The 57,671-nt window shown below is 40.2% G+C and carries 42 protein-coding genes and 1 tRNA gene (1 of these 43 running past the window's edge); 16 read left to right on the top strand and 27 right to left on the bottom strand.

What is annotated here, in order from left to right:
• Positions 1–136 precede the first annotated feature (136 nt).
• Positions 137–1,618, bottom strand: coding sequence for a proline--tRNA ligase (proS, locus tag BM291_RS17220; protein WP_092899731.1), 1,482 nt, complete (start codon positions 1,616–1,618; stop codon positions 137–139).
• Between the two features lie 122 nt (positions 1,619–1,740).
• Here proS and BM291_RS17225 point away from each other — a divergent pair, with 122 nt between their 5' ends.
• Positions 1,741–3,075 carry a hypothetical protein gene (locus BM291_RS17225; RefSeq protein ID WP_092899733.1) on the top strand — a complete coding sequence of 445 codons (1,335 nt, stop codon included), beginning with the start codon at positions 1,741–1,743 and terminating at the stop codon, positions 3,073–3,075.
• Positions 3,076–3,253: 178 nt separating this feature from the next.
• Positions 3,254–4,759 (top strand): OmpP1/FadL family transporter, encoded by a 1,506-nt coding sequence (locus tag BM291_RS17230; protein WP_092899735.1) that lies wholly within the window; start codon positions 3,254–3,256, stop codon positions 4,757–4,759.
• Here the strand turns inward: BM291_RS17230 and BM291_RS17235 are convergent.
• The 3 genes from BM291_RS17235 to BM291_RS17245 are packed head-to-tail and all read right to left on the bottom strand — an operon-like array spanning position 4,749 to position 6,921.
• Positions 4,749–5,279, bottom strand: a complete 531-nt coding sequence (locus BM291_RS17235) for a shikimate kinase (protein WP_092899737.1) — start codon at positions 5,277–5,279, stop codon at positions 4,749–4,751. The two genes, BM291_RS17230 and BM291_RS17235, sit on opposite strands and share 11 nt — an antisense overlap.
• Positions 5,280–5,282: 3 nt before the next feature.
• Positions 5,283–6,383 (bottom strand): BT_3928 family protein, encoded by a 1,101-nt coding sequence (locus BM291_RS17240; RefSeq protein WP_092899739.1) that lies wholly within the window; start codon positions 6,381–6,383, stop codon positions 5,283–5,285.
• Complete coding sequence (locus BM291_RS17245; RefSeq protein WP_092899741.1) at positions 6,376–6,921, bottom strand: DUF1599 domain-containing protein; 546 nt, start codon at positions 6,919–6,921, stop codon at positions 6,376–6,378. The genes BM291_RS17240 and BM291_RS17245 overlap by 8 nt, the downstream gene beginning before the upstream one ends.
• A gap of 14 nt (positions 6,922–6,935) precedes the next feature.
• Here BM291_RS17245 and folP point away from each other — a divergent pair, with 14 nt between their 5' ends.
• The 3 genes from folP to BM291_RS17265 all read left to right on the top strand — a co-directional run bounded on the left by folP (position 6,936) and on the right by BM291_RS17265 (position 11,595).
• A complete protein-coding gene (gene folP, locus BM291_RS17250) occupies positions 6,936–7,820 on the top strand; it encodes a dihydropteroate synthase (protein WP_092899743.1) in 885 nt (294 codons plus the stop codon).
• Positions 7,817–8,698: a diadenylate cyclase CdaA gene (cdaA, locus tag BM291_RS17255; protein WP_092899745.1), complete on the top strand. Its 882-nt coding sequence runs from the start codon at positions 7,817–7,819 to the stop codon at positions 8,696–8,698. Before folP ends, cdaA begins: the two co-directional genes overlap by 4 nt.
• Positions 8,699–8,961: 263 nt before the next feature.
• The gene (locus BM291_RS17265; RefSeq protein ID WP_092899749.1) at positions 8,962–11,595 is read left to right on the top strand and encodes a valine--tRNA ligase; all 2,634 of its coding nucleotides are present in this window, start codon (positions 8,962–8,964) and stop codon (positions 11,593–11,595) included.
• A 211-nt stretch (positions 11,596–11,806) separates the two neighbouring features.
• On the opposite strand, the gene BM291_RS17270 is transcribed toward BM291_RS17265, so the two are convergent.
• On the bottom strand, positions 11,807–14,344 hold the full coding sequence (locus BM291_RS17270; RefSeq protein ID WP_092899751.1) for a phosphoenolpyruvate carboxylase: 2,538 nt from the start codon (positions 14,342–14,344) through the stop codon (positions 11,807–11,809).
• A 266-nt stretch (positions 14,345–14,610) separates the two neighbouring features.
• Between BM291_RS17270 and BM291_RS17275 the strand changes: the two genes are divergently transcribed.
• Positions 14,611–15,750 (top strand): lactonase family protein, encoded by a 1,140-nt coding sequence (locus BM291_RS17275; protein WP_092899753.1) that lies wholly within the window; start codon positions 14,611–14,613, stop codon positions 15,748–15,750.
• Here the strand turns inward: BM291_RS17275 and BM291_RS17280 are convergent.
• Positions 15,747–16,829 (bottom strand): o-succinylbenzoate synthase, encoded by a 1,083-nt coding sequence (locus BM291_RS17280; protein ID WP_092899755.1) that lies wholly within the window; start codon positions 16,827–16,829, stop codon positions 15,747–15,749. The genes BM291_RS17275 and BM291_RS17280 overlap by 4 nt on opposite strands.
• Between BM291_RS17280 and BM291_RS17285 the strand changes: the two genes are divergently transcribed.
• Positions 16,828–18,111 carry an S-adenosylmethionine:tRNA ribosyltransferase-isomerase gene (locus BM291_RS17285; protein ID WP_394333454.1) on the top strand — a complete coding sequence of 428 codons (1,284 nt, stop codon included), beginning with the start codon at positions 16,828–16,830 and terminating at the stop codon, positions 18,109–18,111. The genes BM291_RS17280 and BM291_RS17285 overlap by 2 nt on opposite strands.
• A gap of 26 nt (positions 18,112–18,137) precedes the next feature.
• Here BM291_RS17285 and BM291_RS17290 read toward each other — a convergent pair whose 3' ends face one another.
• Complete coding sequence (locus tag BM291_RS17290) at positions 18,138–18,392, bottom strand: hypothetical protein (protein WP_092899757.1); 255 nt, start codon at positions 18,390–18,392, stop codon at positions 18,138–18,140.
• Positions 18,393–18,701: 309 nt separating this feature from the next.
• Here BM291_RS17290 and BM291_RS17300 point away from each other — a divergent pair.
• A tRNA-Ser gene (locus tag BM291_RS17300) sits at positions 18,702–18,790 on the top strand.
• A gap of 945 nt (positions 18,791–19,735) precedes the next feature.
• On the opposite strand, the gene BM291_RS17305 is transcribed toward BM291_RS17300, so the two are convergent.
• From BM291_RS17305 to BM291_RS17330, 8 genes are all read right to left on the bottom strand, one after another.
• Positions 19,736–20,005, bottom strand: a complete 270-nt coding sequence (locus BM291_RS17305; RefSeq protein WP_092899761.1) for a hypothetical protein — start codon at positions 20,003–20,005, stop codon at positions 19,736–19,738.
• 25 nt (positions 20,006–20,030) lie between these two features.
• The gene (locus BM291_RS17310; RefSeq protein ID WP_092899763.1) at positions 20,031–21,881 is read right to left on the bottom strand and encodes a hypothetical protein; all 1,851 of its coding nucleotides are present in this window, start codon (positions 21,879–21,881) and stop codon (positions 20,031–20,033) included.
• Between the two features lie 137 nt (positions 21,882–22,018).
• Positions 22,019–24,031, bottom strand: coding sequence for an alpha-amylase family protein (locus BM291_RS17315; protein ID WP_245786904.1), 2,013 nt, complete (start codon positions 24,029–24,031; stop codon positions 22,019–22,021).
• A gap of 228 nt (positions 24,032–24,259) precedes the next feature.
• Positions 24,260–24,667, bottom strand: a complete 408-nt coding sequence (locus BM291_RS22335; protein ID WP_245786905.1) for a hypothetical protein — start codon at positions 24,665–24,667, stop codon at positions 24,260–24,262.
• A 12-nt stretch (positions 24,668–24,679) separates the two neighbouring features.
• The gene (locus BM291_RS22340) at positions 24,680–24,877 is read right to left on the bottom strand and encodes a hypothetical protein (RefSeq protein WP_245786906.1); all 198 of its coding nucleotides are present in this window, start codon (positions 24,875–24,877) and stop codon (positions 24,680–24,682) included.
• Positions 24,878–24,976: 99 nt separating this feature from the next.
• Positions 24,977–26,758, bottom strand: a complete 1,782-nt coding sequence (locus BM291_RS17320) for a RagB/SusD family nutrient uptake outer membrane protein (protein WP_217647340.1) — start codon at positions 26,756–26,758, stop codon at positions 24,977–24,979.
• Positions 26,759–26,761: 3 nt separating this feature from the next.
• Positions 26,762–30,193 carry a SusC/RagA family TonB-linked outer membrane protein gene (locus BM291_RS17325; RefSeq protein ID WP_245786907.1) on the bottom strand — a complete coding sequence of 1,144 codons (3,432 nt, stop codon included), beginning with the start codon at positions 30,191–30,193 and terminating at the stop codon, positions 26,762–26,764.
• Between the two features lie 164 nt (positions 30,194–30,357).
• Positions 30,358–31,401: a FecR family protein gene (locus BM291_RS17330; protein WP_092899767.1), complete on the bottom strand. Its 1,044-nt coding sequence runs from the start codon at positions 31,399–31,401 to the stop codon at positions 30,358–30,360.
• Between the two features lie 209 nt (positions 31,402–31,610).
• On the opposite strand from BM291_RS17330, the gene BM291_RS17335 reads away from it, so the two are divergent.
• On the top strand, positions 31,611–32,180 hold the full coding sequence (locus tag BM291_RS17335) for an RNA polymerase sigma factor (protein ID WP_092899769.1): 570 nt from the start codon (positions 31,611–31,613) through the stop codon (positions 32,178–32,180).
• A 190-nt stretch (positions 32,181–32,370) separates the two neighbouring features.
• On the opposite strand, the gene BM291_RS17340 is transcribed toward BM291_RS17335, so the two are convergent.
• Complete coding sequence (locus BM291_RS17340) at positions 32,371–34,452, bottom strand: alpha-galactosidase (protein ID WP_092899771.1); 2,082 nt, start codon at positions 34,450–34,452, stop codon at positions 32,371–32,373.
• Between the two features lie 600 nt (positions 34,453–35,052).
• Between BM291_RS17340 and BM291_RS17345 the strand changes: the two genes are divergently transcribed.
• Both BM291_RS17345 and BM291_RS17350 read left to right on the top strand, forming a co-directional pair.
• Entirely contained in the window at positions 35,053–35,526 is a 474-nt protein-coding gene (locus BM291_RS17345; protein ID WP_092899773.1) for a (2Fe-2S)-binding protein, read from the top strand.
• Positions 35,523–37,742, top strand: coding sequence for a xanthine dehydrogenase family protein molybdopterin-binding subunit (locus BM291_RS17350; RefSeq protein WP_092899775.1), 2,220 nt, complete (start codon positions 35,523–35,525; stop codon positions 37,740–37,742). The genes BM291_RS17345 and BM291_RS17350 overlap by 4 nt, the downstream gene beginning before the upstream one ends.
• A 125-nt stretch (positions 37,743–37,867) precedes the next feature.
• On the opposite strand, the gene BM291_RS17355 is transcribed toward BM291_RS17350, so the two are convergent.
• Complete coding sequence (locus BM291_RS17355; RefSeq protein ID WP_092899777.1) at positions 37,868–38,590, bottom strand: hypothetical protein; 723 nt, start codon at positions 38,588–38,590, stop codon at positions 37,868–37,870.
• 288 nt (positions 38,591–38,878) lie between these two features.
• Complete coding sequence (locus tag BM291_RS17360; protein ID WP_139229129.1) at positions 38,879–39,088, bottom strand: hypothetical protein; 210 nt, start codon at positions 39,086–39,088, stop codon at positions 38,879–38,881.
• A 141-nt stretch (positions 39,089–39,229) separates the two neighbouring features.
• Between BM291_RS17360 and BM291_RS17365 the strand changes: the two genes are divergently transcribed.
• Positions 39,230–39,763 carry a GNAT family N-acetyltransferase gene (locus BM291_RS17365; RefSeq protein ID WP_092899781.1) on the top strand — a complete coding sequence of 178 codons (534 nt, stop codon included), beginning with the start codon at positions 39,230–39,232 and terminating at the stop codon, positions 39,761–39,763.
• A 336-nt stretch (positions 39,764–40,099) separates the two neighbouring features.
• Here BM291_RS17365 and BM291_RS17370 read toward each other — a convergent pair whose 3' ends face one another.
• Together BM291_RS17370 and BM291_RS17375 are read right to left on the bottom strand one after the other, a co-directional pair.
• Positions 40,100–40,918, bottom strand: a complete 819-nt coding sequence (locus BM291_RS17370; RefSeq protein WP_092899784.1) for a ferritin-like domain-containing protein — start codon at positions 40,916–40,918, stop codon at positions 40,100–40,102.
• A gap of 24 nt (positions 40,919–40,942) precedes the next feature.
• Positions 40,943–41,644 carry a ferritin-like domain-containing protein gene (locus tag BM291_RS17375; RefSeq protein ID WP_092899786.1) on the bottom strand — a complete coding sequence of 234 codons (702 nt, stop codon included), beginning with the start codon at positions 41,642–41,644 and terminating at the stop codon, positions 40,943–40,945.
• A 331-nt stretch (positions 41,645–41,975) separates the two neighbouring features.
• Between BM291_RS17375 and BM291_RS17380 the strand changes: the two genes are divergently transcribed.
• The 4 genes from BM291_RS17380 to BM291_RS17395 all read left to right on the top strand — a co-directional run bounded on the left by BM291_RS17380 (position 41,976) and on the right by BM291_RS17395 (position 47,932).
• Positions 41,976–42,587: a hypothetical protein gene (locus tag BM291_RS17380; protein WP_139229130.1), complete on the top strand. Its 612-nt coding sequence runs from the start codon at positions 41,976–41,978 to the stop codon at positions 42,585–42,587.
• A gap of 365 nt (positions 42,588–42,952) precedes the next feature.
• Positions 42,953–43,765, top strand: coding sequence for a creatininase family protein (locus BM291_RS17385; RefSeq protein ID WP_092899790.1), 813 nt, complete (start codon positions 42,953–42,955; stop codon positions 43,763–43,765).
• Positions 43,766–43,865: 100 nt separating this feature from the next.
• Positions 43,866–45,050, top strand: coding sequence for an FG-GAP repeat domain-containing protein (locus BM291_RS17390; RefSeq protein ID WP_092899792.1), 1,185 nt, complete (start codon positions 43,866–43,868; stop codon positions 45,048–45,050).
• A gap of 218 nt (positions 45,051–45,268) precedes the next feature.
• A complete protein-coding gene (locus BM291_RS17395; protein ID WP_092899794.1) occupies positions 45,269–47,932 on the top strand; it encodes a DUF7133 domain-containing protein in 2,664 nt (887 codons plus the stop codon).
• Between the two features lie 852 nt (positions 47,933–48,784).
• Here the strand turns inward: BM291_RS17395 and BM291_RS21960 are convergent.
• The 7 genes from BM291_RS21960 to BM291_RS17425 all read right to left on the bottom strand — a co-directional run.
• Positions 48,785–48,982 (bottom strand): hypothetical protein, encoded by a 198-nt coding sequence (locus tag BM291_RS21960; protein ID WP_139229131.1) that lies wholly within the window; start codon positions 48,980–48,982, stop codon positions 48,785–48,787.
• Between the two features lie 616 nt (positions 48,983–49,598).
• Positions 49,599–51,857 (bottom strand): lipid-A-disaccharide synthase N-terminal domain-containing protein, encoded by a 2,259-nt coding sequence (locus tag BM291_RS17400; RefSeq protein ID WP_092899796.1) that lies wholly within the window; start codon positions 51,855–51,857, stop codon positions 49,599–49,601.
• A complete protein-coding gene (locus BM291_RS17405; protein ID WP_092899798.1) occupies positions 51,850–52,602 on the bottom strand; it encodes a glycosyltransferase in 753 nt (250 codons plus the stop codon). Before BM291_RS17405 ends, BM291_RS17400 begins: the two co-directional genes overlap by 8 nt.
• Before the next feature lie 77 nt (positions 52,603–52,679).
• Positions 52,680–53,450, bottom strand: a complete 771-nt coding sequence (locus BM291_RS17410; RefSeq protein WP_092899800.1) for a COG4705 family protein — start codon at positions 53,448–53,450, stop codon at positions 52,680–52,682.
• 25 nt (positions 53,451–53,475) lie between these two features.
• The gene (locus BM291_RS17415) at positions 53,476–55,887 is read right to left on the bottom strand and encodes a TonB-dependent receptor (protein WP_092899802.1); all 2,412 of its coding nucleotides are present in this window, start codon (positions 55,885–55,887) and stop codon (positions 53,476–53,478) included.
• The gene (locus BM291_RS17420) at positions 55,874–56,335 is read right to left on the bottom strand and encodes a PepSY-like domain-containing protein (RefSeq protein WP_092899804.1); all 462 of its coding nucleotides are present in this window, start codon (positions 56,333–56,335) and stop codon (positions 55,874–55,876) included. The genes BM291_RS17415 and BM291_RS17420 overlap by 14 nt, the downstream gene beginning before the upstream one ends.
• A 59-nt stretch (positions 56,336–56,394) precedes the next feature.
• Positions 56,395–57,671: the 3' portion of a sensor histidine kinase gene (locus BM291_RS17425; protein ID WP_092899806.1), read on the bottom strand. Its footprint extends 13 nt past the window's final position; only the last 1,277 of its 1,290 coding nucleotides appear in the window; its start codon lies beyond the right edge, outside the window — the gene reads right to left on this strand; its stop codon occupies positions 56,395–56,397.

Below are 57,671 nucleotides of genomic sequence, written 5' to 3' on the forward strand. Positions count from 1 at the left end.
ACTGTAATCTCGTTGGGTTCGCTTAACATACTTACTCTCTTGTTCTTCTTTCATAACATTACATTTTGTGTAACGCTATTTCAGGACGGGACACAATTACAAATAAAAAAAGCCCGGATATTTCCGGGCTTGTTGATTAGTAGGCTTTTGCAAAAAGGACTCGACCAGTAGAGGGTTGCCCAGTATAGACACAAACTCCTGCTTCTTCCTTTCTGTCTAAAGGAATACATCTTATAGTTGCTTTGGTAAGATCCTTGATTTTCTCCTCAGTCTCAGCAGTTCCATCCCAATGGGCTGACAGGAATCCACCTTTTTCTTCCAATATTTCTTTAAACTCATCCCATGAATTTACCTCTGTAGTCATTTCACCTCTGAAATTGAAAGCTTTTGAATAGATGCTAGTTTGGATTTCATCTAACAAGGCAGTGATTTTATCTGAGATTGGCTCAGAGCTCAATTCAAATTGCTCTTTGGTCAAGGTGTCACGTCTAGCGATTTCAATGGTACCATTTTCCAAATCTCTTGGGCCAATAGCTATTCTAAGCGGAACACCTTTTAACTCGTGCTCTGCAAATTTCCATCCCGGCTTATAGGTATCACGATTATCATATTTCCCTGAAACTCCAACTTTGCGAAGCTCAGCTATAATCTCATTAGCTTTCTCCGTGATGGCATCCAGCTCTTCGTCTTTTCTATAAATAGGTATGATCACTACTTGTATTGGGGCCAATTTTGGAGGCAAAACCAAGCCATTATCATCTGAATGAGCCATAATCAATGCTCCCATCAAACGAGTACTTACTCCCCATGACGTTCCCCAAACGTATTCAAGGCCGCCTTCTTTGGTAGCAAATTTCACGTCGAAAGCTTTAGCAAAATTCTGTCCCAAAAAGTGAGAAGTCCCAGCCTGAAGAGCCTTTCCATCTTGCATCAAAGCTTCAATACATAAGGTGTCATCAGCTCCCGCAAAGCGTTCGCTTTCAGTTTTTCTTCCTCTTACTACTGGCAAAGCCATAAAATCTTCAGCAAACTGTGCATAGACATTCATCATTTGCATGGTTTCCACTTCTGCTTCTTTTTTAGTAGCGTGGGCTGTATGTCCTTCCTGCCAAAGGAATTCCGTAGTACGTAGAAATAATCTAGTTCTCATTTCCCAGCGAACAACATTTGCCCACTGATTTACCAAAAGCGGAAGATCTCTATAGGACTGAACCCAATTTTTGTAAGTACTCCAGATAACAGTTTCGGAAGTAGGGCGTACAATTAACTCTTCATCCAATTTAGCATCAGGATCTACGATCACTCCACTTCCATCTTCAGCATTTTTGAGTCTATAATGTGTTACTACAGCACATTCCTTGGCAAAGCCCTCTACATGTTTAGCCTCTTTGCTTAGAAAAGACTTAGGAATAAAAAGTGGAAAATATGCGTTGGAATGACCGGTCTCTTTAAACATCCGATCAAGTTCCGCTTGCATTTTCTCCCATATTGAATAGCCATAAGGCTTAATGACCATGCAACCTCTGACAGCGGAATTCTCTGCCAAGTCGGCTTTTTTAACTAATTCGTTGTACCAAAGCGAATAATCCTCGCTTCTCTTAGGTAGTCCTTTACTCATTGTGGTTGGTTGAGATACAGATTCTGGTTATTTTTGCTAACTTATGCGTGGCAAATATAAACCAAAAAGTATAACCCTTCACTTCTGCTCTCGTATAAGAAAGTAACATTTAAACTTCTACTATGAAGAATTCCTCAATCATAACCTCATCATTTATACTCGGATCACTGATCTTAGTATCTTGTAGCACAAGCAAATTAGCTAGCTCGGATACCAGTGATAATTTGTATTTCATGGCATCAGATGCTAGAATAGCTACTGAATATGCTGTGCAAAACAATAATCCAGAGCAATTCCAGACACTTTCATCCTCTGCAACTGAAACTATCCCTCAGGAAAGCTTTAGTTCAAGAAACGTTAACCCAGACTATATCGCAAGATATCAGGCTGAAGAAGGCACTGCTCAAGATGACGTAGTGTACTTCGACGAAGCGAGTGGAGAAGAAAGCAATCCAGATATTAATGCTTACGACAATTATAGAGTAGGCAGCTCAGGAAATAATTCCAATTTCAGCAATTCTATGGCTTTTAACATGGGGATGATGTATGGAATGAATTCTTTTGGAATGGGTGGATTCTACAACCCTTATATGGGTTATGGCTTTAGACCAGGATTTAATATGAATATAGGATTTGGCTTTGGCAATCCATTCTATAGATCTATGTATTATAGACCTTCTTATGGTATGATGGGATTCTATGATCCATGGGGACCAGTATATGGTATGGGTGGATACGGATACGGATATCCAGGTTATGGCTATTCTCCAATGTTCTCGAGCAATCCAATCTATGTACTTCCTGGTGGAGAATATGGAGATCGTCAAGTTGTAAGGGGAGCAAGACCTACAAGAGGTTCATCATTAGCTGCTTCTAGAGGAGGAAGTATATCTAATGTAGCGCTTCAACCAAGTACTGCCAGAGCTCAGGCAAGAAGAGACGTATTAAATAGCACTAACAGTGCTACCCCAAGACGCTTGGTTTCTAATTCTGATAATTCAAGAGTTTCAGCTAGAGACTTTAGCTCTTCACAAAATGATTATTATAATTCAAGAGCAAGAGAAGGAAGCTCAAGAAATGTCGGTTCAGCAGCAATGGATAGATCGGTTTCAAGTTCAAGAAGTGCCATGCCTTCTGCTAGACCAAGTGTAAGTACTTCAAATACTAGATCTATTGATACCGGTAGAGGTGGTACTGTAAGATCTGCAATACCGTCCAATTCTAGAACATCTAGCCCTTCATATAACAGAAGTAATGTTCCTGCAAGAAGTTCTTCTCCTACATACAATAGAGGAGAGACAAATACTAGAACAGTAACTCCATCAAGAACTAGCACTCCTACTAGTACACCTACGTATACCGCGCCTACTAGAAGCTCCGGTAGTACTGGGACTTCTACTGGAACTACAAGAACTACTACAACCACCACTACTACAAGAGGCGGACGAGGCAATTAATTTCTTTTGACAGTGTATTAACAAACAAGGCAGTGAGAACACTGCCTTGTTTGTTAATACCTATTTGATCACCACATCTCAATTTCTTTATTGAGTTTTTTTTCGGAAAAGAATCTGCTTTAAAGAAACATTTTTACCAGCTACCTACGTTTATTTATTACACCCAAATCAAATCTAAATGAGAATACCCATTCTGGTTTTATCACTATGTTTATTTTCCGCCTCGTCGCTATTTGCACAGAGTGGATATTATGAAGATGCTTTCAGATTCAGCCAAGTTAAACCCTCTGGTTCAGCCCGTATAATGGGCGTTGGAGGCACTCAATGGTCTTTGGGTGGTGATGTTTCAAATATTGCCGGGAATCCAGCAGGCTTAGGCTTCTTTCGCTCATCAGAGGCAAGTGCTACTATTGGCTATACCAACTGGGGTGTAGAAACCAGTTTTTTAGGACAAAGTAAAAGTTATAATACATCTGACTTCTCTTTACCGAATGTCAGTTTCGTTATGGCAAATCCTAAAGATGATTTTGCAAGAGGCTCTTTTAAAGGAGGTTCATTTGGAATCAGTATCCAGAGAATTGCCAATTTCAATACTGAATATGGTTACTTTTCTGATAATCTGGGCACCACATCCATTATTGATTTCTATCTACAGGATGCTCAAGGGTTCACTGAAAATCAGGTAGTTAATTTTGGATTGACTGGAATGGCCTACAATACCTACCAAATAAATCCAAAACTCAACAGTAATGGCAATGTGATTCCAGGAGAATATGAACCTATCAATGGTTTTATTGCTCCGTTTCAGGATGAAAATATCTTGCAAGAAGGGAGCTCAAGTCAAATATCCTTTGCCTACGGTGCTAATTTCAATTACAAATTATTTGTAGGCGGTTCAGTTGGAATACGGTCATTGAATTTCAACTCTCAAAAAACTTATAATGAAGAATTCTCTGAAGGCCCACTGATTAACTCTAGCCTGCAAGAAAACCTATACATAAATGGTGGAGGGGTGAACATCAATTTAGGCTTGATATATAAGCCAATTGATTACCTGAATTTTGGTTTCACCTTCCAAAGCCCTACTTGGTATGCTTTAAATGATGAATATAGCGCAAGTATGATTGCTAATTATGATAATTACGATTATGCCCCCGAAGGCAAGACACTAGGCCTTGAAGAAGATTTTACAGATGTATTTCTAAGCTCTTACAATTTAAACACTCCTCTTAAAATTGGCGGAGGTGCTACCGTATTCCTAGGCAAGAATGGCTTTATCTCCACTGATGTTGAATGGTTAAATTATAGTGCTGCTAGAATTAAATCCAAAGACTTTAATGAGGGACCGGATAATTCAGAAATCCAAAACCTTTATGCTAGTACCATCAATTTCAGATTCGGAGCTGAATTTAGAGTGAGCAATTTTAGATTTAGAGGAGGTTATGGTTACTATGGCGACCCAATCGCTGATTCAGATTATGATAGAAGTTCACAGCAAATCACTGGTGGCTTAGGTTTGAAAATCAAAAAATTCTCTGTTGACTTTGCACTGGTGAATCAAAAATTCAATACGCTCTACAGCAGTTATCAAGTATTAGATACTCAAGGAAACAATGTTGGCCCGATCACTGAAATCAAAAATAACCAGCTCAACGGTGTACTTACATTAGGTCTTAGTTTTTAAGCAAACGAATCAATTCAGATACCAATAACTCAGCGGAGAAGTCTTCACCGCTGAGTTTTATTTTTGATTGGCGATAAAAATAATCTCTTTCAACTAGCAAGCTTTTTAATTTCAAGGTGATTTCACCCTGATCAAGGCCTGAAAACATAGGCCTATTATGTGCTTTAGAGAGACCGAGCCTCATAGAAATCTCCTCTAATGGAACATCTAAATATACTGATACAGCTTTATCATTGATCAAGTCCATGTTATCATTGAAGCAGGGACATCCACCTCCAGAAGCCAAAACATAGGAGTCTTCTCTATTCAAAAATTTCTGAAGAACCTCAGTCTCCCATTCACGAAATTTACCTTCACCATATCTGGAAAAAACATCCGGAATTGTCATTTGAAAACGGTCCTCAATCAGATGATCAAGGTCATAATACGGGAACTGTAGCACTGAAGCAAGTTGTTTTCCAAACGTACTTTTACCTGAACCAGGGAGTCCTACTAAAACGATTTTCAAATCCTTACTCATCTCCTATTTGATGTATAAATCTATGATTTCACTTGCCTCAGGAGTGTTATTGTGGTGATACTTACCTAGTACCTCACCATTTTTTAGCACTAGAATTCCCGGATTAGATCTGATCATGGTTTTGACTACAGTAGCATCAGCTTGAAGTGAAAGCACATCCCAGCCTCTTGATTTGGTGAAGTTCTGGATTTCTTCCTGAGAAGCAGCAGCTACAAATACAGCTTGAACAGGCGAATCTTTCAGTGATTTAACTAATTGATCAATTCTATCAAGGTTTGAATCACTCACTTTAGCCATACTGCTTACCAATATCAATAATTTGTTTCCTGTGAAGACTTCTTCGGAAAAATCACCATCCTCATTCCAAACTGCGAAATCCGAAATTTTAGGCAATGCATCAGGGTTCTTCAAATTCATTTCAACAAACTCGAGACTTTCATCCGATGGATATTGATCAAAGACAACCAGCTCTCCACCCTTTTTCATTACATAGGAATACTGCAAGGGAGATGATGGTTGCATATTTTGAGGAATATTCACCCCTATTTTATAGGCTCTAAAATCTATAAAAGGGAGATTACGAACTGCCATTATCGCCAATACAAATGACATCACTAATGCAGCTACCGTTACGCCTTTAGCCCATTTAGGAGATGTATTGGGTAAATCCAATTGAAACAAAAACAGTATAGAAATCAAAACCAGAAGAATTAAATCTTTGTAAAAAGATTCCCACGGAGTCAATTTGATTGCATCACCAAAACATCCGCAATCAGTCACTTTATTGAAATATGCGGAGTAAAAGGTGAGAAAAGTGAAAAACAAAATCATTAAGCCAAGTGCCCAGACAGTAAATCTGCTCTTAACTCCCAGTATCAACATCACCCCAAGTACTACCTCCACAACTACTAGAAATATCCCAAGCTCCAATGCAAAAGGCTTCAAATAGATAAAAAACCCAGCTATATCATTTGAGAACACATCAAAGTATTCTTCCAATTTGATCGCGGTTCCTACAGGATCATTGACCTTGATCAGTCCTGAAAAAATAAAAAGGCCTCCGACAATAAATCGAATCACCCACAAAAACCCTTGCTTAAACATGGTAGTCTAATTTAATTAAACAAAATACTGCATAATTGATCATATCCTGATAGTTAGCTTCTATACCCTCTGACACTAATGTTTGACCTTGATTATCTTCTATTTGCTTGGTTCGCAATAATTTCATCAAAATAATATCAGTCATTGAACTCACCCTCATTTCTCTCCAAGCTTCTCCATAATCGTGATTCTTATTTTCCAAAAGCCCACGGGTTTCATTTACCCAGTGATCGTAAGCGGACTCCAGCTCCTCAAAAGGGATCTCCATCCGCTCATCTTTTAAATAACTGATTTGCAGCAGAGCTATCAGACAATAATTAATGATACCTACGAAATCATCTTCTATAGGATCATTAACTTTTTGACTCCCTTTCTCCTGTATGGAGCGAATACGCTGAGCTTTAATGAAAATCTGATCTGTAATAGATGAAAGCCTAAAAATCCTCCATGCCGTACCATAATCTATAGTCTTCTTACGAAATAGTTCTTTACAACGGCTGATAACTTCCCTATATTCGTTACTCGTTTGCGTCTCCAAAGTATATTTGTTTAATGTTTCCTCTACCGGGCAAGTCTTCTAAAATCGAAGATAAATCATTTCCCCAAAAAAACACCCTTCTAATCGATGGAAGGCTTATCAGTTGGGACAAACCTCAGCTGATGGGAATTGTTAATTTAACGCCCGACTCATTCTTTGAAGGAAGTAGAGCTGAAAAATCCTTGGATAAAGTTGCCACTTTAGCGAAGTCGCATATTTCTAACGGCGCTAGCATTCTGGACCTTGGGGGATACAGCAGCAGGCCAGGTGCAGCAGAGGTGAGTTTGCAAGAAGAAATCGACCGAGTAATTCCTGCAGTCAGATGGATCACAGCTAATTATCCCGAGACATTAATATCAGTTGATACTTTTCGGGCAAAAGTTGCTAAGGAGGCGATACGTTCAGGTGCACACATCGTAAATGATATTTCGGCAGGGGATTTGGATGAGCAAATGTTAGAAACTGTAGCTAATCTTCAAGTCCCATATATAGCAATGCATATGAGAGGAAACCCTCAAAACATGCAGAAAAAAACGAATTATTCAGATATTTTGGGAGAAATATTGTATTATTTCACTGAAAAACTGGAACAATTCAGAAAGTTTGGCATCAAAGATGTAATAATTGATCCTGGGTTTGGATTTGCAAAAACTCTTGAACAAAATTATTTCTTACTAAGGAACCTTCATCAGTTCCAGACGCTTTCATTACCAGTACTAGTCGGTATTTCGAGAAAATCGATGATATCAAAGGCATTGGACATAAAAGCTGAAGAAGCACTGAACGGCACAACCGCATTAAATATGTTTGCTTTGTGTCAGGGTGCAAACATCCTACGAGTTCACGACGTTAAAGAAGCAAACGAAACATTAAAATTATACAACACTTTATACCCTTGACATTACTTTTCAAAATAGGATTTTTAGACATCTCCATCGTCAATATCATTGATATTGCCTTGGTTGCCGCCCTATTATATCAAGTCTACAAACTCCTTAAAGGAAGTGTAGCTATTAAGATCTTTCTAGGCTTCCTTTCTATTTATCTGATTTATTTATTGGTACGAGCTCTTAGGATGGAGCTTCTTTCTGCAATTTTGGGGCAGTTCATGGGAGTGGGTGTAATAGCAGCCATCATTATATTTGCTCCAGAAATAAGGAAATTTCTACTTTTAATAGGTCGATCTTCTTTACTATCAGACGACAATGTCTGGAAGGACATGCTTTTCTTTTGGAGAAAAAAGGATAATTCTCTCTTCAACATCAGTCCCATCATTGATGCCTCAAAAACATTGGCAGGTAGTAATACTGGAGCTTTGATGGTTATTTCAAAGAGCACCGAATTGAAGTTTTATGCAGAAAGTGGAGATATTTTGGACGCAGAACTATCTAAAAGACTTCTTATCTCAATTTTCAATAAATACAGCCCACTTCATGACGGCGCTGTGATCATCCATAACGGCAAAATTAAGGCCGCTCGCTGTATTTTGCCCGTAACAGAGCGAGAAGTTCCAGCACAATTTGGACTTCGCCACCGCGCAGCTATAGGCATGTCTGAAGCCACCGATGCTATTGTTTTGATAGTTTCTGAAGAAACTGGACAATTATCTATGTCCAAAAATGGAAAAATCATTCATAATATGTCCTTCCAAGAAATCAGAGAGACAATCAATGATTATCTAAATAATCTTGATGTTGATACGCGTTTTGAAGATCTAGAAGAATATGAGATGAAAAAGCGAAGAAAACTTGCAATGACAAGTAAGACAACAACATAAAAAACGGCAAGTTCTCACTTGCTTTTTTTATGGATTACAATTAGCACCTTAGATGACCCTATTTTTGCAGAGGAGCTAACCCGGGAATTTTACACCAAAATAAGCCCGGACATGAAATATGACTTCCTTTGTTTTCATCAGCACCAAGTTTATTCTTGCTTAAAAAGTAGCTCATGATTTGAAAAAGGCTGTTTCCTATACCATATAGTCTTCTTCCAAAGTATAAATTCCCTATTTTTGCTCCTCTAATTAATAATCCGAATATGTCTATTGCCAGCAAATACGATCCAGTATCTACCGAAGCCAAATGGTATGCTTACTGGATGGAGCACAAGCTTTTTTCTTCTAAAGTTGACCATTCCAAAGAGCCGTACACCATTACAATGCCTCCACCAAACGTAACAGGCGTTTTGCACATGGGGCATATGCTGAACAATACCATACAGGATGTTTTGATTCGCCGCGCACGTATGCAAGGCAAAAATGCTTTATGGGTGCCTGGTACTGATCATGCATCTATAGCTACAGAGACCAAAGTAGTGAACATGCTAAAAGAGCAGGGAATTGACAAGAAATCTCTGACTCGTGAGAAATTTCTAGAACATGCCTGGGAATGGAAAGATAAATACGGAGGAATTATCCTGGACCAACTGAAGAAACTTGGCGCTTCATGTGACTGGGATCGCACCGCCTTTACAATGGATGCTGATCTGAGTGATGCAGTAATCTCTGTTTTCGTAGATCTCCACAAAAAAGGAAAAATCTATCGTGGTATCCGTATGGTAAACTGGGATCCACAAGGCAAAACGGCTTTGTCCGATGACGAAGTAATCACCAAGGAAATTCAGTCTAAGCTTTACTACATCAAGTATAAAATCGAAGGAACAGAAGATCAATTCCTAACAATCGCCACCACCCGACCTGAAACTATCATGGCCGATGTAGCGATTTGTGTCAATCCAAATGATCCTCGGTTCACACATCTTAAAGGTAAGAAAGCTATCGTTCCGTTGATCAATAAGGCAATTCCTATCATCGAAGATGAATATGTAGACATGGAGTTCGGAACAGGTTGCTTGAAAGTGACTCCTGCTCACGACATCAATGACTACGAATTAGGACTTAAGCATAAACTGGAAGTGATCGACATCTTAAATGATGACGGCACTCTAAATGAAAAAGCTCAAATTCTTATAGGAGAAGATCGCTTTGTGGCTAGAAAAATGATAGCCAAAAAACTCAAGGCAGTTGATCAGTTGGAGAAAATCGAAGATTACAAATCTAATGTGGGTCATTCTGAAAGGACAGATGCTGTAATTGAGCCAAAGCTTTCCTTGCAATGGTTCTTAAAAATGGACGATATCACCAAGCCTGCACTAAGCGCGGTAATGGATGATGTGATCCAGTTATATCCACCGAAATTCAAGAACATGTACCGTGCTTGGATGGAAAATGTACGTGATTGGTGTATTTCTCGACAGCTTTGGTGGGGACATCGAATTCCAGCGTACCACCTTCCAAACGGAGAATTTGTAGTAGCAAAAACTGCTGAGGAAGCTTTGATAATCGCCAATGAGCAATATGATGGCAAATTCACTTTAGCTGACCTGAAACAAGACGAGGATGTATTGGATACCTGGTTCAGCTCATGGCTTTGGCCAATTTCGGTTTTTGACCCAGAAGTATTTACCACAGGAAAGCCTAATGAAGAACTGAAATACTACTACCCTACCAATGACTTGGTAACTGCTCCTGAGATTCTTTTCTTCTGGGTAGCAAGAATGATCATTGCAGGTTATGAATATACTGGCGAAAAGCCTTTCAAGAACGTATACTTGACGGGCATAGTACGGGATAAATTGGGCAGAAAGATGTCTAAGTCTCTCGGCAATTCTCCTGATCCACTAGATCTTATCACTCAAAACGGAGCTGATGGGGTTCGTACAGGGATGCTTTTCTCCTCTCCTGCCGGAAATGATTTGCCGTATGATGACAAATTGGTAGAACAAGGAAGAAACTTCTCTAATAAAATATGGAATGCCTTCCGTCTTGTTCAAGGCTGGGAAATTGATCCAAACCTTGACGGATCTGCCAATGCTTCTAGTATAGAATGGTTTGAGAATCGTTTCAATCAAGCTTTGGTGGAAATCAATGATCACTTCGAGAAATTCAGAATTTCCGATGCGCTCATGTCCACCTATAAGTTGGTTTGGGGAGATTTCTGTTCTTGGTACTTAGAGATGATCAAACCAGCATATCAGCATCCGATCGATCAGCAGACTTACGATAAGACTATTGCTCTTTTTGAAGATATCTTAAAAATTCTTCATCCTTTCATGCCGTTTATTTCGGAAGAACTTTGGCATCAGATCAAAGAACGATCTGTAGAAGAATCCTTGATTCTGGCTTCGTGGCCTAGAGAAAAAGGATACGATTCTCAGATCACAGAGGATGCTTCGCAGATTTTCGAGGTGGTTTCACAAGTAAGAAACCTGCGGGCATCCAAAGGAATGTCTCCGAAAGATGCACTTGATCTTACGATCAATACTAGGAATGAAGCACTTTACGGTAGATTCTCCGCCGTATTAAATAAGCTAGCCAATCTATCTTCGCTGAACTTTGGTGATAAAGTAGATAATGCAATAAGCTTTGTAGTGAAGTCTGACGAGTGCTTTATCCCTATGGGAGACTCGATCAACGTGGAAGAGGAAAAAGAAAATATCCAGAAAGAGATCGATTATAATAAAGGCTTCCTGAACTCTGTAATGAAAAAGCTTAGCAACGAAAGGTTTGTTGCTGGAGCACCTGCTCAAGTCATCGAAATGGAACGTAAAAAACAAGCAGACGCAGAAGCCAAGATTAAAGCATTGGAAGAAAGTCTAGCCAAGCTAGGATAGAACCAAAACACCTGCAAAGACCAAATGACAAAGTTTTAGAGGAAACCGGCAGCAGTTTCAAACAGTTACTTAGACTTATAATAAAACCTTAGAGGTTTTCAACACCTCGATGGTTGGAGTGTATTCCTTGTTGGCCTCAGTGGCCAATTCCCCTCAAGCAAAAAGCCCGACTGAAAATAATCAGTCGGGCTTTTAAATTGATGTTTGAAATCTACGCAGCGTTTCTTGCTGCATTTATAATTCCAAACATACTTCTCAGGATTAACTTTTGAAGTACTTCCGTAGTCTTACCTGTTTCTAGAATTCTCTGGATAGCATATTGCTGCACAGTAATCAATGGCAATACGATTCGCTCACGAATTTCAATTGATTTTTTAATCACCTTGTTATCGCCCATCAATTCATCCATTGAAGACACTTCTTTGAGCTTCTCTATAGACCTCAGGTACTCATCATACATGATTTCCCAAAACTCACCGTAGTTCTTATCTTGTTTCAAATAAGCTGTAGCTGGATAAAAGCACTTAGTAAGCGACTGCATGGAATTTCCTAAAAGAGCTCTAAAGAAAAGGCTATTGTTATAAAGGTCTTTCAACTCATCTAATTTCCCTTTCTTTTCCAACACCTCTACGGCAGCTCCTACTCCGTAGAAACCTGGAATATTTTGCTTCATCTGCGCCCAAGATCCTACAAAAGGAATCGCTCTAAGATCTTCAAACTTTAGACCTTCACCACCTTTACCTCTTTTCAATGGTCTGGAGCCAATATTGGTCATCCCAAAATACTTTAGCGGAGTCACATGCTCTAAATATGGAACAAACATCGGATGACTTTTGAATTTCTTATATGCCTCGTAAGCTTCTCCAGCAAGTTCATCTATCAAAGCACGTTGGTCAGTGTTTAGATTCTTATCTGCACCGCCATACAAATGGTTTTCCAAGCCTGCACTTAGAAGTTGCTCAAAATTGTATGTACAAGACGCTTGCTTGCCATAATTTGAAGAAATCGTCTGTCCTTGAATAGTAACTTGGATTTCAGAATTTTCTACTTTTTCACCTAGAGAAGCATAGAAATTATGCATGTTTCCTCCACCACGAGCAGGAGGTCCACCTCTACCGTCAAAGAAAACGACTTCGATGCCATTCTCTCTGGATACTCTGGTCATCTCTTCTTTTGCTCTAAGAATAGACCAGTTAGCCTGTAGATAACCACCATCCTTGGTTCCATCAGAGAACCCAAGCATGATCGTTTGTTTATTACCTCTAAATGCCAAATGCTTTTTGTACTCAGGCATATTGTAAAGACTAGTCATGATCTCAGGAGCTTCAGCCAAATCATCAATCGTCTCAAAAAGCGGGACAATATCCAATGGCATATACTCCTTGTCTTTACCCAAACACAATTGATTCAACTTGAACACCTCAAGAAGGTGCTTTCTAGACTGACAGTTTGAGATAATGTAGCGATTCAGAACTTCTTCGCCACTTTCCTGTTGGATAGAATCGATCACACCAAATGACTGCAACATCTCTTGGTTAAACGGATCTTGGAAAGAAGCAATTTCCGGAATAGAAGTAAGGCTCATAATCTGAGCTATCTGCTCATCTTCTGTTCCCTGAAGCTCCTTGCCCTGTAGTTGGAAAATCTCCTCTATCAGCGCATCGTGCTTACGGCTATCCTGACGCATATCCATGCACGCGAAGTGGAAACCAAATATTTTTACTTTTAAAATAAACTGATCTAATACATCCAAGAAAAGTCCCTCGTGATATTTAATCAAGCCTTCTCTGGCTGAAAGTAGATCAGCCAGCAATTGATCTTTGCTCTTGTAAACAGGATCGTTTTCAAATAGAGTAGCATATAGACCACGCTCAATATTTATCAGAATATCTTCTACGTGCTTGAAAGTCAACCTTCTTCGCACTTTACGCACATCTCTATAGTAGCATTTCAACACCCATTTCTTAAGGCGCTCAGCTACTTGCTTTGTAATCGTATGTGTAACAAATGGATTCCCATCTCTATCTCCACCAGGCCAAAATCCTATCTTAAGTAATCCCGGATTCTCCCAATCGTGAAGTGGAATATTTAAGGATCCTAGTAAGCGAATCATGATATCTGATATGCTTTGATAAAATACATTTTCCAAAAACCAGATCAAGCTAACCGCCTCGTCATAAGGGCTTGGCTTTTCTCTTTTGGTGAAACCTGTTTTACCTAACTGTTGCAATAAGGAATTTATCTTACCGATGTCATCGGTACGAATAGCATTCTCAAGATCTGTGATAATGGCTAAGACATTGCCTGGGTAAAATTGAGTAGGGTGAGCCGTTAGCGTCAAACGCACAGAGAAAGTTTTCAACTTTTCTACCAACTCTTCTCGCTTGTTATCATTGTCTGTTCGGTCAATCAAAGCTTTGATAGTCCCTTTCCCCTTCAAATCATGGATTTTCTCATAAGCAGCATCCTCAATAGAATCAAACAAGACTACTTGTCTTTCTACGTACTGGATCATTTGGAATAGCAAATCAGATTGCTGAGATTCCGTAGAGTCAGGCATCAGTTCATCGAAAAACCCTGCAATAATTTCCTTTGGAGTTAAACCTTTCTGGAAACCATTTTGACATGCTGTTCCCAAAATCGGAAGCAATGTTCCAGTTCGGTAGATGTCATTGAAGGGAAGATCTAAAAATAAACTGTTGTAAATAGTGAAGCGCTTGGCTACTTGGGTATCATAGGTTTTATACATTATTCATCTTCCGTTTTAATGGTTAAGCAAATTAGTAAAAATTCTAAAAACTGAAATAATTATTGAGTATTCATTAACAAATAAACTTTTTATCTTCCTTTTTATTAACCAAATGAGTAAATCTCCAATAAAAGCGCAAAAACCTCATACCGGATAATTCAATATCTTTCTGTCATGAAATCTAGCATATCGCATACGATTTACAGTGGAATGATAATCAGCCATGCGATACTCCCATTGAACTTTGATAAACAAATTATAAACACATGAAACAATCACTTCTAGTAACTGTGTTTTTAGCCATTTTCTTCGCCTGCACCACAGACAAAACAACCAAAATGACCGAAAACCCGATTACTTACTCTTTTTTGGTAGGCACCTACACAGATGATGCAAGTCAGGGCATTAATCAACTTGATTTTACTCCTTCGGAAAATAAACTAGAAGTTCGGACAATTTTCCCTGGTATTCAAAATCCTTCTTTTGTAATAGCAAATTCCGTAGGAGACAAGGTCTTTACTTTAGAAGAAATAGACAATGTCCCAGGTGGAAATATAATAAGCTTGAGCCGTACTTCAGAGGATCAAGTTCTCACAAAATTAAGCGAATTACCTAGTTTCGGTGATCACCCTTGTTATATCGCCCTCTCTCCAAACGAGCAATTCCTAACCGTTGCAAATTACAGCGGCGGGAGTTTTAGTGCTTATAAAATTGGAGAAAATGCAAATCTATCTCACTTACAGACTATTCAGCATGAGGGAAGCAGCATAAACCAAGCAAGGCAAAGCTCACCACATGTTCATAGCACAGTATTCAGCCCAGACGGTAAATTCTTGCTTGTAGCAGATCTTGGTACAGATCAGGTTTATGTTTATAATTTTAATCAGGACGAAGCAAAGCCTTTGACTTTAAACAACATACACAAAGTCACTCCAGGAGATGGACCAAGACACTTGATTTTTTCAAAGGATGGAAAAGAAATCATGTTAGTAGAAGAGATGTCTGCTTCTCTGGACATTCTAAGTTTTGATGCAGGAAAAATCAGTCCAAAACAGAAAATATCATTGGTAACTGAGGGATTTGATGGTGGAGTCGGAGCTGCTGAAGTGAGATTATCTCCTGACGAAAAAAACATCTACGTTTCAAATCGAGGAGATGCCAATACCATTTCTGTGATCAGCAAGAAAGCTTCTGGGGAATACGAATTCATTCAGCAGATATTATCGGGAGGGATTATGCCAAGAAATTTCAATTTGACTGCAGATGGAAAATATTTACTCGCAGCACATCAAGCAAGTGATGATGTGATCATTTTTGAGCGAGATCTGGAGACAGGAGTACTTACCCAAACCAATTGGAAAGTGAGTGTACACAGTCCAGTTTACTTATTTAGACTTGGTGACTAGGAAGGTTGCTCCCAGGCGAATTGGGGATTGTAAAGAATTTTCCCCTCTTCTATTTTCAATGGAGATTCCAGATTGTTCTGATATAATTTACCTGTGCCCAAACCTTGAGGAACAGTAGCGCCTAGGCTATCTGCAAGCTGCGCAATTGCGTTCAATCCAATATTACTCTCCAATGCTGAGGTCATCCACCAGCCTATTTGACGAAGCTCTGCTAGCTCGATCCATGCTTTGGTTTCAAGGATCCCACCAAGTAAGGTGGGTTTTAAAATAATATACTGAGGCTGAATATCATCCAAAAGCTCAGCTTTATTTTTAACTCCTATTAATTCCTCATCAAGTGCAATAGGTAGCGGAGTTGCAGTGCAAAGATGCCTCATCGCTTTCCAATTCCCCGCGGCAATTGGCTGTTCTATGCTATGCAACTCATACTTTGCTAGTTGATGGAGTTTAACCAAAGCATCATTCTCCGAAAAAGCTCCGTTCGCGTCTACCCGAAGGGTAATTTGATCTTTAGAAAAGCGAGTCCGAATGTAATCAAGAAGAGCTAATTCCTGCTCAAAATCTATTGCACCAATTTTCATCTTGATGCAGTCAAATCCTTGTTCCAGTTTCTCCTTGATTTGATCAAGCATAAAGTCCTTTTGCCCCATCCAGATTAATCCATTGATTGCAATAGCTTTTTCACCTTTATAGAAAGCATCTCCCAGAACCTTCTTTTTCCCACCATTCAGTAGATCAAGAATCGCTGTTTCTAAGCCAAATCGAATACTTGGCAAGTCAAAGGGAATTAACCCCTGCAACTGGTTCACAACATTTTTCTCGCCTGATCCGAAAAGCACTTGAGACATTTGATCTAGAGTTTTGCGGAGAACTTCTTCAAAATCCGGGCGATCATCCAAGCTCAGTTTCACCAAAGGAGCTGCTTCTCCCCATCCTATTGTTTCAGGATTTTCTGAATGAAAGGCTTTGATCCAGAACACATCTTTAGTCTTCAAAACTCCTCTAGAAGTACCCGCATCAAATTTAAAAATCAGCGTCCGCTTAAGGTATTCAAAAGTAATTTTGGAAGAATTGGACATGGATTATGACTGCTTTTGGAAGGTACTTGAATTGACTTGGGCTATATTTGCAGGCAGAATAACAACCTATATGCAAATCCCAGCTATTGATTTAAACAGTTACGAATATACATTACCAGAGGAAAAAATCGCGAAGTTCCCACTGGCAAAACGAGACGCCTCGAAACTTTTACACTACAAAGATGGGCAGATTTCTCATTTGAATTTTAGTAACATTCCGGATTTGCTCCCTGCGGACACCTTGCTCGTTTATAATGACACTAAAGTAATTCCTGCTCGATTGATTTTTCAACGAGAAACTGGAGCACGGATAGAGATTTTTTTACTTCAGCCTATTTCTCCAACTTCAGTTATTCCTGAGATCATGCTGGCAAAGCATCCGGTGATCTGGGAAACCATGATAGGAAATTCAAAAAAATGGAAAGACGGAGAGATATTGAAAGGGCTGATCCCATACAAGGAAAGCTCTATTACGCTTTTTGCCAAATTAATCAATCGAGAGACGCGTCAAGTTGAATTCTCATGGGATAATGAAGAAGTGGCCTTTGTGGATGTGGTAGAAGCAAGTGGTGAAGTCCCTCTACCTCCCTATCTGAACCGAAAGCCGGTAGAGGAAGATAAATCAAGGTATCAAACAGTTTACTCAGAAAAAGAAGGTGCCGTAGCAGCACCTACTGCCGGATTGCATTTCACTCCTGAGATTTTTGAACGTTTAAAAACGAAAGGAATAAAAGAAGCTCAAGTAACACTCCATGTAAGCGCAGGCACTTTTCAGCCTATCAAGGCAAGTCAAGTCACCGATCACCCTATGCACAGTGAGCAAATCCATGTAGATAGGAAAACTATAGAAACAATCATCTCTAATCTGGGTAAAATTGTAACCGTAGGAACTACCTCCGTTCGTACACTGGAAAGTCTGTATTGGTATGGTGTCAAGCTACTTGAAGGAAAAGGCGAGGAATTAAGGATTGAAAAGCTATTTCCTTATGAAGAGAGAGAAAATTTACCTTCGGCCCAGAAATCTTACGAAGCCATTCTTATTTATATGAAAGAAAAGGGTCTTCAAACGATCATGGGAACCACAGAGATTTTTATATTCCCTGGATATGAGTTCAAAATTGTGAAAGGCTTGATTACAAACTTTCACCAGCCAGGCTCCACATTAATATTGCTAATTGCTTCGATTCTAGGCGAAGATTGGCGACGTGTATACAGGGATGCACTGGCAAATGACTATCGTTTCCTAAGTTACGGAGATAGCAGTTTACTTTGGATAGAGTAAATGAACTTGAAAAAATTAAAGAATTCTTAAGCAGTTTGAAGGCTGAATTCAGAGAATTCAGAATAATCAATTTCCTTCACCATTATGATCATAGCATTAGCAAATTCCTGCTTACAGGCTAGGACAGCAAATGGATAGAACGGATCATTTGATTCAGATATTTCCAAAGACCCAAAAAACCTATGTAGTTCTTCTTGGGAATTTGAACGGATTGTGATGCAACCATTTCTAGATTCACATCTCTCAATCATGAAATTTGCTGTAGCTGTTTGGATTATCATAGTTTCCGGCGTTGAATTAAAAATCAAATTTAAAGGGAGATTATTGAAAAAACATACCCTGTACAAGGTATTTTTCATGTTTCCAGTAACTAACTGTCAAATTATTTTATTTGATATTCAGACTATTAGCCAAAAAGATCTATTCATAGAATTCCTATCTGGTAATGACTTGTAAAATTCTGATCAATTGACTTATATTTGCATCGCTTTACAAAATGGATTAGGCCGAGAAATCAGTCACAAATTCGAAAAATTACCGAAAGGGTGGTTTAAATAGTAAAACGAAAACTAAGCCAAATAAACATATCTAGAGAGTTGGGTGAGTGGCTTAAACCAGCAGTTTGCTAAACTGTCGTACGCCTCAACGCGTACCGGGGGTTCGAATCCCCCACTCTCTACACCTAAAAACCCTAACTATCTGAAATATTGATAGTTAGGGTTTTGTTTTTTTTTAAATCAGTAGCGAATTAGTTTTGTTTTTGGCAAAAGGCAGGCTACTGAAAAGTTGAAGGATTTGGGTGAATAAAATTTTGTTTGAATAAGAATTATACAAAATGTACTTCCTAGGCTTATTTTTTCCTGTGGCCTACTCGAATTATTCAAAGATTATTTCAGAAGAACTCAAAACCTTTGCTTACACAATTAAAATCGAAGAGCTCAGCATTTAGCTAGAGCATTTCAAGAATCAAAAATTCCCCAAAATTTTCAGGAAAAGTAAGCTCTTAAAAATTTTCTAAAATGGAATATCCTATTTCTAACTATCGAAATATGCAAGATCATATCGAGGATGACACTAATTCCAAATCAAGATTCTTTTGAATCATCAGACATTTCAGAACTCGAATAAATCGTACAGTACGAGGTGTACGAGCTGTACGACTGGTACGAATCTTAAGGTAATTTTTTTTTTCTTTTTGCTGTTTCTATTCAGTTTTTTCTTTCCTCTAAAATTATATCTCACGATTCTCTAGATCTCCTAGGTTAAGATCATACCATCTAGTTTATTATAGTAGATCAAGCCCCAGTTGACTCAATAATATTCCCGTTTTGTTTACGATGCGCACAGAATGAAGCTGAAGGTAAAATAGCACTTGGAAAAAGCAACGTCTATAATTTAACCCATTGCAAAGACTATTCTTTCGCAAACATCTTATATGGGGTCAGGTTGATTGACGTTTACGGCCAATAAACTCTTATTCAAAAGAAGACAAAATATAAAGTACCTTAAAAAGTGAGGAGATTACACAGAGAATCTCCCCAGCCAGAAACCCAGATTCAGTCGACACTAGTATCCATAAGCTCGGGCAAATGTTTTCTCATTTGCCCAGGCTCCATTGATGAACTCATAAAGTTTCCCGATCTATTTCTTTCAGCCTCCAAGTTCTTTTGGGGTTTACAAGTTCCTTTTTAACGGCTTTTGGAATGGCATTAGCCGACCTGGCGTTTTCCCAGATCCGGATCACTTTAAAAATAGCATCTTTTTCGGGACAGCTTTCCACATCTTTTTGGTTCAAAATCAAACTATAGGTAGAACCAATTCCCACCGATACAACCTGTATATGCTCGTATTCTTCAACTTTAGAATCTGCTTGAATCCTGAAATTCCCACCCATACCTACTGGAAAAAATTGGCATAGGTTACATCTCGAAGATCTTTGCCCTGGCTAGTCGCACTACCCCATTCTCTGGATTGGGATCATATAGGTTTTTACCTCCATCCACATTCCAAATGCTTTGATAGTGCCATGATCCTTCTGAAAGCGTAGCTCCCGTAAATCGAATGTAGGGCACTCCAAGATCCTTCGCCCGATCAAACATAGTTCCGAAAAACCGCTTGGTCGAATAATAGCCATGACCATTGTAGAACAAAAACTCCTGCCCGTCAAAATCATAGTAAGCCAACCCATTGCCTGCACACACATCCGCATAATACTTGGCGATTTCATCTTGTAACTGCAAATTTGGAATCACACCCTCATACCCCCAGCCGACCGTCACTTGGAGCTTATAGATCGTATCATTCTTATGATGAGCTATCTTCTGAGAATTCCAATAGCCCCGAGTTACATTCAGTAATCTGTATGGCGCAAAATCTGACACTCCTACATAGTGGATAAGCTCCTTTCCAATCTTCACCATGTTTAGTTCTTTGGTATGCCCTTCCCAACTGGCTATTTCATCCAAGTAAATAGGATCATTAACATAGATCAATGTATCCTCAGCATCAATAAATTGAGTCAATAACCTTTTCTGTTGATACCAAATGCTATCACTCGGTATAGGACTGGCGTCTTTGGTTCCTGGTGCCATGGAATTCGTAATGGTAGTACGCCCGATTGTGATTCCGAGCCTCGCTGCCAACTCTGAGAACTCCAGATGTGATAAAGCCCCAGACTTGAGATTAATGGGCTTTTTTTCATAATTTTCACCGTCGATATAGCCCTTATTTCCACGATCGGGATTCAAAAATCCCTGATCATAGAGGCTTATGGTTTTGAATCCTAAGCGATTAGTATATGAAATAATACTATCATAAACTCCTCCATGAGTCATCGCATCCGGCTTGAAAGCCGCAGGGTCTTTCACCCATTTCCCATCAACTGTTGGGTAAGGCAGGCCTTCATCGAGAACAATAGTCTGGATTACGTCCATCAGCGCGAGATCATCAGGACTACCCCAAAAGGCAACTGAAGACCCGATAAAATCCACTCCAGGAACTCTCTGCACCTCTAAGTGATTAGGGATATTAGCCTTCATATTCGGAATCAAAGAAAACAGAACCTCTCTGTCCCGATCTCTATCACGGGAATGATAGGCGATGGAAATCCTCGCTTTTTCATCTACCATAGCGGCATTTCCATACATTATTCTGTAATAGGGCTCCTTGTGTGCATAAAATGCCACATCGCTGATCCCATCTCCACCTAAGGTAAAAATCTCTCCCTCATGAAGGTGATCTGGTAGCGGGAATTGAACCGGATTTGGCGAATGGATAATGTACTGAAATGGAGCCGCATCCCCTATCGTCGTGGACAGTCCACCAAGGGTATTGTCATTGAGCGCCATCATACCAATAGCATAATTCACTGCCTCACTAGTATCGCGGGCCACTCCGATAATTTCCCCCATGAGGTTGGTAATATTGGTCTGAATGCTACCCCATTCTACGTCATCAATACCATTGTGTGGGGTTAAGGACTTTAGGGTAAGCTTTAGATACTTTGCTTTGGGATCAACCTCCACTACTGCCACCGAGCCATTGTCGTAGTTTAGTTCAAATTCGTTTTTAGAGGCTTTATAAACCGATTTTACCGGCTCAAAGTACAGCTGTTTTTCCTCAACATACAATCTCAGCAAAGGAGACGGTTTGTCGACTGGACTAAACTCTTGGTGGGATGAATTTGCAATGTTCTGCATACTATTGATAAATCCCCGCTCATCTACTCTAATCCTGAAGTATTCCGTGGTGAAAATAGTCTCTTTTTTCACCCTATTACCCTGAAATGCGATGCAAAAAAGCAATACAACCAGCAGAATTACCAGATACTTTTTTACTTTTTTACTTTTTTCATTTATCTAATAGACTTGATCAAATTTCAATTTACCCGTTTGAAGCATAAAGAAAATCAAGGATTTTTGATGACCCACCATTGCTGCCCTCTCGCCGGAATGGATACCGGAAGCGTTATTTCATAATCCCTGTTTAAGGTCAATGTTACTTCTTTTTCATTCGAATCTTTTAGGTTGGCCTGATCTGTCAACCCTGTATAATATAAACTGACCCTGATTTCCTTCACTAATGGGACATCCAAAGGGTTGTATAGCATAATCAAGCCTTTTTCATTTCCTTGTGGGTTGACATGAAGTAAGCCATCAAAATCTCTCCCATCTGGCCTACGAACATGTATCACATCGCCATTTAGCACCTCTCTATGGGCTTTGTAAAAATCTACCCATTTTTCCACTACAGCTTTTGTCTCTGGTGTATCGTATAGCTGAGGACCTCGATAGCAGGCTTGTACACCTGATCCAAATAGATTCGCAAGACGCTGCTCGTAATGCCCCAAGTGGTCTTTGAGAGGTTCAATAGTAGCTTCTTTACCACCACCATGATATTCAACTAAGGGTACAAACATCCAGCCCATACTTGGTGTCTTCTGCCAAGTACCATCATATATATTCTGACGCTCTATAATCTCCTGCTGCTGACGGGGCAGAGACCAGTTGGTTTCCCGATAGCCCATTCCTGTCTTATTGCTTCCAGCCATGAAGTAATGATCAGGTACGTTCAAGAAGATTCCCTTACTACGAGACCATTCATAAAACGTCTTGATTCGTTCGTATTGGTTCCATTGTGAATCCTCCAACCCCACATGGCCGGGGTGGTCATGACTAGCACAGACATCACCCGGATAGCTACCATCATGCTCTAGGACATCCTGCCCAGTTTGCTCATAAAAATTGTACAGTTTATTAAAATAATCAATGCCCCATTCACTCTCCAAGCAAGGTGAGTTGCCAAACCTTGGCTTCAGCCCTCCAGGCATCACCACGTCATTTTCCTTGTCTATACTCCTGCTTGCCAGAAGAGAATATCCACCCAAAGCGATTCCCTTGGAATGTGCATAGTCAGCTAATTCCTTCATTCTAGCTAGATTCTCAGGGCTATCATTTTCGATTTGAAAACCACTGCCAAAAGTCATGATCACCATTTCAAACCCAAATTCTGCACTTTGATCGATCGCCTTTTTTACGGATTCATTATCTGCATTTCTCACATGCATCATAATAGGGCTTTCCGTAATCCAAGGGGCTTGAGAACGATACATACTTCGATCAGCCAATCCTATTCTTTCTCTGTCCCATGAATCATGGAACAATTCCCAGGTACGAAAACTTCCAAATGATTCGCCCGGTTTAAGTATTTTCTGAGGCCCAATTTTGGGATAGGCCTCCAGAAGAACTGGTGTCTGAAATGCATAATTCACTTGTGTTTTATACAGCGGATCTGGATTCCAAGAAATACTAGTGGAATAGAGGTTGTCATTTGACATTCCTCCAAATCGGTAATCAGTTTCAACTGTAACATTAGGCTTCACCCATTCTTTCTTTGAATCAACAGCGCTTTCCTCTTCTGCAAATGCCAAAATCTCAGATTTGAAGCGATTTACTGTTACCAATTCTTTAGAATCATTCTTCACCTCTATCCACTTTGATATTAATGGGATTCCATCGTACATCTCATAATGAACCAGAACTTTGACCTGTGTTAGATACGCAACCAAATCTCTCACCATGGCAACTTTATTTGGATCAGGATCACCAAGAATTTTAGCTTGAATTATTTTACTTCTGGTTCTTTCTCCAGCGTTGGGAGAATCTTCAAAGCCTCCTCTAGCGTCCGTCTTCCCAATACGCATTTTTGTGATCTCAGCCTTTGGAGCAGCTATTTTTGCCAATTCATCATATTCCAATCCTGAATAGGAATAGGAATAAACCAAATTTTGGTCTGTCTTTTCAATCTTTAAAATGACAGCGCTTCCAGGATTATATGTCCCAGTGTGGGATTCTCTTTTACCGTCAAAAATCCCAAAAGAATTATCTGCAGGCCGTACATTCAATTTATACGTAACTCCCAATTCAGTTTCTATGGCAAGCCCTGGCCCCTAACTTGCAGAAAGATCAGTTCCAGGATCCAAATGAACAATCCATACTTTACTATCCTTTGGCGACAGAACTTCTGCAACCACCGATTGATTGGCCATCGCCATAATTTCCCCAGGCTTTCCTTCATTAATTAAAGAATTTCGAGGATCCCCCATGGAGGCAAATACTGTCCAATGATCCTTCAACTCTTCAAAATCGTCTTAAAGCAATTCCTTTCTCGACAAATCCGAAACAGTTCCACTCATCAGGCTTTGGACTAAGGCTGCATATTCTTGGTATTCGAAAGTCAGTTTTTTACCAGGCTCTGGCCATGGCAAATCTTTGGGCATCCATTCAGGTCTCTTTTTCCAACTCATCCGAGCCTCAGTTTCGGACCAATAAAAGCACTGAAGTTTAAGAGCTTTGGGATCAGCCTGCATAGCTTCAAGCCACTCTGGAAGTAGATAGTTATGTATTGGTTGTCCAATCAATCCTCCTACTGGAAGTTCAATACCATTTACTTCTATCATAGCCTCTGCTCGGACTGATCGCAACATGTTTTCACCAGTCATGAGATTGTCCAATCCAATAGTAGCTCCTCCCTTTTGGACATCAAAAATACGGCTCACCAATCCGTTACTCTAGACAAGGCTTCCTTCAGATGTTTTATATAAATCTGATTTCTCATGAATATTGCCTAGAAGCCAATCCTGAGAAGAAGATATATTCTCTTTATGATAAAGCGGTAAAGTGGCTATTTCTTGTGCAAAAACCTCCAGATTTATGGAAGCAAGGATTGCAATCAATATTGTAAATAGTAAGCGCGTGTTAATTTTCATAATATTAATCGTATGATAAATGCAAGCAACTGGAAACATCGTATTAAAAAAATCGGCGGACTTGCGCCCGCCGATTTAGGTTTATTTTATACTATAAGCTTAAAGTGTAGGGTCAAAAGTCCCTCCAGACCAACCTACGTTTTGTTCCAATTTCGGATTTCTATCTATGTGACTAGATTGAATTGGGAAGAAATAATAAGTCTCAGGCATAGACATTTCCTTTGGGCCATTAGAAATCAATTCGACAATTTCATAGGTAAATTCATCAGGAAGCAAAGTAGAAGAATTTGCCGCCAACTGATCTTCTGATGTCACCTCATTGTACGCTTTCCCGTTTAAAGTCATAGCCATTACACCATATTTTTTCATGCCATCCAGACGATCTAGCTTACGATGTCTGCGCAAATCCCAAAATCGCTGGCCTTCAAATGCCATTTCAATGTATTTTTCTTGAAGAATAGCTTCTCGAAGTTGATCTCTGTTCATGCCTGAGGTGATGCCATACATCCCATCGCTTCCAGGCTCAATTCCTGCTCTCGCACGAATATCAAGAAGAACCTGAACTGCTTCATCCAAATGACCAGTTTCATTAGCCGCCTCGGCAAAATTGAACAACACTTCTGCAAAACGCATTTCAGGCCAATCCACGTCATTGGTACCCACCAACTCTATAGGAAGCTCCTCCATAATTCCTTTTCTACAGAACAAGCCTGTTCTATATTGACCTTGCCCACCTTGGATTACATATCCAAAGGCATCTACTGAATGAGAAACATTGGCCATGGTATATTGTCTTCTGCCGGATTTTCCACTTACTGGATATACAGCCCCATTCCAAACCAAAGTAGCTTCAAATCTCGGATCTCTATTTTCCCAGAAATGCTGTACATCATAGCTATACTCTGAGGTAGGATCACCTGGTATTTTACCATCCTTCATAGGATAAGCTTTAGCCAAAGCCCATATTGGCTGATCGCCACCAGTTGCATTTTTTGACTCTGACAAAGGTCTGACTGCATCTTCTCTTCTCCCATTTACTTTAATAGGGTCCTGATAGACTACCGAAAACACATTTTCTCGGTGATTAGAAGTCTCAAAAACAGCAGTATAGTTATCTAAAAGTCCAAATCCTTGTCCTTCCAAATACTGTTTAGCTTCCAAATTGGCAGCATAAGCATCTTGCCAAGAAGAGTTGTCATATGGATTGCTAGGATTGAACTGAGGAGAAGCTTTGTATAAGAGAACTTTGGCTTTAAAAGCTTTCGCAAAGACCTTATCTATTTTGCCAAATTCATCTCCATTATATGTTGCCGGAAGTCCAGAAATTGCATCGTCCAGATCACGAATTATAAAATCAAAACATTCTGCAGTAGAATTTCTAGTTACTTCCAGGTCATCATCCAAATTTTGAGGTACTTCGATTATGGGAACTCCTCCATGGTAATAAACCATCTTGAAATACAAAAAGGCTCGGATAAATTTTGCTTGTGCCAACAACTCATCTTGATCTCCTACCGGAACCTCACCAACGGGAAGTTCTTCAAGCATAATATTGACCCTTCGAATGATGTTATAAGGCCAAAACTTCATTGTTCCGTTAGTCTCGGTAATCCAATTAGGAGCAATGATCCCCCCACTTTCATCTGCATTATTCCCAAAGTTTAGAGGCCAACCACCAAAGGTACTACCATACAACGCTGACAAGTATGCATTCACGGTTTGTACATCATCGAAGGTTCCTTGCCCAGGATAATTGCTAAGATCCTCTACATCATCCAAGACGCTATCGCATCCCATCATTGTGGCAAATGTTATCACCAGAAGTAGGGATTTCAGTTTCAGTGAAATGTTATATCTAATTATCATAGTTCTCTTTTTCATGGATTAAAACTGTACAACCAAACCAGCAGTGAAGGTTTTCATTAAAGGATAGGAATCCAGCGTATTTTGTTCAGGATCATGCTCCTTAAGGTCGGATATTACAAAAAGATTAGTAGCATTGCCATAGATCTGAATTTTTGTATTGCCTGATTTAGAAAACCATTTTTCTGGCAAATTATATCCCAAATTAAGATTTCTCAATCTCATATAGGCTCCATTTCTCAACCAAAAACTCGAAGGACCTCCTCCAACTTCCGGCTGCATCCATTGACCATTAACACGTGGATATTCTGCATTTGGATTTTCTGGTGTCCAGTAGTTATCCTTCGCCCAAATCTCAAAATAGGGCTTTTCCCCAACTTGAAATACACCACCTCCATTTCGGGTACTGACCATTCGATCATATGCCCCCACTCCTTGGAAATGAGCATTAAATGTAATCCCTTTCCAATCACCCTTAAAACCGAATCCATAATTGATTCTAGGAGCACCATTGTCACTTAAGTAGGTCTGATCGTTGCTGTCAATTTTCCCGTCGGGACCCTCTGAATAGTTCGCTCCTCGAATGTCCTCAAATAAAAGTCCCCCAATAATTGGAGCTCTACCAAATTGTTTAAAAGATGGGTCTAAAGCATCCAGTTCTGCTTGGGTTCGGATAATACCTTTAGATATATATCCAAAGACCCTATTTGCTGGCTGGCCTATAGTACTTCTCCAGTTCCCTTCATAAGTTCCATCCGTATAGGATTCAGGTTCATCAAAAATATCCCATTGATCTTTAGCAAAGCCCATATTTCCATAGACACTATAGCTAAATTCACCTATCCTATCTCTCCAGTCCATATTCAATTCAAAACCTTTCCAAGATTTCTCAGCATAATTAACTGCAGGCAAAGAAGCTCCATAAGTAGTCGGAGTAGAACCTAGACGGGTACCTAAAATATCGCTTTCGGTTTTACCCCAAACATCAAATTCCCCAACCAATCTATTATTCAGAAATGCAAAATCCAATCCTAGATTCCACATGGAAACCGTGGACCAAGTGATGCCTGGATTTGGTACTGCTCCAGGAACCAGCCCATCATAGAGTGTACTACCAAAGACATATCCGCCAGACTTTTGATAAACTTGACTCCAGCGCCACGCACCTATACCACTATCGCTTCCTGTAGTTCCGTAAGAGGCTCTAAATTTCAATTCATCAAGAAAGTTCTGGTTTTTCATAAAATCTTCTTCGATGATCCTCCAACCCACAGATCCTGATGGAAAGAAGCCCCATTGGTTTCCTGGTGCAAACTTATAGTTGCCATCATATCTGAAAGAAAACTCTGCTAAGTATTTCTCTGAATAAGAATACTTTGCTCTGCCTATCCAAGAAGCTCGAGCAAATTGACTTTCACTTCCATAAAACCACCTTCTCTCCGTATCACTAGAAGAATTGTAGATCTGGTCTATTTCTGTAGAAAGCAAATCTTCTGCTCTTCCACCTATATTCTTTGAGTTACTCCCTGCCTGCTCATACACCATCAATCCAGAAACAGAATGTTTTTTAAAAGTTCTGTCATAATTGAGATACCAGTCTAATTGATATGAACTCCCAAGTGTGACATCCTCTTGAATATTTTCATATCCTGAACTCAAATTATGGGTGCCGGTCTGAGTATAATCAACTGGGCCTGGGATGAAGACATTTGCAACTCCTGCTGACTGAGTAAGGTAGAATTTATTGTGTACTACAAATGACTTCATATTTCGGTCATTTGCATTGATATTACCTTGAACACTTGTACTAAGTCCTTCTATCAGGTTACCCAAATTGAGATCAAGACGCATTATACCATCCAATGTTCTGTATTTGGTATCCCTATATCCACCCTCATTCAGCATTAGCTGTGGCGGATGCCATCCTCCCCTCATCACAGGGAGATCATTAGGATTATTTGTAGGATTCCCCTCCTCATCTACATAGAAAGGATATAGACGAGACCAGTTGAAGGTAGCACGATAGAAATCTCCAACATTAAAATCCTCCGCTCCATCATATGGCCAATACCATCGGTTGTAATTACGTTCGTTACCGCTAACATTTAAGTTTAACTTTAGGTTTTCCGTAATTTTGGCTGTTAGGTCAGTTCTGAAATTGTACCGGTCAAAACCTAGGTTCTTGTAAGAACCTTCCTCGGCATGATACCCCATCATCACATAGTAACTCACATCTTCAGAACCTCCCCTAACGCTTAGATTGTGTTCCTGAATCGTGGGGTTTTGCCAAATCAAATCATTAATTGAATAAGATTTATCAGAAAAATAATCAAGAATTTCTTGCCCATATTGTTCTGGTAAACCATTACTTACAGCCGAATTATTCAAAAAGCGGATTTCTTCCTGAGCATTAAAGTCCTGCAAAGGTCGAGTAGGATTCGATGTAGAATAATTCCCCTTATATTCAAATACAGGCTTTTGATTAGCTCCCCCTTTGGTTTTCACCAAGACAACCCCATTCCCTGCACTAGAACCATAGATAGCAGCACTCGCAGCATCCTTCAAAAAGCTGATATTTTCTACTTCATTTGGATTTAGAGCATCAAAATCCGCCTTATTCCGGATAATGCCGTTAATCACATACAATGGTTCACCAACACTTCCACGAATTCTTATGGAAGAACTAGCACCTGCAAGTCCAGATGTACCGACCACCTGTACTCCAGGAGCTCTACCAGCCAATCCATTGGAAAGATTAGTTAGTGGGACATCCGAAAAATCCTCTGTACTGACAGCTGTTATTGCTCCAGTCAAATTGACCTTCTTTTGAGTACCATAACCCACTACAATTACTTCTTCTAGTGATCTAGCATCTTCAAGAAGCACCACGTCTAGCTGACTTCGACTTCCCACTTGGATAGTCTGCTTGATAAACCCGATAAAGGAAAATACTAACACCGCATCTTCATCCACAGTTATGGAATACTTGCCATCTATATCGGAAATAGTCCCATTCGTAGTTCCTGAGACCGTAATCGTCACTCCAGGCATTGGAACTTGATTTTCATCCAGTATCACTCCACTGACCGTGACCTCTGCTACCTCAAAAATGGGTGTTTGTATTGCCTTTGCTCCAACATGTATGGTATTATTGACCTGTTTAAACTTCAAATTAGAAGTTTTGGAGATCTCTTGTAATAGGTATTCAATTGATACCTTTTTCCCAGAAGCAGGATTAAGAAATCTCTGCTGGCCAACATCTGAACTCCGAAAGGAGAACTTAAAATCGGTTTCACGTTCGATCTTGTGAAACACTTCAACTACGGGAAGATTAGTCTCCGATAGAGACAAGAATACTTTGTCGATTCTAGTTTGACCGCTGGAATTGCTCGCTAGCAGTACGCTGAAAAACAGGCACTGAAGTAGCATTCCAAAAAAAGCATACTTTCCCATTGTTACAATTAATTTTAGTAACTTTACATTCATAGTTATAGTATTAGAGGATAATTAATTTTATCTGATAATCAATTAGATCATTGGTCATCACTGCACCGCTAAATCCAGTTTTGACTGATGGTCTTTTTTCTTTTCCTTTTTTTCGCCATAGGCAATCTGATTTAGTAAATAATTACTTTGTTTGAGATTATTTCGAACTCAAATCCGTACGTAAAAGCTAGCCCTGTCAGGATCATTTCAAGGGATTCATTGTCAAATCTCCCTGAATAATCTTTTCGGTTTTTAATGTTTTTTTGAACATCTATTTTCACCCCAAACCAATTCTCTAACTCAATTACTACTTCACTAAATTGTGTATTGTCAAAAAACAGCACATTATCTTTCCACGCAAAGACCTCATCGTATCCTACTTTTTTTGTCTCAAATGCCCCAGTTTTATCATTAAACCTAACAGCATCCATTGGAGCCAAAACTACTTTTCTATCTTTCCCAAAATTCTCTTGCTCAGTAACCCGCACTTTACCTGTTAATACTGACACTTGGACTTTTCCAGCAAGTAGATTTTCATTCACCACAAAAGAAGTCCCCAATACAGAGGTCTCCACAAATTTGCTATGCACCACAAAAGGTTTCAGCTCATCTCTATATACATCAAAAAAAGCTTCTCCTTCAAGGTAAACATCCCGAGTAGCCCCATCGAAATTTTTAGGGAATTTCAGCTGGCTATTGGAATTAAGTATAACTACACTCCCATCTGTCAGTTTGAGGGTCAACTTCTGTCCCGGCCCCACCTCCCTGATTATGTATTCCACTTGAGATACTACAGCTACTTTTTCCTCAAGACCTAAGCGATTGTCAGTCCAATATACTGTAAGGACGAAACCAAAAACCAAAACTGCAGCAACACCTAATTTGAACCAATTTTTATCAAAAGCACCTCTCCTTTTATCATTAGAAATCACCTTCTTTTTTTTACTCAAAGACCCTTTTCTATTTCCATCCTCTTCCAATTTCAACTCTTTATGAATTCTCTCAAGTACCAAATCGCTCACAATAGGGTCGAGTTTTTTGTCATCCTTAAAGTTCAGATAAGCATCTTCAATATCGTGGCCTCCTTCTTGGCTATTTATCCAAACTAGAATTTGATGAACCTCGTGGGGATCGCATTTCCCCTCAAAAAAACGTTTCAATAATTCTGAATCCATTTATATCCTTTTTTAGTAATACTGAGTTTCTTGTTATTCCCCCTAATCAGAAAATTAAAAAAACACAAATAAATTTTCGCTGAGATGACTTTTGATAAAATTTCATGTATTAAATGAATTCTTTATCAAATTAATAAATATCCTTTTTCATAATTTTCAATATATTTAAAAATCTTAAATCAAATAGCAAAGACCCTAAGCTGCAATAGATGAATCAAGACTTTGAAAAATTAGCCGAAAGACTTCGACATGGAGATCATAAAGCTTTTGATCAACTCTATGGCAAATACCATCAGAAAATCTTTTTCTTTTGCCTAAAATATGGATTGAGACAAGAGGACGCCGAAGAGGTCGTCCAAGAAACCTTTGTCAAGCTCTGGACTTCAAAGGATCGAATAGACCCGGATAAAAGTTTGTCCTCATTTATATTTACTATTAGTAAAAACATCATTATTGATAATTTCAAGAAAAAAATAAAACTTCAAGCAGTGTCAGTTTATCAGATGAAACTTCTTGAACCTAAAAATGATGTAGAGGAAATAATGGATTACAATGACTTGAATTCCACATTTCAGAAAACACTTAATTCACTCCCTGGCAAAAGAAGAGAAGTTTTTGAACTTTCACGATTTAAAGGTATGAGCCATAAGGAAATTTCAAAAGAACTTGGAATAAGCCCAAAAACAGTAGAAAATCACATTTCTCTGGCCTTGAAAAACTTCAAGCAAGCAGTTCAAATCTTGTGTTTATTTGTACTTACTAGCATTTTCAATTTTTAGTGCTTAATAGATAGACTACTTTAACAACTAAATAAAGGTCAAAGTAAGTTATCTATGAAAACATCGTATGTCCAGTAAAATAGTATTTTCTATCTCTTGATTCATTTAATTTTTATGGCGAATATAAAAAAGGGTAAGCATCTCAAAAGAAGCTTACCCTAAATTTTAAATTCCCTCTAACAATAATGATTTAATTGAAATTTAGGACTCGAATTTCCTTTGGCTTTAGATCAACTGTAAGTGTGTCACCAGGACTATAAGAATTCTTTAGCCCTGCAGTGTTATTTTCTATTGGAGATGATAATACATATTTATCCTTTGAATTAGATATACCCAGTTCTCGGTTAAGAACAAGTTTGTATGTTATGGATTTATCAGATGGATTATGAATAGAAATATATCCTTGGTCATCGTCCCAAGCGGAGTAACCATACACTTCAGAATTTCTGGGATTACCTCCGTGCATTCTTACATTGTGAAAGGTTGGAAATACTTTTTCACTCCATTTTAGACCTTCAGCAATTACATCCCAATCTTTATCCACTAGATTATCGGTTTTAAGATAGAGCTCAATAAACCCAGTGCCCCGTGAAAGATTCATAAATAGGTAGTCTCTAAATGTGTGCTCATCTTCACCTGTTTTGTCCTTTTTTGGTTCATGATTGAAGATGGCATTCATAGGGAATTTTGTGTTTTCTGTTTCCCATATTTCATAATACACCCCATCTCTATAGGTTAATTCATCAGTTCTTGAACTACCTCCGGCTGCATCTCCAGCATTTATCATCCATACTACGTCTACATACTGCAACCACCATGAACTTAGATAAGCTCCATTGGTAATAGCAATAAAAACATCTGGATCTATCTCATCCATTTTATTGAAAATCTCAATTATACGCTCCGTTCCATTGACTAGGTAATAGGTTTTTAATTCGTCATAGATTGGATCATTCAGCGTGCTATCATTTGGACTTAGATTTTCAACTCCTAACTGCGTCATCTTGGGAGTTCCTCTTCCCTGCAATTCAAAATCTCGTATATTGAGATGTCCAAAAATCCCATCGAATTTAAAATAGTTGACGCCTTGGCCCGTGAGCTCAAGTACCCGATCTTCGAGTTTCTGCATGTATTTTTCGCCCGTCATAGACATCGAAAGTTCCAATCTCTCAAAGCCTTTTTCGCCCAATTTCTCAACCATAGGTCTAGCCCCAAAGAAGCACCCAGGGCTAAGCCAAAGACCAAGTTTAGAATCAAGCGAATCAATAGTTTTAAATGTTTCCTGAAAATCTGGAGAAAATTTCTCGTTTATTTTCCAAACTTTATCCGACCAGTCAGCATCTTTTCTGCGACTGTCTTGCCATCCATCATCTATAACATAGGCATTTAGAGGTTTTACATCTCGCTTGCTAACTAGTTCATTATGGATTTTCAGGCTACTTTTTTTGAAACTTTCTTTGTCCACGTTAGAATGAAAATCAAACCAGGAATTGTATTGAACCTGCAGACGGAGAGGTCGAATTCGGATATTATCTATGTATTTATAGAATGCTTCATCAATAAATTCATAATCATCCGCCACACCCAGTACTGATTTATAGGAAGTGTAAGTTTGATTAGCATTCAATTCATTTCCCCATAGGTATCCACAGTTCAATTCTTGATTAACGACCTCATTTGTAGCTGCAGGGAATTCTATACCCCAAAAAGTAGCACTCTCCCGTTCATACAATGGCTGTCCTAATCCTGGTTTCCAATTTGCTGGCCCTTGTGTGGTGATTTCCTTAAGTGTATAGGGCTGGTATGCACCATTAGCACTTATTGCATCCACATCGATACGCTCCAGTGTTATGTTTTTTTCAGAGGTGATCTTTAAATATTTCCTAGCATATGATTCATTATCGGCTAGTTCATAATGAACATCTACCTTCAGTTTATGCTTTTTGTTTTGCAACTCTACCACGAGAGTTTGAGAATTATTTTCCTTGGAGATATTGAAATTAACCACTTCAAAATCTTTGGCCGTTAAAGTTATATCTCCATTAACTTCACTCGTTCCTTTGGATATTCTGAGTTTAAACTCATTGTGATCAGAAGGAGTGATTGTTTTACCATTGATTTTGTTGACTATAGCTATGGTTGATAGTGTGCCATCAGCTACAGAAATTGTTCTACTGAGATAGTCGTTCTCTAATACAATTGAATTTCCCTGTTTAAAACTTGCAAAAAGTATTGCCAGTAAACCTATAATAACTAAATTTTTGAATTTCATTTTTAAATATTTCTTCCCCCTGCCTTTATTGAAAAATTACTAACTACTATTTATTGAAATACCACGTACACCCTAAGGCAAATTGTGATTTCAATCATCTTTTTAGTAATACTGAATCCATAGCTCTTCCCCCTAATTTGAAATCAATAAACATGAAAACAAATTCCTAAATCACGAGGAAGGTGCATATGGTAAAAGAATATTTCAAACAGAACTCAATAAAATACAAACAGAGTTGCTGTTCTCAGGATAGAGGGATACTTTTTGATAAACAAAAAAAAGGCCCCTAATCTAACATTAGAGGCCTATTATTCCTGATTCCTTAAATATGTCGGACGACAGTATAAAAGAACTATTGATTTATTCAATTTTGTAAATCTAAGTTTCATGTATTTCAAATCCTACTGAGTTATACTTTCACCAGAATAAAGGTTTCGTTTCTTCTATCAAGTTTTCAACTACTTTTTTAATATAAATAGTGTAACTCCATAATCCTCACACCTCCTTTAAAGACTGAAAGTAACTTGCCAACATCCTTTTACCCTTATCATTCTCAATTAACCTTTCTAATTCCTATCTTAGAATTCAACCTAATTGACCATGCCCAAATTCAGCCTTCACATCAATGGCTTGCAGAAAGAAATTGATACTGAACCCGATACTCCCCTACTTTATGTGCTTCGCGATTACCTAGAACTTAACGGACCGAAGTTCGGTTGTGGCCTGTCTCAATGTGGAGCTTGTATGGTATTAATTGATGGAAGCGCAGCTACCAGTTGCATGAGACCTATTGCATCAATCGGAGATTCTAAGATCACAACTTTGGAAGGACTGGCTAGCGAGAATGGCAAACTACATGCAGTCCAAGAAGCATTTAACAGAGAACAAGCAGCTCAGTGCGGCTACTGCCTTAATGGAATGGTGATAGCCTCTGTGGGTTTGTTGAATTCTAACCCGTCTCCAAATGATTCCGAGATTAAAGATGCTTTGCAGTTAAACCTATGCCGCTGCAGTGCACATACCAGAATCATCCAAGCCGTCAAAACAGCCTCTAAAAACCTATCTGGAAAATGATCGAACTCTCAAAAACCTCCAGAAGGAAATTCCTACGAAACATTGGTTACATCAGTGTGGGATTCCCTCTCCTCAGTTCCAATTTAGTAGTGCAGGAACCAGAAGTTGTAGCTAGAGTAAATTTTGAAGGCGATTTACCTGGAAGTATGCGGAATGCCAGCAAAGTAAACGCTTGGCTACACGTATTGGAAGACGGACGGGTGATGGTATTTTCAGGAAAAGTGGAGTTGGGACAAGGCATCAGAACGGCAATTCGGCAAGTAGCCGCAGAAGAATTGGACTTGGAATTGGATCAGGTAGAAGTACATCTGGCAGAAACAGGTGTGACTCCTGACGAAGGCTATACCGCGGGCAGTAGTTCTATCCCGAACAGTGCGATGTCGGTTCGCTATGCAGCAGCAACTGCCAGACAGAAATTATTGGAACTGGCAAGTGCAAAACTGAATACTGCGGAGGAAGATCTGATTCTTTACAATGGAAAAGTGAAATCTAAGAAGAGCAATCAAGCTTTGAATTTTGCTGAGGTACTGGAAGGTGCTCAAATTGACATGGAGGTAACCAAGCCCGTTCCTCTAAAAATAAAATCTGGCTATAGATATGTCGGCAAAGCCATTCACCGCAAGGATATTGAGAAAATGGTTCGGGGAGAGGAAGTCTATATTCAGGACTTACGATTTCCAGGCATGGTGCATGCGCGGGTTTTACGCCCAGCAGGCTACCAATCGAAATTGGTAAAAATTGACGGTTCCGGACTTTCAACAGCCATTTCAGGAATCATCAAAACTGTAGTAAATGGTAGTTTTGTAGGTGTAATCACCGAGAGAGAATATCAGGCAGTAAAGGCAGAAGCATATTTAAGAAAACATTCTGAATGGACTACAAGCCCATCTTTTCCCAAGCAAGAAACCCTTTTTGCTCACCTTAAATCCATTGCTGAAAAGCCTCAGAGCATTCGAAACGAAGGAGATATAACCACGATACCTAACGGCAAAGAGACTTTCAAGGCAAGTTATGCCAAACCTTATCTCAAACATGGCTCAATAGGCCCTGCCTGTGGAATTGCGATGTACGATGGGGAAATTCTACATATCTGGTCACATAGTCAGGGGATATACCCCATGCGAAGAGCAATCGCTGCGATGCTGAAAATGGAGCTGGAGAAACTCCACGTAATTGCTGTTCCTGGTGCTGGTTGCTTTGGGCATAGTACAGCAGATGACGCCGCTGCAGATGCTGCAATTCTGGCTTTGTCTTATCCCGGAAAACACATTCGCGTTCAGTGGTCTCGCCAAGACGAACACACTTGGGATCCTTATGGAACTGCCATGATCATGGAATTGGAGGCAAGTTTAGATGCTAATGGGAAAATAAAAACTTGGAAAACAGATGTTTGGACTGACTCCCATAGCATCCGGCCTGATAATGATCCCGCCACACTTTTAGACACAAGATATTTGGAGAATCCTGTGCAGTTAAAAGGCAGAGGATATCTAGGAGGTGGACACAGAAATGCTGACCCATATTATAACATTCCAAACATGCAGGTGAACGCTCATTTCTTTAATGGCCCACTTCGCGTTTCTTCTCTGAGAAGCTTGGGCTCTTATACTACTATCTTTTCCATTGAGTCATTTATGGATGAATTGGCAGAAAAAGCCGGAAAAGATCCTTTAGAATTCCGTTTGGCACATTTGGAAGATGCAAGAGCCATCGCAGTCATCACTAAAATCCAAGAGATGTGTAGTGGCGAAAAACTGGAAGAAGGAGAAGGAATTGGCTATGCTTTTTCTCGGTATAAAAACACCACGGCTTATGCAACTGCGGCAGCAAAAGTGAGCATAGATCGAGCTTCTGGAACTATCAAACTCCTAAAAATGTGGGCTGCAGTAGACGTAGGAGAAATCATCAATCTGGATGGAATCATCAACCAAATAGAAGGTGGCATGCTTCAAGCAGCAAGCTGGACACTGAAAGAAGAGGTAACATTTGAAGATAATAAGATCACTAGCTCAGACTGGAGGAAATACCCTGTATTTCGCTTTTCTGATATCCCAGAAGTGGAAGTAGCTATGATCGATCGTCCCAATGAAGCAGCAGAAGGCGGCGGTGAAGTATCTATGCCGCCTACCGGTGCAGCAATTGCCAATGCAGTATATAAAGCCAGTGGTAAGCGCGTGTATAATTTACCTATTACAGCCGAAAAGATTTTGGGTTAGTGTGCCAAGAATACGATCTAAACTAATGTTTCTCCTAATTAGCAAATGCTTATTTGTTGTTACCTGAAATCGATAATTACGCTTCCCCCTTGGCAGATGGTTTACCCGTCAGGAACTCCTGCTGTTTATGTCAATAATTCGTAAATTTTATTCGCTAATTCACGCCATGCGGAATTGTCAAACATGTAGGCTTCGAAAGAATGCTCTATAATTATCAACAACCCAACATATAGGAGAACAGGGTTGAATTTCCCATAAGTGATTTTATCCCAAATAATACTAACGACTATTAAGCTGTCTGCTAAAACTATAGCAAACCAAATTTCAGGATGGGGTATAAATGGAAATAAGTGCCTAAAACGAAACCATGCCGGCCACAACAATACTATTGTGGCAAGAAGCATTAGTCGTTTATGAGTTGACGGGTTGTGCCTTTTTAGAATACCTCCTAAAACAAGCGATATAAATAGTATTGCTGAGGACACTGTGCCTACTATCGATGAAATGGCAGTTGGTCCAAGCCCCTGAAGTAACTCTTTTTCAACTTGATATAGTCCAACCGGCACTAACGTTACAGTAACTCCAATCGCTATTAAAACACCAAAAAAACCTAAAAGCCGATGTTTTTTAATGTCGTTATTCTGAACCAACAGAGACTGAATAAAGAACAAGAAAACCCAACAGAAAGCAAATATTCCATGAACATAAATTACCAAGGGCGCTTTAAACTCGCCTTTCCCCAAGGGAATAATAAAGGTTGTGGAAAAACCAATCAATACGGCTAATAGCCCAATAATCCCTATAGCTAAAAAGAATTTGGTTCTGTTATATTTTGTGTGTCCGATCATCCTTTTGCCAAGAAATAACTATTTCAGCCTTCATCGATAAACTTTACAAATTGCCTGTTTAACACTTTACGCCTATCGCACTCATCTTCAGATACTTTCAATAATCTGCTACCACCAAATTAAGTATTTTACAGGTCTCAACGCTATTATTACAGAGAACTCATGCCTTTGATCTAGCTTAAATTCTAGTTTATCATCCTCAATTATGAATAACTGCACTGTATTTTCTCTTTCATAAAAATAGCGAGCCTAACAAGCAATTTATAAAACATTAATCTCTAGAGAATCTCACCTGAGCGTAAGCTTTCCATTTTCAGAAGTATTCACATCCAACTTCTGAATATCCGAAGGAACAATAAGCTCTATATTATCTCGAATCGTTCCAGAGAGCCCCTCTATTTGACCAGAAACTTTGCATTGATTTTCATCTAACACCAAGCTAAAATCTGTAGCTGAAGTAAAACTTAAATTCAGTTTTTCAGGAGAGTACAAATTCAAATATGAGAACCTTGAATTCTTCGAAATCCATACTTTACTATTCTCCGCATTGATTAAAAGTAAATCCTGATCAAAGCCTACAATGTTAATTGAAAATCAAAAAATTCATGTAACTATTTTCTGAAACTATTAAATTGAACTATGGATTTACCTTACCTATTCCAAAGTCAGCGACTTGGTTTCCGCACTTGGCATCCTTCAGATTTACCTGCTTTTTCTGCTATGAATGCTGATCCGGAGACTATGACTTTTTTTCAGCATCCGCTTTCAAAAAAGGAATCGCAAGTTTTGATGGATAGAATGACTCGACTATATACTGATCGTGGTCATTGTTACTTTGCTGTAGAAGTTTTGGACAGCGGAGAATTTCTAGGAATGATAGGCTTGGGCACAAAATCTTTCATCGCTCCCTTCACGCCGTGCGTGGATATAGGCTGGAGAATCCGTAGAAAATTCTGGAGTCAAGGTTTTGCCAGTGAAGGAGCTGCCAGATGCCTTGACTTGGCCATAGAGTTAGGGATTAAAAAAGTATACTCTCTAGCTTCTTCTAAGAATGCGGCTTCTGTTCGTGTGATGCAAAAAATCGGAATGACCTACGAGTATGACTTTGAGCATCCAGACCTTTTGGAACACCCAAGATTACAGCCTTGTAGTTTGTATAAGATTGAGCTATAACCTTTCATCGTGAATATTGTCAGGTAGTGAATGTTAAGTGATAAGCAGAACAAAATCTTCGGAAATCTGCGAATTTTATCTCCGTCCATCTGCGGGAAATTTTCAAAAAAGTTCAGGTAAAATCCAACTTCTGGAGAAGCAGAATAACAATAAAACAAGATTATAAAGGCCTGAACTTAGATTTCACCTGAGTAACCAAGTGAATGATTAAAATAACGTTGCGCCGTTTCACCTCCCGATAGCTATCGGGAGCGGGAGATTAATAATCAAAAAAAAGATGCCACCTCCAAACGGAAGTGACATCTAAACCACTCAACCCCAACTAATAACCTTGTTCTAGGCTAGGAAAAGGGAAGCAATTCCTAACACTTGATCTTTGTTAAGCGGCTCATCCCATCCTTCGGATACAGCACCAGCATCTATGCCAGTCAAATTAACGACGTTTACACCCCCATGCGTGACGTTTTCTTCGCCGGTATAGATTGCTTGTGTTGCAGCCGGAAGTGTTCCGATAGATCCATTTGTGATCCATCCTTTCACAGTATCCTGTCCTTTCTTAGTTCTTAATCTTCTTACCATAGACGCATGTCTTGCCTCTACAGAATGTATTGAAAGCGCTGCAGTCAATACCACATCATTTTCCATCACATTACCTGCCTGACCTTTATAGGCTCTTACTCCTGTATCTTCAAATGCCTGAGAAAGTGCCAAGAAGGTAGGGTAATCTGTGAATGGAGAGAAGTTTCCACCTGCAGTGAAATCAAATGCTGGTTCCGAAACTGGAGTACCTTTAAGTACTGAACTGATTACCTCGCTTAGGAAATTCACGTGAGCCAATTCATGGTCTCTGATTTTGTTGAAAATCGCTGCATCAGCTCCAGCTATAACTCCTGACTCAATACCCATTTGGTAATATCTGTACTCCAAATGCTCCAAGGTTAAGGCGAAATTCAATACGCCGATCAAACTTGCAGTATCTGCCTTTGCTACTTTTGGCAAAGCCGACAAAAGTCCAAGTGGTACAGCAGCCATAGCTACTTTCTTACCCATATCTCCAAACTGGCGGAAAGCCTCTCTTCTGGAGAAAAACATATCTTTCTCTTCCGGACTACTTGTCTCCGGGCACATTTTATCTAATAAATTCAATAAGTTCATGTCGTTGTAATTTAAGTTGGTGGATTAGGCTGTTGGCAACTGACTGAAGTCAATTGGCGTGGTTACGTAAGTACTAGCGGCAGTAAGAACTTGAGAGAAATTTAAAGTTCTTTCCAATCCATTCGCATCTATCAAATCATCTCCTGCAAAATCAGCAGATCCTGGATTGATCAAATCTCTAATAGCGGCGGCATGTCTAGCCTCCACAGATACGATCTTACCTGCAATCACCAAATAGTTCACATCTTCGATGAATTGGCCTGCTCCATTGTATGCAGCTACTCCTAAGTCTTCAAAAGTCTTCGCAGCTGTCAATACTGACATTCTATCGCCAAAATTAATCGAGCTAAAATCAACTTCTAAATCTGCAATTGCAGCACTACCTAAAGCAGCCTTGAAAAACTCTTTGTGAGCTCTTTCATGCTTTTCTACATCTCCTAAAACCTGCTTTTCTTCAGCACTCGCATTTGCGAAATAACCTCCTTTGATTACAGTGGCATAAAACGCCGCTTCCAACTGCTCCAATGCATACGCATAGTTCAAAATTCCAATGTCTCCAGATCCAAGCATTACTCCTCCATCCATAGGAGGCATCATGTCTTCGTCATCGTTACAGCCTACTAACAAAAGTCCAGCAGCAGCTACCGATAGTGTACCTGTTCTAAGGAACTGTCGGCGGTTTGCATTTTTCACCAGTCCCTGGGGCTTAATTAATTCATTTTTCATTTTCTGAGTGTTTAGGTTAATAATCCGGTTTTGGTTTTCATCTTAAAAGATTCAATCACTCATCGGGATTTGTTTCGAATGGGTGATTTGAAAAAGATTTACGAAGTGCATGAGTTAACTGGATTTAGTGCAGGTAGAAAAATGTTCTTTGCAAACATTTTCAGGAAATAACACTCTTGAAAAAATACCAAATAAGCTTTGGCAAAGTCCAATTCCATTTGTAGATTAGGAATGCAATCTATTGACTATCAACTAATTTGATAGAAATCCCTTGCAAAGGGGTATGAATTTTTATCTTAAAATTATTTTTCCATTCCAAACACAAAAAACTATGAAAAATTACTTTCAGAATTCATTTGGAAGCCTACTACTGATTTTTTCAGTAATCTTCTCATTCACAAGTTGCATCTCTGACGAGAGCAATTTGGATCTGCCGTCAGACCCAAACGTGGGCGTTGAACAAGCTATCGATTACACAGAGGCATTTTCTTTAGAAAATCTAAGGATGGATCCGGCAACTCTTAAAATGCTGGCAGATCTGCGAGGGGCAACTGCTAAATACCATGACATAGAAGTGGCTATGACTGACGGCTATGCACTCGGTTCTCCTTGCGTGTCCTCCCCAGACGGAGGAATGGGCTATCACTTCGTTAATTTTGCTATTGTAGATGGAATCTACGATCCTTCTATGCCTGAAGCATTGCTCTATGAAATGAGTAAAAATGGACAGATGAAATTAGTAGGCGTAGAATTTATCATCGTAAAAGAAGCATGGGATATAATACCACATACAATGATCCCATATTTTGGTATGCAGGGGTTTGATGTAGCTTTTGCTCCAGAGCCTCTTCCATTCGACAACTACCAACTTCATGCTTGGATATGGAAAAACAATCCATCAGGCATCTTCACGAAATTCAATCCTAATGTGATGTGTAATTAAAACTAAGCTCTGAAACCTGTAATAATAGAGTAGGGAGAATATCTTTCTACTCTATTTTATTTTTTATGTGTATCCGCATGAATGCACGTTCTAGTATTATATATGGTTTTAGTGGTAAAAAATCCCCCTTGCCCCCTTTGGAAAGGGGGAATTGCCAAATTTGAACTTATAGCATTAATGATAAAGTACATACGTGCAGTTAAGCGAACACACATATTATTTTTGATTTGGTAAGCAGTTACCAAATAGAACAGTCCCATCAATTACCTTAAATCACTGTTTTTATACTAGCCTATAAAGACAAACATCTAATTTTTGACTGCATCTCTCCCAGAAAAGACCTATTTTTCAAGTAAAATTTTGTCATGAAAAAGCTACTCTTTTCTTTTTCCCTAGCTCTTATAGCTCATGCTGCTCTGGCACAGCTAAACCCCTCCACCCGTGAAATGGATAGAATTAACTGGATGGAATTTGCAGACTTCGTCCCGGAGCACATCACTACCGTGCTTTTACCTACCGGAACACTGGAACCTCATGGAGTCATAAACAATGGAGCAGACAATACAGCACCCACAGCAATGGCAAAATATATAGCCGAAAATCTCAATGCACTCATCGCTCCTACTCTGAATTATGGCATCACTGGAAGCATGGCAGCTTTCCCTGGGGCTTTTCAAATCACTGAAGAAGCCTATCGTCCCTTTATCAGAGACATCTTAAAAGGTCTTGCAAAAAATGGCTTTAAAAATATCATCATTCTCAATGGACATGGAGGTGGACAAACCAAAGTCCTGCAAGAAGTAGCTGCAGAAGTAGCCAATGAGCTCGGCGTGAGAACTCTCGTGCTGAACTGGTGGTCTTTTGCCTCGGATATTACATTTGAAGTTTTTGATGAAGACGGCGGGCACGCCGGGTTAAACGAAACTGCTTATATACAGGCTATCGACCCAACTCTCGTCCATAAGGAAAAGTACAGTACTGACATGACTACTGCATATCCTGCATCTGGAACATGGTCTGCCAGCCCCTTTCCATCATCAATCGGACTTTACAAAGAAGGTCAGGGATATCCGAATTTTGATCAGGCACAAGCAGATGAGTATTTCAAAAAAGTAAATTCTAAAGTCTCAGCATTCATCCAAGACATTATTAAAAAGTGGGATATGGCTGGTTTGTAGCCTTCACTATTCGAAATTTATCATATTAAATCTGAGATTAAACTTTATCCTTTCTCTAATAAAAGCTTCTATAACTCGCCAAAAACCTAAATAAAATATTATGAACACTAACATTTTTCAAAGCACAGGTAAGGTACTGCTTGGCTTATTGGCTATTTCACTCTTTTCAAATCCAGCTCTTAGTCAAGATCAACATAAGTCTGACTTTAAAAAAACGGTGATTTCCAAAGATTTTATTTCCGAAGGAGTAGCTGTGGCTGATCTAAATAAAGATGGCCTGATGGATATAGTTGCTGGATATTTCTGGTTTGAAGCACCCAATTGGACTCAGCACGAAATCTCACCTTCACGCGCTTTTGACCCCAGAAAAGAATACAGTAATTCCTTTCTGAATCTTGGAATGGACGTCAATTTGGATGGCTGGGACGATGTAGTCATTATAGATTACCCTGGAACTCCTGCTTACTGGTTTGAAAACCCAAAAACTGCGAGCAACGACTGGCAAAAGCACATCATCGCCGACTCTGTTGGAATATCTAATGAGTCACCCGCATTTGTAGATATGGATGGAGACGGCAGGGTCGATATCCTCTGTGGCGACTACAAAACCAGACAAATCATCTGGCTGAAAGCACCTACTCAGCCTGGAGAAACGGAGTGGAAACGCTTTGCACTCACAGAGGAAAACGTACCTGGCACCGACCGATTTTCTCATGGCCTTGGATACGGTGACATCAATGGCGACAAGATCAAAGACGTGGTGATTTCCGAAGGATGGTTTGAGGGAAAAGCAGACCTGACTTCAGGGGACTGGGTTTTTCACCCTGCTACTATCAGTGACAAAGCCGCACACATGCAGATTTTGGATGTAAATGGTGATATGAAAAATGACGTAGTAAGCTCCTCCGCCCATTCTATGGGCGTATGGTGGCAGGAATACATCAACGATTCCACCTTCCAAACTCACCTGATCAATAACCTCACTTCCCAAACTCACGCCACCATTTTGGCTGATCTCAACGGAGATGGAGAGATGGAAATGATTGCTGGCAAAAGATACTTGGCGCACAATGGAAACGATGCAGGTGATGCAGATACTCCTTACTTATTTTATATAGAATTCACTCCTATGATAGGTCCCTTTTTCCGCGAGCATATCATCGACAACGACTCTGGAGCTGGCCTGAACATCACCGTAGAAGACATGAACAAGGACGGCAAACCTGACATCGTAATTGCAAATAAGAATGGTATTTTTCTCTTCGAAAATCAAATCAAAAAGTAACCTGTAGGGCAGAAGACTGAACCTAAGCGCCAAAGCTCTAAGGAAGAAAATCAAGTTAAATCTTGGCCTCTGCCTCTCAAAGTTCTCGCCATTTATCATTGAATTACCCCTACGAACAAAGGAATGAATGAAAACATGCTCCAAAAAAGGAGAATCTGATATATTTGAGGTCGCAAACTGCGACCTCAAAATAATAAACCTCTAATTTCATTTTTAGCATGTCTAAAATTTCGTTTCCAGTTATAGCAATAGCTGGCGGTCTATTGGCTTTTGGATGCTCAAGTCCCGATACAAGAAAAGCTGACTTAGAAGAGCTTACCAATTACTATCCTCAGTACCCTCTAGACACCGCGAAGCATGGTGCTGACAGCACCGAATTGATCATGACCAATTTCGCAGGGCCGGACATCGTTCCAAGTCCCGCTGCATTGGCAGTTTCTCCTAACGGAAATGTATTCGTAGGAGTAGATATGATGGGTTCACTGGGAAAAGAGCCCGGAAAAGGCGCAATTGTTCGCTTGGTAGATAGTAACAATGACGGCGAACTTGATTCACATACTGAATTTGTCAAAGTAGATAATCCACGTGGTATCATCGCTGTAAGAGATCAAGTCTTCGTTCTTCATACGCAGTTTTCGGAAGCAACCGGAAAAGCAGAAGGTATGAACTTGGTCGTTTATGAAGATAAGGACGACGACGGTGTAGCTGATGGCCCTGCCAAAATGTTAATTGAAGGCATTTCCTCTCCAGAATCTATCCGTTCCCGTGGTACAGATCACTCTACCAATGGTATCCGTATGGGTATCGATGGCTGGATCTATATCGCCGTAGGAGATTTTGGTTTTCCAGATGCTGTCGATAGAGACGGTACGCATATGACCATGTTGGGTGGCGGAATTGTCCGTGTACGTCCTGATGGCACCGAAATGGAAGAGTACATCCATGGAACTAGAAACATCTACGATGTGGCGATTGATCCATTTATGAATATTTATACCCGTGGCAATACCAACGACGGCGGTGGCTGGAACATTCGTTTCATTCACTACACACAGTCTGGTGAGTATGGCTACCCTAACTTTTTCAAAAACTTCACTGAAGAAACCATTCCTGCACTAGTAGATCTAGGCGGAGGTTCCGGTACAGGTAGTTACTTCATGGATGATGACAGATGGCCAGCCAAATACAATCACGTGCCGATGATGGCGGATTGGGGCAGAAGCCATTTGTATATTCACCGTGTGACAATGGACGGCGCTGGTTTTACGCAGCAGGATGAGGAATTCATCAAACTTCCACAGATCTCAGATCTAGATGTGGATGGTTCTGGACGTATGTTCCTTGCCGCTTGGAATGGTGCGGGTTACTTCGGTAGCCCAGAGAAAGGTTATGTTGTTCGTGTAGTTCCTAAGGACTGGACTTATGAAGCTTTCCCTGACTTGAATACTTCCACGGTAGAAGAATTGACAGCCTTGCTGAAAGCACATAATTCAGTTTCACGTTTCCACGCACAGCGCGAACTTCTTGCCCGCTTCCCAAATGAAGCTGGAGCCGCAGCTCTTTCAGTAGCTACAGACAAAACACTAACTCTTGAAGTGAGAGTTGCAGGTATTTACACGTACGCACAGGCTACTTGCGAAAGTGGAAATGGTGAATTGGTGAAATTGAGCCAAGAAGAAAAAGTAAGAGAATTTGCGCTAAGAGCATTAGCAGATCGTAAAACCTGTCTTCAGGGAGTTCCACTTGATCCATTTATCGAAGGAGTCACTGATCCTAATGACCGCGTAAAATCAGCAGCAATCGTTGCTTTGGGAAGAATCGGAAATCCAGAAGCAGCTGAAGAATTGTTGAAAGTAAGTGTACCTACCTCATTCAAACAGCCAGAGAAAGGCACTGAAGGCCCACACGCTACGCCTAATTCCGCAATTATTCTTCCACACGTAGCAGTGAAATCACTGGTTAAACTTCATGCGGTAGATGCAGCGGTAGAAGCAATTGGTACAGAGAATTCAAAAATCGCACTTTGGACTTTGCGCTACATGCATGATCCAAAAGCAGTCGATGGATTGATCAAAGCCTATGGTGACACAGATGACATGGAACTGAAAGCTGAGATTTTGGGCACACTTTCTAGATTGTACAAGAAAGAAGCACCTTATGATGGTTCATGGTGGTGGGGAACTCGCCCAGATACGCATGGCCCGTATTACAAGGCAATCACTTGGGAATCTTCTGATAAGATCAAAGACTTCTTGGTAGGCGAGCGCAATGCACAAGATGACCCTACGAAAAGACAATTCTTCGCTGAGCTTAATGAGCGAAACAGAATGGAAATCGAGGAATTTGGAGAAGAGCAATCAAACTTGGTGATCCAAGAAACTGAAGTTGATTTGGAAAAAATCAAAAACAAAAAAGGACAAGTAGGCGCCACGTCTATAGAGGATGTGATGATCGCAGTACAAGATCTAAAAGGAGATCCTATCAAAGGTAAAGCACTCTTCACCAGCCAAGGTTGTGTGGCTTGTCACAGTGTAGAAAAAGGTCAGCCGCTGAAAGGTCCATTTATGGGTCAGATCGGCTCGATCATGAATCGTTCTCAGATCACAGAATCTATCTTGAAACCAAATGCTTCTATCTCACAGGGCTTTGCTTCAGTTCTTATCTCTACCAATGACGATAAGAGCTACATGGGCTTTGTCACTGCCGAGACAGCAAATGAAGTGGTACTTCAGGACATCACTGGCACAGCTACCAAACTGGATAAGGCTACAATCAAAACACGTAAGGTGATGGAAACTTCCATGATGCCTCCAGGTTTGGTTAACTCCCTTTCTTATGAGGAATTAGCGTCATTGATTACGTATCTGCAGCAGCAGAAATAAAAGACTGCGAGATTTATAGCAATTCGAAAACACCTTGGGATTTTAAGATTTCAAGGTGTTTTTTTTTTGATTTAACTGCATTACCCTGGAATTGCCCACTAAGTTCGACTCCCTTCGGGGTCGTACATTCTTTTTGGTTGTTTGTCAAACCATGGGTTCCACCCATGGCTATTGAAAAGTTAGATCCTTTCAGGATCTTTTCATTATCAAATAGTCCTTGACATCGACCACGAAGTGGTCAAACCTTTCAATAACCGCGGGTGCAACCCGTGGAAAAGTGGTTCGATGGTGTAAGACAGCAACCCTGAAGGGGTTGAACTAATCAACATAGTTTAAAAAAAACGCTATCCCAAAATTCAATACTCCTCTGTGTCCACCGCGGTTAAAAAATAATTTGCTAGGATTTAACAGCAGAGTACACGGAGGTTAACACAGAGTGAACAAGCTAGAGTTGTCCTGCTTCTCCAGAAGCTGGACTGAGCTAAAAAATGATCAATCATCAATGTTCAAACTCAATATTCCAAGTATTTCCGTTCCGTAGGAACGATTCGTTTGTAGCAAAACGGAACAAATAAGAACACCTCGTTCCATAGGAACGTCTCGTAATAATAATTCACCATTCGTTCCTACGGAACGAGGAAACGGTCTTCTATTCCAATTGGCTACAGACCAGTTGTCCCGCTGGGACAAAACCTAATCTGTTTCTAATGAGATTAAGAAGTACTTTTTTCACCGCGAAGCCGCGAAGATCGCTGAGTTTGTCGCAAAGTTTTTTTTTAAAAGAATGAAGAAGACTTAGCGATTTTCTCGGCGAACTCGGCGTCTCGGCGGTAAAAAAAGAATGTTCAATGATCAATCATCAATGTTCAAACTCAATATTCCAAGTATTACCGTTCCGTAGGAACTATTCGTTTGTAGCAAAACGGAATAAATAAAGACACCTCGTTCCACAGGAACGTCTCGTAATAATAATTCACCATTCGTTCCTACGGAACGAGGAAACTGTCTTCTATTCCAATTGGCTACAGACCAGTTGTCCCGCTGGGACAAAACCTAATCTGTTTCTAATGAGAATAAGAAGTACTTTTTTCACCGCGAAGCCGCGAAGATCGCTGAGTTTGTCGCAAAGTTTTTTTTTTAAAAAAGAATGAAGAAGACTTAGCAATTTTCTCGGCGAACTCGGCGTCTCGGAGGTAAAAAAAGAATGTTCAGTGATCAATTTTCAAAATCAATGATAAAGGAAGTAGAACCAACACTAGCCCAGTAGCCTTTTCGTTCCGTAGGAACGATTCGTTTGTAGCAAAATGGAATAAATAAAGACACCTCGTTCCATAGGAACGTTTCGTGAAATAAAGTCCCCATAAGGTCCTACGTAACGAGGAAACGGTCTTCTATTCCAATCCCCTAAAGACCAGTTGTCCCACTGGGACAAAACCTTATCTGTTTCCAATGAGATTAAGAAGTACTTTTTTCACCGCGAAGCCACGAAGATAACGGAGTTTGTCGCAGAGGACCTTTAAATAGAATCCTTAGAATAGTTCTTTGCGCCTCCCGATAGCTATCGGGAGCGCGAGAAAAAATTCTCAATGATCAATGTTTAAACTCAAGTAAAAACCCGCCTTATCCGCTGCGCCGCCGCGAGCAAATCAAAGAACTCTGGCTAAACTCAGTTCCTTCTTAGCTCCAAAATCTTCCATCCATCTACAATCTCCAACTCCTTCCACTCTCCATTTCCCCTCAAGTCTGGAAGCTCTTTTCTTTCCTTGGAAATCCATATCGAATTATCCGGGGCTTTTTCTATGATCCAAGTGGAATCTGATTGTAAATTGATCAAGCCAGACTTCCAATTATCATTCTGCTGAAACTGCGTTTCCCGGTTCAGGCTTTCATCGCCATCATACACAGAAATCACTTTCAAATCCGAATTGAACAACACAGAAGGCAGGCGTTTGTTGTAAACTATTACCTCCTTGAGCTCTGGTTTATTTTGATGCAGCCAAGCGGTTACATTACGGGTATCGTTAGTCAGTCCAGCATTTTGACTCATGAAATAGGTGGACATTCCCGTCAAGCCCATCGTGAATATAAAAACGGAAATCACCGTGCGTTCGACTCTGCGGATATCTACTTTCTGCATCGCAGCTAGTAATGACGCGGTGATAAACCAGATGAAGTAAAACTTGAAATTCAAGGAGATCTTGGGATCTATCAGGGGCAAGGCCACCAAGGCAAGCATCAGCAGTGCATGAAAACCCAACTGCAATCGCTCCCATATTTTTTGCTGTGGATCAGTAAGCTTTTCCCAATAATAAATCGCACCAATCGCCAACCCGGAATACAGCGGCAAGATATACAGCACCAGTTTGGACTGACTGAGGGAGAAAAAAACTAAAGGTAAAAGTACCCACATCACCAGCATAGCTCCTTTTTTCACGAAATCAGCCCGCTTGAGCGGAATCTTTCGCAGTAAGATCAATATCCAAGGGAAGGCCGTTCCCAGCAGCACCGCACCATAAAACCAGAAGGGTTGTCCCCTGTGGAAGGTATCTGTGGCATAGCGATCTATGGTATGCTTGAACAGGAAGTAGTCGAGAAAGCGCTCATCTTCCAGGTGCAAGAGGACAAACCAACTCAATCCAATTCCCAGCATCAAGGCTATTCCGGCCAGATGAATTTTGACCGAACCCATTTTCTCCTTCATGACCAGCCCTTGATAGGCCCAGATTAAAAGCGGCACAATCAACACCACGGGGCCTTTGGTCAGAAAGCCAATCCCCAGAAAAACATAACATAGCATCAGTAGGTACCCTTTTCTTTTCTCCAAAAAATCAAACCAGAAATAGAGCGCCGCCAAAACGAATAGTGCCAGAAAGGTATCTGTCGTCAATGCCCTACTGCCAATAATCAATGCTGGAAATGAGGCATACAGCATGGCGGATAGAAAGGCCGGATTGGATCGCTTGAAGAAGATCAAGGCAAGCTTATAGACTAGCCAGATCTGAAGAAGCACTGAAATCTGTAATAGAAATCTAGCCGAAAAAGGAGAAATCCCCATCACTTCATAGCTCAAAGCAGTCAGCCAATAAGTCACTGGCGGTTTATGATAGTGGTAGATTCCCATGAGTTGGGGATGCATCCAATCGCCTGTTTGCACCATTTCCTTGGCGATTTGGGCATAGCGGGCTTCGCTGGATTCGGTGACAGACCAAGCTCCTAAGTTGAAAAACAACACCATTCCTACAAAGACCAACAGCAAAGTCATTCTCATGCTTTTGATCCGATCGAGGAAACTGAGTTTCTCCTCATTGGCTGCTCCGTAGTGGATCATCAGATTTCTCACATACACCAAGATCCCAAATGCCTGACCAATAAACAGCACAGAGTCCTTGCGAAGTATCGCATAGGAAGCGATCAATACCGCTCCTACCAAGCTGATGTACCAAAAACTCAATGGGAATTGGGATTCCTTGCTTCGCTCTGCTTCATACCATTGCACCACAAACCTAGTCGTGAAAATAACCTGACCGAGCGTGCCCCAAGTGAGTAGCATTCCACTGATCTCCGGATTGTGCACCAAACTATGGAAATCATAATGTGCATGAAAGACCAAGTACCCCAGAAACAGCAAGGGAAGAAGAATGAAACTCCAGCGAATCCATTTCGGGAAAAGCTGCCAGGCGTTTTGGATTTTCAGGTTTCGGATGTAAATGAAATAGCCTACCAATTGTCCGCCGACAATCACCAGATCCTGGCGAAATGTCCCATAAACCAACAGTAGAAAGGAGGCAACCAAACTGAGTTGCCAGAAAATAACCGGTGAAAGCACTTTTCCTGCTTTCTCAGACTTGACCAATTGTATTAGAAATCGGGCTGAAAAAAGCCCCTGAGCTAGAAAACCAACTCCAAGTAGCACCCAACTATTCATGGATTGCTGCTTTATGTGTTTTGATGGAATTCTCCGAAATGGTATATACTGACTGACGCTTCATCATCCATCGCAGCGCTAGTGTGTCCTGAAGGGGAGACAAAAGCCGATTCCACACGTTAAATTTGGATTTACCTGTAACTCTTGGGAAATGCTTTACAGGAATTTCAATGACTTTTTTGCCTTGAATCAAGGTAAGCGCTGGAAAAAATCGATGCATCCCTTTGAAAAAAGGCATATGCAATGCGACCGATCTACGCATTATTTTCAACGGACATCCCGAATCATGAACACCGTCGTGTAGCATGGAATCCCGAAACCAGTTGGCAAAAGTGGAAGACATTTTCTTCACCGCGCTGTCCTTGCGCCCTGTTCTCCTGCCCGTCACCAGATCATAATCAGGAATCATCGCTTCCAATCTCAGAAAGTCCATAGGATCTGTCTGCAAGTCAGCGTCAATGTAGCCCACCCATTTAGTATTGGATTTTTCGAAGCCTGCCCGAATTGCAGCACTGAGTCCCGCATTTTTCTCGAAGGAAATGAAGCCAACATGGTCATGAAGCGCTGCAATTTTCTTTATTTTACTCAAGCTATGATCAGTAGAACCATCATTGACCAATAATAGATTGACCTCGAATTTTGACTGATTGATATACTCTTCAAAGGCTGGCAAAATTCTTCCTATCCCATCTTCTTCATTGAAAATAGGGATGACTATAGTGATTCCGTTAGATTGCTTATTCATTTTTTAAAACAACTTCACTGTTCAAAACACAATAAAAATCTGGAATGGAATAACTATTTCCAGATGAAAGGCACTTATTATTCAGTCTCATTTTCAGATTGTTGCATCTTTACCGATCCTCTGTGAGAGATATAAATTAACATACTAATGATAGCCAATGAGACAATGGAGGCATTCAACGTCCCTAAATCCAATCCTCCCTTTGCCAATGGCTTGGTTAAAAAATCGCCGAATGTGGCACCGAAGGGTCTAGTGAAAATAAATGCAATCCAAAACAGAAGTATTTGATTGGCACGTGTGAACTGATGCAGCAGAAACACGATCAAAATGATAGCCGCAGTGACAAAAGCTCCATGGAGATAGCTCAGCCCCAAACTATCCGTCAGAAAATCGCCAAAAGCAGTTCCAAGACTGTTGGAAAACAAGATGGCTATCCAGTAAAACAGCTCTTTACCCCTGTCCTGAATAGGGAAGACAGCTAGTGACCCATATTTTTTGAACCAGATAAATAAGACCAGGATTAGTCCCGCGAATAAGATGATGCTGCCTACTGTATATCCCAAATGGAGACTTCTATCCATAAAATCAGAAACCTCAGTTCCTAGCGTCGTCGTGGCAATAATAACCAGCCAGTAATAAACTGGAATGTATTTCTGAGAAGACAACTGTATCATCAATACCACCAGAAAGAATCCCGCAGTAATAACCAGCCCCGTAAGGTATCCAAGGTTTAGCGTCATCGAGAGGAAGTCGCCCAAGGTCTCTCCTAGCGTCGTAGCCACAATCTTCATCAACCAGAAAAGAAGGGTGATTTCGGCTACCTTATTAAGTTTTTTATAAACAGTCATGGCTAAATACTTATCGTTTCTATTATCAGAACTTATAACTATACCCTACCCGAAACACCTGCGTCTCGTAATAATCCGCACTCGTGTAGCTGAAGTCATTTCCATCTATAGTCTTCTTGATCACCATCGTATTCAGCAAATCAGTGGCATTGAAAAACAACTCACCACTACCACCTTGAATCACTTTTTTCAAACCCATGTCAAGCGTAAATCTTCCTTGAATTTTACCCTGAGGAATAATATCCGGAGCCAAATAAATGGCCGTCAATTGGCCTGTGAAATTCTCTGAAAACTTGAATTTCGAATTCCATTTGGCATTGCCAGAGAAAATCTCCTGCTTATCCGCTGAAAACGCATGTGGTTCTGGATATAGATTCTGTACAGTAAATGCATCAATCTGATTGTGATATCCATTCAGATTTAGGTCAAAAGAATACCAATCGTTGACATCCTGATCCCAGATCAATTCCAAACCAGTATTGTAGCTTTTTGCAGCATTCTGAAAGATGGCGTAGATCAATTTGCTGTCCCCATAGGTAGAAGAAATCCTGGTGATCGTCCCATCCACCTGTCGATGATAGGCTGCTGTATATAGTGAACCGGTACTCCAGCCCGTCTTCCATCCTAGTTCGTAGGAATTAGTAAACTGAGGTTTCAAAGCAGGATTACCCACCTTGATAATCTCCGCATCATCGTACTTCGGGAAGATCCGGATATCCACTTCATTTGGTCGATCTACTCTTCTGTTGTAGGATGCAGTGATCTTATTCATCCCATTGATTTTGTAAGAAAATCGGGTATTCGGAAAGGGCTGGAAGTAATTGTATCCATCACTTTTGTAGGTCGGATGATTTGGGTTCACATCATAGTTCAGCTTGATGTATTCCAATCTCAGCCCGATTTCCGCTTCCAGTTTTTTCGACTCAAACACGTAATTACCATATACTGCAGGAATGATTTCCTTGTATGTAGCCGCTCCACCGGCCAGAGAATCAATCGGGGAGTTTTCGCCTGGAAAAAACTGCATGTTGGTTGGAATCCAACGTCTTCTAAACTTCATTCCGGTTTCCAGCCTACCATTCTTCATGGGTTTCACATAATCAAGCGTGACGTCCACCACGTTCTCATCTGAGAGCAATTTGAAAGCATCTTTACCTGAAGAGCTTGGTAAAATATTGGTAAAGAAATACTGCTCATCCTCTCGGTGAAAAGTATAATTCAACCCTGCTGAAAGGCTATGACCTGGATCTGCAAAGTTATGTTTGAAAGCCGCTGTAGCCATCACAGTGGTCTTGAGCTCGTCTTCTAAGAACTGCCAAAGCCTCAATCGCTCTGAATAATTCCCATTGAAAAAAGGCTGATCGCCTCTGTCAATGATTTTTTCACTCCCAAAAAGTCCTGAAATACTAAGTGTATTTGACTGGTCTATCGTCCAATCCATCCCTGCGCGGGTGGTCAAAAAATTGGTATTTCTGTTTCTCTTAAGTTGCTGATTGATGACAGTTCCATCAGTATAAGTTCGGGTGACAAACTCATTTTTATTCAATGTCTGGGTGTAGAGGTTATCTGCCGAAAGGAAGAAATTCACATCCTTCTTGCGATAATTCAGTGATATCGAAGGATTGATTTTTGGCGTGCCTTGATATTGAGGTCTGATGCTTGGAAGATTTGCTTTTTTCTCCCAAAGTGCTCCTAAACCAAGCGCTAGACCAACTTTCCCGTTGAATCCCTCCTGCTTTTCTTTTTTGAGAATGATATTGATAATACCCGCATTTCCATTTGCATCAAACTTTGCAGAGGGATTATTGATGATCTCAATTCTCTCCACTGCGGAGGACGGAAGATTGTCTAGGCCAGTTTGATTACCAAATCCAGTCAAAGCAGTCTGCTTTCCGTCGATCAAAACTGCTACACGGTCATTTCCCCGAATCTGAACTTTACCATCCTGAACGGTTACCCCAGGAAGATTGGACATAGCCTGAAGCACGGAGCCCCCGCTTTGGCTAATATTCTGACCCAAATCATAGGTTTTCTTATCCATTTTGGCACTTACTGCTTCCGCCTGCCCCACTACCTCCACAGCTATCAAATCCTGGAAAGATGCAGTCATCATAATCTCACCCAGATTCAGAAATGCAGAACTTGACCCCACAAAAATGGCTTTGCTCACCGTCTCAAACCCTATGAAACTTGCTTCCAATTCATAATCTCCCGGAGCTACATCTACTAAAGTAAAAAGTCCCGATTCATCGGTAATAGCACCAGTCACAAAACTGGCGTCTTTGGCTGTTTTCAGCACTACATTAACATAGGACAAGTCCTCCTGAGAGGTCTTGTCCGTGATTTTTCCTGACACTTTTATTTTTGTTTCCTGAGCCAAAAGAGGCTGAGATAACATTAGAAAAATGATCAGCAAATAGTTTTTAATCTTCATCATCTTCTTCGATTGCTTTCTTTTCGATTAGTTTTCCATTGATATCGAACACTAACTCCCACTCTTCCTCGCCTTTTTCCACCGCCAATTCATAGACGCTTCCATCGGCTTTTTCTGAGATCTCTGCTTCTTCGATTTTGAATCCAGCGAAGTCCTGAGCTAAAGTCTGTTTGATAGCTTCTGGGATATCAGCTTTTTTAATTTCGTGTTCAGTTTCTTGCCAAGTTCCGTCAGCTAAAAAATTCGCAGAATACTCATTCCCTTCCAGTTTAAATTCAGCCTCCCATTCAGTAGCAGACTCCATATCCCAGCTTACTTTCTTTGCGGTTGGAAATTTCTGAGAAAAGGCAGCTTTTACAGCCTCAGGCACTTCTTCGCCAGATTGTTCCTGAGCACAGGCGCCCGTCGAAAGCAAGACGCCAATAGATAAAATCGTTAGGTACTTGTTCATATGAGATTTGGGTTTGGTAAATATGATTACCCAAAAGTCGCATGAGATTTAGAAGACATTTAGAATTTACTGAAGCGTACCGAAAAAATGTGGAAATGATCCAAGAAATCATAGTTGATTTCCCAGCCATTTTGCTTGCAGATCTCTTTCACAATGGCCAGCCCCAATCCACTGTTGGTCGTCTCTGTGGTGGATATGGAAAATCGCTTAAAAAGAGTCTCTTCCTTCAAGCGTTCGACTCCTGAATTCAAAAATGCAATCTCATTTTCACCAATCCGTACAATGATTTCGCCTGAAACAGGACTATGACGGATCGCATTGGAGAGCAAATTATTGACAAGCGTTTCCGCCAAAAAAAGACTACAGGTCACGTTTGCTATCCCGGTGATTTCTTTTTTATAAGTCAATTTTCGCTCTGAAATATAATCCTGAAGTAACTCTTCACTCTTCTCTATTTTCTCTAAAAAATCAATTTCAGAACTATCCGAAAATTTACTGTTGTCGATTCTTGCCAGTAGAAGCAAATTCTTATTCACCCGGGTTAGCCGTGCCAACGGAATCTGTATGGCATTCACCAGCTCTGATTGTCTGGCACTGAGTTTTTCATCCTGAAAAAGGATATCCAATTTAGATTTCAGCAAAGCAATAGGAGTTTGCAATTCGTGAGAAGCATTTGCGACAAAGGCTTTCTGCTGATTATAGGCATTGACATTTTCAGCAATCAACCTAGTAATGGCTTGATTCAGCTCTGTAAATTCTTCAATGTCAGTCTCATCAAATTCCACCCCTTTACTTAAGCTCAAATCAAAGGATTTCAATTTTGTAAGTGTATTGTCAAATGGCTTCCAGGCGCTCTTAGAAATCCTTCGATTGAGTTGGATAAAACCAAAAACCAGAAGTCCATAGAGCAAAATAGTCACCAGACCAATTGCGAAAATAGTCTCGTAAGCTTCCTCCACGTTGGTTTCTATATTCAATAAATAGGGTTTTTTATCAATCTCAATAACCGTTTGCAACCCGCGAAAACGATCCGATTCCAGCTCATACTCATTGTACTTCGTCACTTCGTATATGCTATCGGGCCTAGCTATATTTTCTGTTATAGGCATGATCGACGAACTCGGCTGCAGCATATTCCACGAATTCAGAATTGCTTCTAGATCATGACCTGAGAGATGAGCTTCCTTAAATCGGTTTTCAATGCGCTCCATAGTCATCTCATGGTGATCGTCAATCTCAGTCACCCAAATCCAATCCACCACCAAAAAATAGATAGGAATACTTACCAACAAGATGATTAGTGCATAGATGGTGAATGCCTTGAAAGGTTTATCGA

It is taken from the genome of Algoriphagus aquimarinus (genome assembly GCF_900112005.1).
In the GTDB taxonomy this organism is placed as follows: Bacteria; Bacteroidota; Bacteroidia; order Cytophagales; family Cyclobacteriaceae; genus Algoriphagus; species Algoriphagus aquimarinus.

Coding starts and splice junctions, on each gene's coding strand:
- proS (WP_092899731.1), bottom strand. CDS start 1,618: ATGAGTAAAGGACTACCTAAGAGAAGCGAGGATTATTCGCTTTGGTAC.
- BM291_RS17225 (WP_092899733.1), top strand. CDS start 1,741: ATGAAGAATTCCTCAATCATAACCTCATCATTTATACTCGGATCACTG.
- BM291_RS17230 (WP_092899735.1), top strand. CDS start 3,254: ATGAGAATACCCATTCTGGTTTTATCACTATGTTTATTTTCCGCCTCG.
- BM291_RS17235 (WP_092899737.1), bottom strand. CDS start 5,279: ATGAGTAAGGATTTGAAAATCGTTTTAGTAGGACTCCCTGGTTCAGGT.
- BM291_RS17240 (WP_092899739.1), bottom strand. CDS start 6,383: ATGTTTAAGCAAGGGTTTTTGTGGGTGATTCGATTTATTGTCGGAGGC.
- folP (WP_092899743.1), top strand. CDS start 6,936: ATGTTTCCTCTACCGGGCAAGTCTTCTAAAATCGAAGATAAATCATTT.
- BM291_RS17265 (WP_092899749.1), top strand. CDS start 8,962: ATGTCTATTGCCAGCAAATACGATCCAGTATCTACCGAAGCCAAATGG.
- BM291_RS17270 (WP_092899751.1), bottom strand. CDS start 14,344: ATGTATAAAACCTATGATACCCAAGTAGCCAAGCGCTTCACTATTTAC.
- BM291_RS17275 (WP_092899753.1), top strand. CDS start 14,611: ATGAAACAATCACTTCTAGTAACTGTGTTTTTAGCCATTTTCTTCGCC.
- BM291_RS17285 (WP_394333454.1), top strand. CDS start 16,828: ATGGATTATGACTGCTTTTGGAAGGTACTTGAATTGACTTGGGCTATA.
- BM291_RS17280 (WP_092899755.1), bottom strand. CDS start 16,829: ATGTCCAATTCTTCCAAAATTACTTTTGAATACCTTAAGCGGACGCTG.
- BM291_RS17290 (WP_092899757.1), bottom strand. CDS start 18,392: ATGATAATCCAAACAGCTACAGCAAATTTCATGATTGAGAGATGTGAA.
- BM291_RS17305 (WP_092899761.1), bottom strand. CDS start 20,005: ATGGGTGGGAATTTCAGGATTCAAGCAGATTCTAAAGTTGAAGAATAC.
- BM291_RS22340 (WP_245786906.1), bottom strand. CDS start 24,877: ATGAAAATTAACACGCGCTTACTATTTACAATATTGATTGCAATCCTT.
- BM291_RS17320 (WP_217647340.1), bottom strand. CDS start 26,758: ATGAAAAAGAGAACTATGATAATTAGATATAACATTTCACTGAAACTG.
- BM291_RS17325 (WP_245786907.1), bottom strand. CDS start 30,193: ATGGGAAAGTATGCTTTTTTTGGAATGCTACTTCAGTGCCTGTTTTTC.
- BM291_RS17330 (WP_092899767.1), bottom strand. CDS start 31,401: ATGGATTCAGAATTATTGAAACGTTTTTTTGAGGGGAAATGCGATCCC.
- BM291_RS17335 (WP_092899769.1), top strand. CDS start 31,611: ATGAATCAAGACTTTGAAAAATTAGCCGAAAGACTTCGACATGGAGAT.
- BM291_RS17340 (WP_092899771.1), bottom strand. CDS start 34,452: ATGAAATTCAAAAATTTAGTTATTATAGGTTTACTGGCAATACTTTTT.
- BM291_RS17345 (WP_092899773.1), top strand. CDS start 35,053: ATGCCCAAATTCAGCCTTCACATCAATGGCTTGCAGAAAGAAATTGAT.
- BM291_RS17350 (WP_092899775.1), top strand. CDS start 35,523: ATGATCGAACTCTCAAAAACCTCCAGAAGGAAATTCCTACGAAACATT.
- BM291_RS17355 (WP_092899777.1), bottom strand. CDS start 38,590: ATGATCGGACACACAAAATATAACAGAACCAAATTCTTTTTAGCTATA.
- BM291_RS17365 (WP_092899781.1), top strand. CDS start 39,230: ATGGATTTACCTTACCTATTCCAAAGTCAGCGACTTGGTTTCCGCACT.
- BM291_RS17370 (WP_092899784.1), bottom strand. CDS start 40,918: ATGAACTTATTGAATTTATTAGATAAAATGTGCCCGGAGACAAGTAGT.
- BM291_RS17375 (WP_092899786.1), bottom strand. CDS start 41,644: ATGAAAAATGAATTAATTAAGCCCCAGGGACTGGTGAAAAATGCAAAC.
- BM291_RS17380 (WP_139229130.1), top strand. CDS start 41,976: ATGAAAAATTACTTTCAGAATTCATTTGGAAGCCTACTACTGATTTTT.
- BM291_RS17385 (WP_092899790.1), top strand. CDS start 42,953: ATGAAAAAGCTACTCTTTTCTTTTTCCCTAGCTCTTATAGCTCATGCT.
- BM291_RS17390 (WP_092899792.1), top strand. CDS start 43,866: ATGAACACTAACATTTTTCAAAGCACAGGTAAGGTACTGCTTGGCTTA.
- BM291_RS17395 (WP_092899794.1), top strand. CDS start 45,269: ATGTCTAAAATTTCGTTTCCAGTTATAGCAATAGCTGGCGGTCTATTG.
- BM291_RS17400 (WP_092899796.1), bottom strand. CDS start 51,857: ATGAATAGTTGGGTGCTACTTGGAGTTGGTTTTCTAGCTCAGGGGCTT.
- BM291_RS17405 (WP_092899798.1), bottom strand. CDS start 52,602: ATGAATAAGCAATCTAACGGAATCACTATAGTCATCCCTATTTTCAAT.
- BM291_RS17410 (WP_092899800.1), bottom strand. CDS start 53,450: ATGACTGTTTATAAAAAACTTAATAAGGTAGCCGAAATCACCCTTCTT.
- BM291_RS17415 (WP_092899802.1), bottom strand. CDS start 55,887: ATGATGAAGATTAAAAACTATTTGCTGATCATTTTTCTAATGTTATCT.
- BM291_RS17420 (WP_092899804.1), bottom strand. CDS start 56,335: ATGAACAAGTACCTAACGATTTTATCTATTGGCGTCTTGCTTTCGACG.